The sequence below is a fragment of the Mesorhizobium sophorae genome (assembly GCF_002270415.1).
Taxonomy (GTDB): Bacteria; Pseudomonadota; Alphaproteobacteria; order Rhizobiales; family Rhizobiaceae; genus Mesorhizobium; species Mesorhizobium sophorae.
In genome coordinates, this window is sequence record NZ_NNRI01000013.1 from 113,366 (window position 1) to 167,656 (window position 54,291).

57 protein-coding genes and 1 other RNA gene (2 of these 58 only partly in view) are annotated in these 54,291 nt (G+C 62.6%); 40 read left to right on the forward strand and 18 right to left on the reverse strand.

The window, feature by feature from the left end:
- Positions 1-424: the 3' end of an AsmA family protein gene (locus CGZ66_RS19760; protein WP_095087947.1), read on the forward strand. 3,491 nt of this gene lie to the left of the window's left edge; the window shows 424 of its 3,915 coding nt (coding positions 3,492-3,915); its start codon lies off the left edge, out of view; its stop codon occupies positions 422-424.
- A gap of 33 nt (positions 425-457) precedes the next feature.
- Here CGZ66_RS19760 and CGZ66_RS19765 read toward each other — a convergent pair whose 3' ends face one another.
- From CGZ66_RS19765 to CGZ66_RS19775, 3 genes are all read right to left on the reverse strand, one after another.
- On the reverse strand, positions 458-1,339 hold the full coding sequence (locus CGZ66_RS19765; RefSeq protein WP_095087077.1) for a sigma-70 family RNA polymerase sigma factor: 882 nt from the start codon (positions 1,337-1,339) through the stop codon (positions 458-460).
- Between the two features lie 15 nt (positions 1,340-1,354).
- Positions 1,355-1,660, reverse strand: coding sequence for a hypothetical protein (locus tag CGZ66_RS19770; RefSeq protein ID WP_095087080.1), 306 nt, complete (start codon positions 1,658-1,660; stop codon positions 1,355-1,357).
- A gap of 122 nt (positions 1,661-1,782) precedes the next feature.
- Positions 1,783-2,214, reverse strand: coding sequence for a MarR family winged helix-turn-helix transcriptional regulator (locus CGZ66_RS19775; RefSeq protein WP_095087083.1), 432 nt, complete (start codon positions 2,212-2,214; stop codon positions 1,783-1,785).
- Between the two features lie 152 nt (positions 2,215-2,366).
- Between CGZ66_RS19775 and CGZ66_RS19780 the strand changes: the two genes are divergently transcribed.
- Positions 2,367-4,169 carry a chloride channel protein gene (locus CGZ66_RS19780; RefSeq protein ID WP_095087086.1) on the forward strand — a complete coding sequence of 601 codons (1,803 nt, stop codon included), beginning with the start codon at positions 2,367-2,369 and terminating at the stop codon, positions 4,167-4,169.
- A 163-nt stretch (positions 4,170-4,332) separates the two neighbouring features.
- Here CGZ66_RS19780 and CGZ66_RS19785 read toward each other — a convergent pair whose 3' ends face one another.
- The 4 genes from CGZ66_RS19785 to CGZ66_RS19800 all read right to left on the reverse strand — a co-directional run bounded on the left by CGZ66_RS19785 (position 4,333) and on the right by CGZ66_RS19800 (position 6,186).
- Positions 4,333-4,554: a ribbon-helix-helix domain-containing protein gene (locus tag CGZ66_RS19785; RefSeq protein ID WP_095087089.1), complete on the reverse strand. Its 222-nt coding sequence runs from the start codon at positions 4,552-4,554 to the stop codon at positions 4,333-4,335.
- Positions 4,555-4,574: 20 nt separating this feature from the next.
- A complete protein-coding gene (locus CGZ66_RS19790) occupies positions 4,575-4,820 on the reverse strand; it encodes a DUF4169 family protein (protein WP_095087091.1) in 246 nt (81 codons plus the stop codon).
- 15 nt (positions 4,821-4,835) lie between these two features.
- Positions 4,836-5,378, reverse strand: coding sequence for an SspB family protein (locus tag CGZ66_RS19795; protein WP_095087093.1), 543 nt, complete (start codon positions 5,376-5,378; stop codon positions 4,836-4,838).
- Between the two features lie 118 nt (positions 5,379-5,496).
- Entirely contained in the window at positions 5,497-6,186 is a 690-nt protein-coding gene (locus tag CGZ66_RS19800) for a TetR/AcrR family transcriptional regulator (RefSeq protein ID WP_095087095.1), read from the reverse strand.
- 189 nt (positions 6,187-6,375) lie between these two features.
- On the opposite strand from CGZ66_RS19800, the gene CGZ66_RS19805 reads away from it, so the two are divergent.
- Positions 6,376-7,581, forward strand: a complete 1,206-nt coding sequence (locus CGZ66_RS19805; protein ID WP_095087097.1) for a multidrug effflux MFS transporter — start codon at positions 6,376-6,378, stop codon at positions 7,579-7,581.
- Positions 7,582-7,623: 42 nt separating this feature from the next.
- On the opposite strand, the gene CGZ66_RS19810 is transcribed toward CGZ66_RS19805, so the two are convergent.
- A complete protein-coding gene (locus CGZ66_RS19810) occupies positions 7,624-8,157 on the reverse strand; it encodes an AAA family ATPase (RefSeq protein WP_095087949.1) in 534 nt (177 codons plus the stop codon).
- Between the two features lie 114 nt (positions 8,158-8,271).
- Positions 8,272-8,631, reverse strand: a transfer-messenger RNA (tmRNA) gene (gene ssrA, locus CGZ66_RS19815).
- 169 nt (positions 8,632-8,800) lie between these two features.
- Here ssrA and CGZ66_RS19820 point away from each other — a divergent pair.
- Together CGZ66_RS19820 and CGZ66_RS19825 are read left to right on the forward strand one after the other, a co-directional pair.
- Positions 8,801-9,112, forward strand: a complete 312-nt coding sequence (locus tag CGZ66_RS19820; protein WP_095087099.1) for a DUF2853 family protein — start codon at positions 8,801-8,803, stop codon at positions 9,110-9,112.
- A 224-nt stretch (positions 9,113-9,336) separates the two neighbouring features.
- Positions 9,337-10,131, forward strand: coding sequence for a thymidylate synthase (locus CGZ66_RS19825; protein WP_095087101.1), 795 nt, complete (start codon positions 9,337-9,339; stop codon positions 10,129-10,131).
- Between the two features lie 38 nt (positions 10,132-10,169).
- On the opposite strand, the gene CGZ66_RS19830 is transcribed toward CGZ66_RS19825, so the two are convergent.
- A complete protein-coding gene (locus CGZ66_RS19830) occupies positions 10,170-10,376 on the reverse strand; it encodes a TOBE domain-containing protein (RefSeq protein ID WP_095087103.1) in 207 nt (68 codons plus the stop codon).
- A 148-nt stretch (positions 10,377-10,524) separates the two neighbouring features.
- Between CGZ66_RS19830 and modA the strand changes: the two genes are divergently transcribed.
- The 5 genes from modA (at position 10,525) to CGZ66_RS19855 (ending at position 14,723) form a co-directional block, all read left to right on the forward strand.
- Positions 10,525-11,319 (forward strand): molybdate ABC transporter substrate-binding protein, encoded by a 795-nt coding sequence (modA, locus tag CGZ66_RS19835; protein ID WP_095087105.1) that lies wholly within the window; start codon positions 10,525-10,527, stop codon positions 11,317-11,319.
- Between the two features lie 16 nt (positions 11,320-11,335).
- Positions 11,336-12,040, forward strand: coding sequence for a molybdate ABC transporter permease subunit (gene modB / locus CGZ66_RS19840; protein ID WP_095087107.1), 705 nt, complete (start codon positions 11,336-11,338; stop codon positions 12,038-12,040).
- The gene (gene modC / locus CGZ66_RS19845) at positions 12,037-13,149 is read left to right on the forward strand and encodes a molybdenum ABC transporter ATP-binding protein (protein ID WP_095087109.1); all 1,113 of its coding nucleotides are present in this window, start codon (positions 12,037-12,039) and stop codon (positions 13,147-13,149) included. Before modB ends, modC begins: the two co-directional genes overlap by 4 nt.
- Before the next feature lie 81 nt (positions 13,150-13,230).
- A complete protein-coding gene (locus CGZ66_RS19850) occupies positions 13,231-13,572 on the forward strand; it encodes a winged helix-turn-helix domain-containing protein (RefSeq protein WP_095087111.1) in 342 nt (113 codons plus the stop codon).
- Between the two features lie 398 nt (positions 13,573-13,970).
- On the forward strand, positions 13,971-14,723 hold the full coding sequence (locus tag CGZ66_RS19855) for a methyltransferase domain-containing protein (protein WP_095087113.1): 753 nt from the start codon (positions 13,971-13,973) through the stop codon (positions 14,721-14,723).
- Positions 14,724-14,755: 32 nt separating this feature from the next.
- Here CGZ66_RS19855 and cobF read toward each other — a convergent pair whose 3' ends face one another.
- Complete coding sequence (gene cobF / locus CGZ66_RS19860) at positions 14,756-15,535, reverse strand: precorrin-6A synthase (deacetylating) (RefSeq protein WP_095087115.1); 780 nt, start codon at positions 15,533-15,535, stop codon at positions 14,756-14,758.
- 131 nt (positions 15,536-15,666) lie between these two features.
- Between cobF and CGZ66_RS19865 the strand changes: the two genes are divergently transcribed.
- The 6 genes from CGZ66_RS19865 to CGZ66_RS19890 all read left to right on the forward strand — a co-directional run bounded on the left by CGZ66_RS19865 (position 15,667) and on the right by CGZ66_RS19890 (position 21,358).
- Positions 15,667-16,683: a DUF4424 domain-containing protein gene (locus tag CGZ66_RS19865; protein WP_095087117.1), complete on the forward strand. Its 1,017-nt coding sequence runs from the start codon at positions 15,667-15,669 to the stop codon at positions 16,681-16,683.
- Positions 16,683-17,201, forward strand: coding sequence for a dihydrofolate reductase (locus tag CGZ66_RS19870; protein WP_095087119.1), 519 nt, complete (start codon positions 16,683-16,685; stop codon positions 17,199-17,201). Before CGZ66_RS19865 ends, CGZ66_RS19870 begins: the two co-directional genes overlap by 1 nt.
- A 150-nt stretch (positions 17,202-17,351) precedes the next feature.
- Positions 17,352-18,464 carry an FtsH protease activity modulator HflK gene (gene hflK / locus CGZ66_RS19875; protein WP_095087121.1) on the forward strand — a complete coding sequence of 371 codons (1,113 nt, stop codon included), beginning with the start codon at positions 17,352-17,354 and terminating at the stop codon, positions 18,462-18,464.
- Entirely contained in the window at positions 18,464-19,432 is a 969-nt protein-coding gene (hflC, locus tag CGZ66_RS19880; RefSeq protein WP_095087123.1) for a protease modulator HflC, read from the forward strand. Before hflK ends, hflC begins: the two co-directional genes overlap by 1 nt.
- 6 nt (positions 19,433-19,438) lie before the next feature.
- Positions 19,439-19,627, forward strand: coding sequence for a DUF2065 domain-containing protein (locus CGZ66_RS19885; protein WP_095087125.1), 189 nt, complete (start codon positions 19,439-19,441; stop codon positions 19,625-19,627).
- A 213-nt stretch (positions 19,628-19,840) separates the two neighbouring features.
- A complete protein-coding gene (locus CGZ66_RS19890; RefSeq protein WP_095087951.1) occupies positions 19,841-21,358 on the forward strand; it encodes a DegQ family serine endoprotease in 1,518 nt (505 codons plus the stop codon).
- Between the two features lie 47 nt (positions 21,359-21,405).
- On the opposite strand, the gene CGZ66_RS19895 is transcribed toward CGZ66_RS19890, so the two are convergent.
- Together CGZ66_RS19895 and serB are read right to left on the reverse strand one after the other, a co-directional pair.
- Positions 21,406-21,978, reverse strand: a complete 573-nt coding sequence (locus CGZ66_RS19895) for a GNAT family N-acetyltransferase (RefSeq protein ID WP_095087127.1) — start codon at positions 21,976-21,978, stop codon at positions 21,406-21,408.
- The gene (gene serB, locus CGZ66_RS19900; protein ID WP_095087129.1) at positions 21,975-22,862 is read right to left on the reverse strand and encodes a phosphoserine phosphatase SerB; all 888 of its coding nucleotides are present in this window, start codon (positions 22,860-22,862) and stop codon (positions 21,975-21,977) included. The genes CGZ66_RS19895 and serB overlap by 4 nt, the downstream gene beginning before the upstream one ends.
- Here serB and miaA point away from each other — a divergent pair.
- Both miaA and CGZ66_RS19910 read left to right on the forward strand, forming a co-directional pair.
- The gene (miaA, locus tag CGZ66_RS19905; RefSeq protein WP_095087131.1) at positions 22,852-23,796 is read left to right on the forward strand and encodes a tRNA (adenosine(37)-N6)-dimethylallyltransferase MiaA; all 945 of its coding nucleotides are present in this window, start codon (positions 22,852-22,854) and stop codon (positions 23,794-23,796) included. The genes serB and miaA overlap by 11 nt on opposite strands.
- 129 nt (positions 23,797-23,925) lie before the next feature.
- Positions 23,926-24,717, forward strand: a complete 792-nt coding sequence (locus tag CGZ66_RS19910; RefSeq protein ID WP_095087133.1) for a GGDEF domain-containing protein — start codon at positions 23,926-23,928, stop codon at positions 24,715-24,717.
- A gap of 222 nt (positions 24,718-24,939) precedes the next feature.
- Here CGZ66_RS19910 and CGZ66_RS19915 read toward each other — a convergent pair whose 3' ends face one another.
- Positions 24,940-26,772, reverse strand: coding sequence for an ATP-binding protein (locus CGZ66_RS19915; protein ID WP_095087135.1), 1,833 nt, complete (start codon positions 26,770-26,772; stop codon positions 24,940-24,942).
- 155 nt (positions 26,773-26,927) lie between these two features.
- Between CGZ66_RS19915 and CGZ66_RS19920 the strand changes: the two genes are divergently transcribed.
- From CGZ66_RS19920 to CGZ66_RS19930, 3 genes are read left to right on the forward strand one after another with little or no spacing between them, the layout of a single operon-like run.
- Entirely contained in the window at positions 26,928-27,491 is a 564-nt protein-coding gene (locus tag CGZ66_RS19920; protein ID WP_095087137.1) for an XRE family transcriptional regulator, read from the forward strand.
- A 4-nt stretch (positions 27,492-27,495) separates the two neighbouring features.
- Positions 27,496-27,804 carry a hypothetical protein gene (locus CGZ66_RS19925; RefSeq protein WP_095087139.1) on the forward strand — a complete coding sequence of 103 codons (309 nt, stop codon included), beginning with the start codon at positions 27,496-27,498 and terminating at the stop codon, positions 27,802-27,804.
- Between the two features lie 44 nt (positions 27,805-27,848).
- Positions 27,849-28,376 carry a GNAT family N-acetyltransferase gene (locus CGZ66_RS19930; protein WP_095087141.1) on the forward strand — a complete coding sequence of 176 codons (528 nt, stop codon included), beginning with the start codon at positions 27,849-27,851 and terminating at the stop codon, positions 28,374-28,376.
- A 4-nt stretch (positions 28,377-28,380) separates the two neighbouring features.
- Here CGZ66_RS19930 and CGZ66_RS19935 read toward each other — a convergent pair whose 3' ends face one another.
- Positions 28,381-29,265: a LysR family transcriptional regulator gene (locus CGZ66_RS19935; RefSeq protein WP_095087142.1), complete on the reverse strand. Its 885-nt coding sequence runs from the start codon at positions 29,263-29,265 to the stop codon at positions 28,381-28,383.
- Between the two features lie 118 nt (positions 29,266-29,383).
- Here CGZ66_RS19935 and tmpA point away from each other — a divergent pair, with 118 nt between their 5' ends.
- From tmpA to CGZ66_RS41545, 4 genes are all read left to right on the forward strand, one after another.
- Complete coding sequence (gene tmpA, locus CGZ66_RS19940; protein WP_095087144.1) at positions 29,384-30,535, forward strand: 2-trimethylaminoethylphosphonate dioxygenase; 1,152 nt, start codon at positions 29,384-29,386, stop codon at positions 30,533-30,535.
- Positions 30,532-31,116 (forward strand): (R)-1-hydroxy-2-trimethylaminoethylphosphonate oxygenase, encoded by a 585-nt coding sequence (gene tmpB, locus CGZ66_RS19945; protein WP_095087145.1) that lies wholly within the window; start codon positions 30,532-30,534, stop codon positions 31,114-31,116. The genes tmpA and tmpB overlap by 4 nt, the downstream gene beginning before the upstream one ends.
- A gap of 571 nt (positions 31,117-31,687) precedes the next feature.
- Entirely contained in the window at positions 31,688-32,302 is a 615-nt protein-coding gene (locus CGZ66_RS41540; protein ID WP_342586865.1) for a hypothetical protein, read from the forward strand.
- A complete protein-coding gene (locus CGZ66_RS41545) occupies positions 32,220-32,846 on the forward strand; it encodes a PcfJ domain-containing protein (protein ID WP_342586866.1) in 627 nt (208 codons plus the stop codon). The genes CGZ66_RS41540 and CGZ66_RS41545 overlap by 83 nt, the downstream gene beginning before the upstream one ends.
- Positions 32,847-32,909: 63 nt before the next feature.
- Here the strand turns inward: CGZ66_RS41545 and CGZ66_RS19955 are convergent, their stop codons facing one another.
- The gene (locus CGZ66_RS19955; RefSeq protein WP_095087953.1) at positions 32,910-34,712 is read right to left on the reverse strand and encodes an NAD(P)/FAD-dependent oxidoreductase; all 1,803 of its coding nucleotides are present in this window, start codon (positions 34,710-34,712) and stop codon (positions 32,910-32,912) included.
- Positions 34,713-35,153: 441 nt separating this feature from the next.
- On the opposite strand from CGZ66_RS19955, the gene CGZ66_RS19960 reads away from it, so the two are divergent.
- From CGZ66_RS19960 to CGZ66_RS20000, 9 genes are all read left to right on the forward strand, one after another.
- Positions 35,154-36,950 (forward strand): acetolactate synthase 3 large subunit, encoded by a 1,797-nt coding sequence (locus tag CGZ66_RS19960; RefSeq protein WP_095087147.1) that lies wholly within the window; start codon positions 35,154-35,156, stop codon positions 36,948-36,950.
- Positions 36,951-37,034: 84 nt separating this feature from the next.
- A complete protein-coding gene (gene ilvN, locus CGZ66_RS19965; protein ID WP_013894763.1) occupies positions 37,035-37,610 on the forward strand; it encodes an acetolactate synthase small subunit in 576 nt (191 codons plus the stop codon).
- A 118-nt stretch (positions 37,611-37,728) separates the two neighbouring features.
- Positions 37,729-38,325, forward strand: coding sequence for a LysE family translocator (locus tag CGZ66_RS19970; protein WP_095087149.1), 597 nt, complete (start codon positions 37,729-37,731; stop codon positions 38,323-38,325).
- Positions 38,326-38,567: 242 nt separating this feature from the next.
- The gene (locus tag CGZ66_RS19975) at positions 38,568-39,839 is read left to right on the forward strand and encodes an efflux RND transporter periplasmic adaptor subunit (RefSeq protein ID WP_095087955.1); all 1,272 of its coding nucleotides are present in this window, start codon (positions 38,568-38,570) and stop codon (positions 39,837-39,839) included.
- Complete coding sequence (locus CGZ66_RS19980; protein WP_095087151.1) at positions 39,836-42,997, forward strand: efflux RND transporter permease subunit; 3,162 nt, start codon at positions 39,836-39,838, stop codon at positions 42,995-42,997. The genes CGZ66_RS19975 and CGZ66_RS19980 overlap by 4 nt, the downstream gene beginning before the upstream one ends.
- A 73-nt stretch (positions 42,998-43,070) precedes the next feature.
- Complete coding sequence (gene nthA / locus CGZ66_RS19985) at positions 43,071-43,676, forward strand: nitrile hydratase subunit alpha (protein WP_095087152.1); 606 nt, start codon at positions 43,071-43,073, stop codon at positions 43,674-43,676.
- Entirely contained in the window at positions 43,673-44,332 is a 660-nt protein-coding gene (gene nthB, locus CGZ66_RS19990) for a nitrile hydratase subunit beta (RefSeq protein WP_095087153.1), read from the forward strand. The genes nthA and nthB overlap by 4 nt, the downstream gene beginning before the upstream one ends.
- Positions 44,319-44,684, forward strand: coding sequence for a nitrile hydratase accessory protein (locus CGZ66_RS19995; RefSeq protein WP_167392182.1), 366 nt, complete (start codon positions 44,319-44,321; stop codon positions 44,682-44,684). The genes nthB and CGZ66_RS19995 overlap by 14 nt, the downstream gene beginning before the upstream one ends.
- A gap of 166 nt (positions 44,685-44,850) precedes the next feature.
- Positions 44,851-45,978: an ATP-dependent DNA helicase gene (locus tag CGZ66_RS20000; RefSeq protein WP_095087154.1), complete on the forward strand. Its 1,128-nt coding sequence runs from the start codon at positions 44,851-44,853 to the stop codon at positions 45,976-45,978.
- 34 nt (positions 45,979-46,012) lie between these two features.
- Here the strand turns inward: CGZ66_RS20000 and CGZ66_RS20005 are convergent, their stop codons facing one another.
- Positions 46,013-46,429 (reverse strand): SpoIIAA family protein, encoded by a 417-nt coding sequence (locus CGZ66_RS20005; protein WP_095087156.1) that lies wholly within the window; start codon positions 46,427-46,429, stop codon positions 46,013-46,015.
- A 113-nt stretch (positions 46,430-46,542) separates the two neighbouring features.
- Here CGZ66_RS20005 and CGZ66_RS20010 point away from each other — a divergent pair, with 113 nt between their 5' ends.
- From CGZ66_RS20010 to CGZ66_RS20025, 4 genes are all read left to right on the forward strand, one after another.
- Positions 46,543-47,283, forward strand: a complete 741-nt coding sequence (locus CGZ66_RS20010) for a pyridoxine 5'-phosphate synthase (protein WP_095087959.1) — start codon at positions 46,543-46,545, stop codon at positions 47,281-47,283.
- 97 nt (positions 47,284-47,380) lie between these two features.
- Entirely contained in the window at positions 47,381-49,294 is a 1,914-nt protein-coding gene (locus CGZ66_RS20015) for a potassium transporter Kup (RefSeq protein WP_095087157.1), read from the forward strand.
- Between the two features lie 183 nt (positions 49,295-49,477).
- Positions 49,478-51,397 (forward strand): potassium transporter Kup, encoded by a 1,920-nt coding sequence (locus CGZ66_RS20020; RefSeq protein ID WP_095087158.1) that lies wholly within the window; start codon positions 49,478-49,480, stop codon positions 51,395-51,397.
- Between the two features lie 35 nt (positions 51,398-51,432).
- The gene (locus tag CGZ66_RS20025) at positions 51,433-52,473 is read left to right on the forward strand and encodes an SDR family oxidoreductase (protein WP_095087159.1); all 1,041 of its coding nucleotides are present in this window, start codon (positions 51,433-51,435) and stop codon (positions 52,471-52,473) included.
- A gap of 43 nt (positions 52,474-52,516) precedes the next feature.
- On the opposite strand, the gene CGZ66_RS20030 is transcribed toward CGZ66_RS20025, so the two are convergent.
- Positions 52,517-53,407: an SDR family oxidoreductase gene (locus tag CGZ66_RS20030; protein ID WP_095087160.1), complete on the reverse strand. Its 891-nt coding sequence runs from the start codon at positions 53,405-53,407 to the stop codon at positions 52,517-52,519.
- A gap of 134 nt (positions 53,408-53,541) precedes the next feature.
- Here CGZ66_RS20030 and CGZ66_RS20035 point away from each other — a divergent pair, with 134 nt between their 5' ends.
- Positions 53,542-53,952, forward strand: a complete 411-nt coding sequence (locus tag CGZ66_RS20035) for a winged helix-turn-helix transcriptional regulator (protein WP_095087161.1) — start codon at positions 53,542-53,544, stop codon at positions 53,950-53,952.
- Between the two features lie 143 nt (positions 53,953-54,095).
- Positions 54,096-54,291: the beginning of an FAD-dependent oxidoreductase gene (locus CGZ66_RS20040; protein ID WP_245331174.1), read on the forward strand. The gene runs 989 nt beyond the window's last position; 196 of the gene's 1,185 nt are visible here — the first part of the coding sequence; the start codon lies at positions 54,096-54,098; its stop codon lies off the right edge, out of view.

Below are 54,291 nucleotides of genomic sequence, written 5' to 3' on the forward strand. Positions count from 1 at the left end.
GCAGGACGAACGCGACAGGGCGGCCGAGGAACTGCGCCAACAGGAGGAAGCGGCGCGGCTGAAAGCCGAGGCCGACGCCAGGGCAAAGGCCCAAGCAGATGCGCAGGCCCAGGCCGAAGCGGATGCAAAGGCGAAAGCCGATGCCGAAGCGAAAGCCCAGGCAGATGCCGAGGCCGCGGCCCAGCAGCAGTCCGCCGACGAGGCAGCCAAGGCGCAGGCCGACGAGCAGGAGCGGCAGAAGGCGGAGGAGGCAAGACGCATCGCCTCGCAGGAAAAGGCAAGGCTCGAGGCCGAACGCAAGGCCGCGCAGCAGGCCCCGAAGGTAGAGCGTGCGCCGCTTCCGGAGGCCAACGACAACCCGCCGCCGGCCAAGCCGAAGTCAAATCCGTTCACCATCGATAATCTGCTGAAGTCGTTGCAGTAGCACAAACTGCCGCCGGCACGCCGAACAATTGCGTCAGAGGACGGACATCTCGGCGCTGTCCGCAACGTAGCGGGCGTGACGAAAATCGCGAATGGCGGCAAGCCTGCCCGCCTGCCATCCCAGCAGCACGAAGTAGGAAGGCCGCGCCGTCGGGTCACTTGGATCGCAGACAAGGACTGCCGGCCTGCCTTCGACGAAGCCCGGCACGAAACGCCAATCCTGGACCGACGAATAGTTGCGGAAGTAGGTGCCGACTTGCCTGCGGCCATTCAGCCGCGCCCTGGCCACCAGTTCCAGCCGCACCTCGTCCGCTAGCATGTCGCGCACCGCATCGAAATCGCGGGCGTTGAAACGATCGATGTAGGCGTCGAGGAGCAGGCGTTCGGACGCACTCAGCCTGGGGGAAGGGCGATCCTCGGGTTCATCGGCGAGTTGGCGCAGGCGGCCACGGCCACGATGCAGCGCTGCCTTGATGGCCGGAATGCTGGTGTCGAGCATGGCGCTGATCTCCTGCAGCGAATAGCCCAGAACGTCCATCATGATGACGCTGCTTCGCTGTGCGACGGGAAGGCGCATGAAGGTGTGCAGGCCGGCGGCCGCGGCCTGACGATCGACGGTGGGGTTGGCCGGGTCGACGATCATGTCCGGATCCTCATCGGAAAAGGCCTTTTCACGGGCGCGACGGCGCAGGAAATCAAGCGCCGCATTGTGGGCGATGCGGAACAGCCAACCTTCCGGATTCGCTATCGGGCCGGTGTTGGGCAGGGCTTCGAACGCCTTGGCCAGGGCTTCCTGCAGCACGTCTTCACCGTCGATGGCCGAGCCCGTCATGCGGGCGCAGTAGCGGTGCAGCTTGGGGCGCAATTCCCCGAACAGGCGATCGAAGGGATCGCGGATATCGCCAGGGATGTTCATGCGCCTCTATCCCGACTACTTGCCCAGCATCCGATAGCTGCCCACGACGGTCATTTCCTCACGTTGAGGGCGCTCAATACAACGGTCGCGGATGCCGTTCTGAAAGGCCCCGAATGCCGCAAGCCCGGTGATGAGTTCGGAATGGGCATCAGTTTCCGTTTCGACCAGATGGACAAAGGTCCCGTCGCCGGCCCGCAACGTCATATAGCGAACGCCGTCCGGAGATTTGTTGCTCAGTTCCTGGAACACGGCCTTGATCAGCCGCTCGTTCTCATCGGCCAGTTCCGGCTTGGTCTTGTAGCGTATCAGGTGGCGTTTCATCGTGATTGTTCCTTGGATCGTGTTTCGCCTTGCCGGCCCACTCTGTCGAGACGTTTCCGGGAAGCCCGAGGATTCGGGGTGCCAGGAATTATTCGGTGCCGTGCCGCCACAACACCGGTGCGTCACTCACGGACGAGCAGGCGCTTGAGCATGGGTTCGATGCGTGACAGCTCGTCGAGATGTGCTGCCGACAGCTCGGCCAGGCAATCGTCGGCGCGCTCGGTCAGCCGCAGCAGCACGCGGCGATGGTCATCCTTGTCCTGATCCCTTGCCACCAGCCCTGCCTCGCAAAGGCGGTTGACCAGCTCGACGGCGCTGTGATGGCGAATGCGCAGGCGCTCCGCCAGATCGCCAATCGTCACCGGTCCGCCGCCCGGGAATCCCTTGATTGCAAGCAATGCCTGATGCTGGCGCGGCGTCAGGCCGGCTTCTTCCGCCTGGATCTGGCTGAATTCGAGGAAGCGGCGGATCAGGTAACGAAATTCGGACAGCCGCTGGTAGTCGGACTGCTTGATCGCCGGGCGTGGTTTCTGTGGCTGCGTCATACCAGACATTTGTTCGTTTTCCGGGAAAGCTCAAACGGATTTCGAGCAAAACCGACTTGAATATTTATATCGTGTTACGATACATAGCCAGCCGACAAAGCCGGCTGGCCGCCTCGACCATGCCGCGAGATTCGGCTCGCTGCCAGAAAGCAAAGTCCGTCATGAAGCCCAATCACTCCAATCCCGGTCATCTCAGGGATTTCACCACCGATGCCAGGGTGCTGCTCGTCGCCGCCATCGCCGTGGTGGTGGCGACGGCGGGGCTGTTTGCCGGCATCGCGCTTTTGAAACTGATCCGTCTTGCCACCAACATTGCCTATTTTGGCCAGTTCACGCTTGCCGATCTGAAGCTGCAGGACACGCCGTTGGGTTATGCCTCTGTCGTCGTCCCGGTGATCGGCGCGCTGATCATCGGCGTGATGGCGCGCTTCGGCAGCGAGAAGATCCGCGGCCACGGTATTCCGGAGGCAATCGAGGCGATCCTGCTCGGGCGCTCGAGGCTCGACGCCAAGGTTGCGATCCTGAAGCCGCTGTCGTCGGCGATTTCTATCGGCTCGGGCGGCCCGTTCGGCGCCGAGGGCCCGATCATCATGACGGGCGGCGCGATCGGCTCGCTGATCGCACAAATGCTGCCGGTCAGCGACAATGAGCGCAAGACGCTGCTGGTGGCAGGTGCGGCGGCCGGCATGACCACGGTCTTCGGCACACCGATCGCGGCCATCATGCTGGCGGTCGAACTGCTGCTTTTCGAATGGACCCCGCGCAGCTTCATTCCGGTGGCGGTCGCGGCAATCATTGCCGAGGTCGAGCGCACCATGCTGCATCTGCCGGGCCCGATCTTTCCGTTTCAGGGCGGCATGGAGGTGTCCTTTATCGGCCTTGCCGGCTGGGTCTCGATCGGAGTGGCGGCCGGCCTGTTGTCGGGGCTGCTGACGCAGATGGTCTATGCCTGCGAGGACGGCTTCCAGAAGCTGCCCATTCACTGGATGTGGTGGCCGATGCTGGGTGGCCTGGTGGTCGGCATAGGCGGACTGATCGAGCCGCAGGCGCTCGGCGTCGGCTATGACAACATCACCGACATGCTGGATGGCCGCACGGTCGCCACCGCGGCACTCATCCTCCTTGTGGTGAAGGCCATAATCTGGTCGGTGGCGCTCGGTTCGGGAACGTCCGGGGGCGTGCTGGCACCGCTGCTGATCATGGGTGGTGCGATGGGAGCGGTGCTCGCCGGCGTTCTGCCCGCGGCCGATCCGGGCTTCTGGGCGCTGCTGGCGATGGCCGCCACCATGGGCGGCACGATGCGGGCGCCGTTGACCGCAACGTTCTTTGCCGTCGAGCTGACCGGCAACACGCACATGCTGGTGCCGCTGATCGCGGCCTGCGCGGCGGCACATGCCGTCACCGTGCTCTTGATGAAGCGTTCGATCCTGACCGAGAAGATCGCCAGAAGGGGACATCATCTGGTTCGCGAATACCGTGTCGATCCCTTCGCCCTGACCAGGGTGCGCGAGGTGATGACCTCTCAGGTCGAGAGCGTACCGGCTGCGATGACGCTGCATGGCGCGGCGGCGTTCCTGACGGCGCCGGAAACGCGGCATCCGAGCTTTCCCGTCGTCGACGAGAACGGGCATGTGATCGGTCTCATCGATCCGCCGGCAATCCTGCGCTGGAGACGCGCCGGCACGCATCGCACCACGACGCTTGGCGAGCTGCTGGCCGGCAGCAAGATCACGCTGGCCTATCCGGATGAGTACCTGGAGGGTCTCTCCGACAAGCTGCTGCTGGCCAACGTCTCCCATCTACCTGTCGTCACCCGTGAAAGCCTGCAGCTGGTCGGTTATGTCGGCTGGAAGGATCTGATGCGCGTGCGGTCGAGGAAACAGGCCGAGGAACGGGATCGCTCGACCCTGCTTGGTTTCGGCACCAGACGCAGGAAAAAGGCGGACGCGGTCGAGAGCCTCTAGAAGCAATTCCAGGAAAAGTGTGAAACGGTTTTCCGTCCGGAATTGCGTCAAAACAACGAGTTAGAGCGGTTCGCCGTTACCGGGAAACGGCGAACCGCTCTAGAAGCAATTCCAGGAAAAGTGTGAAACGGTTTTCCGTCCGGAAGTGCGTAAAGTCAAAGATTTAGCCGGCGCCGCGCTTTGCCCACTGCAGGACAAAGAGCCGGAGAGCCGAAGACAGGTTGGTGTCGCGGGGCCGCGTCTCGTCGACTTCGGCGACAAGAGCGGCGAGCGTCAGCTTCCTGGTCGCCGCGATCCCGACGAGATCGTCATAGAAGGGCTTTTCCAGCGAATAGCTGGTGCGGTGACCGCGAATGGTCACCGAGCGCTTTTCGACGGCGCTCACGGCGGAGTGCTCATTTTGCTCTAAGCATCGGATTCATCCGGAAGCCGCCGCGCACCTTTTTGTCCGATGCTCTGGTTGTCCTTATCGCCAAAGGGTTCGCGACGGTGGCCAGCGACGAATTTGTCGCTCTTGTCGGCGATCATGCCGTCGCGTTCCTTTTCGGCCTTTGAACGACCGTGCAGCGCCCGGTTCTGTTCGGCGACGCGCAGTTTCTCGTCCCGCGCCTTCTGCTTGCGGGCCTGGCGGAGGTTGACGATGTCGGCCATGGCGCGAGGCGTGGACTATTTCTTGCGGAAGGCGTCGAGCGAGACCACTTCGGCGCCCTTGGTGGCGGCGTCGGCAGCAGCGGGCTTCTTCTCCGACTCGGCGGTGGCGGCCTTCTTCTCGGCCTTCGGCTTTTTCTCGGAGACGATGGTCAGCGGCTCGGGCGAGGCCTCAGCGGCTGGTTCGTCGGCTGCCAGACCGTCCGTCTTGACGTCGAATTCGAGTTCGAAATTGACCGAAGGATCATAGAAGCCGCGCACGGCCGAGAAGGGGATTTCGAGTTTCTCCGGCACGTCGGAGAAGGACAGGCCGACCTCGAAGCCGGTGTCGGTCACCTTCAAGTCCCAATACTGGAACTGGATGACGATGGTCATCTGCTCGGGATAGCGCTCGCGCAGCCGCGACGACACGCGCACGCCCGGCGCGCCGGTCAGAAAGGTGATGAAAAAGTGGTGGTTGCCGGGGAGGCCGGTGCGCGCGACTTCGGCCAGGACCTTGCGCATGACGCCGCGCAACGCCTCCTGGGCGAGAATGTCGTAGCGGATGTGGTCGTCGGCCATGTGGCGGTCGGGTTCCGTTGAATCGTCCGCATAGCTGTAATCAAGCTTGAGCGCGGCGTAAACCGCATATAGATCACCTCCGCACCGAGACGAGGACTATTGCCGACGATTTGATCGCTCAGGCGCTGGCCAGCGCGGCCTGCTTTTCAACCGATGCGACGGACCGGCGCTTGCCAAACGCACGCAGGAAGGTGCGCACGCCATTGGTCGCCGACTGGAGCACCTCGTCCTCGCGCGGCGTGCCGCCGAGCATGAAGGTCGTTTGCAGCTCGGCATTGACGAGGCCGAGAAACTGGCGTGCCGCTACATCGGGATCCTCGATCGCGAGGTAACCGCCATAAGCCAGCCGCGCGAAGCGGGCGGCGATTGCCGGCCAGGTCCGGCCTGGGCCCTGTTCCAGCCATTCTGCAAACAGTTCGGGATAGCGCTCGCCTTCGGTCTGGATCAGCTTGCGCAGGAATTTTCCGTCGCGGTTGCAGATGCAGTTCTGGTTCAAGCGTACGGCAAAGCCGATCAGATCGGCTTCGAGGTCCTTGGGCTGATCGGGGAAGGTGGCGATGGTGGCGAAAATGCCGGTATTGCAGCGCTCGGTCAGATCGCGCACCACGGCGACGAACAATTTTTCCTTGTCGCCATGATGGTTATAGACGGTCTGGCGTGAGACGCCGGCCTCGACCGCGATCAGGTCGATGTTGGCGCCGGCATAACCTTCGCGACAGAAGACTCCAGCTGCGGCGTCGACGATCGATATGCGCTTGGCCTCATGGCCGCGTGGCGGGAAAGTGTCAGGAGAAACGTGCAGCTTCATAGAAATCTATATAGAGGTGATTGACGAATTAGACAAGAGTGTCTAAATTTATGGACACAATACGAAGAGATTTGGCTCCGGAGAGACGAACAGAATTCGCTCTTGGAGAGTCGGAATTTCAGGGGATGGAACGTCCTTGGGTTACCCGCCGGCCCGCGGCGGCAACCAGATTCGAAAGAAGCCTTTATCATGAGTCCCAAATTCCTCCGCATTGCGGTCGTGCTCGGCTTGTTGTCCGCCATCGGCCCGTTCGCCATCGACATGTATCTTCCCGCGCTGCCTTCGATCGGCGCGGATCTGCACGCCGGCACCGCCGCCGTGCAGATGAGCCTGTTGATCTTCTTCCTGTCGATGGGTTTTGGCCAAATCATCGTTGGGCCGATCTCCGACATGGTCGGCCGCAAGCTGCCGCTCTATGGCGGCCTTGCGCTGTTCATGATCGGCGGCATTGGTTCGGCAATGGCGCCGACCATCGAATGGCTGATCGCTTTCCGCTTCCTGCAGGGCCTTGGCGCCAGCGCCGGCATGGCCATTCCACGCGCCATCGTGCGTGACCTGCACACCGGCAATGAGGCTGCCAAGCTGATGTCGCTGCTGATGCTGGTGTTTTCGGTGTCGCCGATCCTGGCGCCGCTGACCGGCAGCCAGATCATCGAGAATTTCGGCTGGCGCGCGGTGTTCTGGACGGTGACGGGTGCGGCAGTGCTTGCCACCATCCTGTTGGCGACTTCGCTCAAGGAGACGCGGCCGGTGGAAGACCGCGCCGGTTCCTCCTTTGCAACCGCGCTTTCCGGCTACCGCTTCCTGATGGGCGACCGCAACTTCCTCGGTCTAGTGGCGATCGCCGGTTTCGGCATTGCGAGTTTCTTCGTCTATCTTTCGAGCTCGTCGTTCATCCTGATCGACCACTACGGGCTTTCGCCTTCGGTCTATAGCGTGTTCTTCTCGATCAATGCGGTCGCCTTTATCGGCATGTCGCAGCTGACGGGTCTGCTGGCCGAGCGCTTCGGGCTGCGGCGCGTGGTGCGTGTCGCGGTGACTGGCTACGCGACGACGATGGTGGTGCTGTTCGCGGTGATGGCGACAGGCATCGACCGGCTCGACGTGATGGCGGCGCTGCTGTTCGTCGGCTACGGCTTCCTCGGCCTGGTCATCCCGACCACCTCAGTGCTGGCCATGGAAGAGCATGGCGAGATCGCCGGCACGGCTTCGGCGTTGATGGGCACGCTGCACTTCGCCATCGGCGCGCTCGCCATGGGCGTCGCCGGGGTGTTCTTCGACGGCACGCCGCTGCCGATGGTGGCCGGCATCACGCTTTGCGCGGTGATCTCCTTCACGCTGGCCAAGGTCACGCTCGGCCGCTCGCGCGAAGCTGTTGAGGCGCCGGCGGAATAAACAATTACAATCCACGAAGAGGCCGGGCTCGCCCGGCCCTTCTTATCTCAATCCTGCCTCGGCCAGCACATAGCGCACCCGAACCTCGACCGGCGCCAATGGCAGCGGCACCAGCTCGTAACCCAGTTCCGAATAGACGCCGACCAGCGCATGATAGGTGCGCTCGGCCTCGTCGAGCGTCTGCTTTCTCTCGGCATCCTGCGTGAAGATGTCAGGCCATGGCGGAGCAATGAAGACGCGGCCGGCATAGCGGAAGCGTTCGGCGGCATGCATGACGTGCTCGGGAACGCGCAGGTCGGTCAGGCGCAGATAGCCAAGCGTGTCCGGTACGCCGCGATCAAAAAAGACCGGGCCTGGGTGTTCGCACGCGACCTGATGGGAGCGCATCTCCCACGACAGCATCAACTCGGCGAACAGCGCGCGATCGTGCCAGGGCAGGGCGGTCCCGCCTATGATGGCGCGGCCGGCTTCGACCGCGGTGGCGAAGCCTGCCCGGCGCAAGGCTTCGATCAATGTCGTCTTGCCGGAGCCGGGACCACCGGTCAGCACGAAGAATCGATCGGAATTGTTTTGCATCTTTTGTCCATGGAGACGGGCACGCGGTGCTGCGCCCTTCGCGGCCATGGCGGTGCAAAGGGGCTGATCAGCCGAAGCTGTCGTTGCGCGTGAGGCGTATTGAAAGAGGGGAGAAGTGGAGGTTTCTGTTGCCAGGTACCTCCGAACCCCGCCTAGAAGTGCGAACCTCTAGGACTTGAATTGAAGCTATCGCACCGCATTAAGCAGCGAGACGTGCTTCCGCATAGTTGTCGTTGGCAACTATAAGTTTAGCCCGATGACGGTGGTACAATGCCGGGCAAAAGTACGATCTTTACACCTTCGTCGATCCTATTTCGCCCCCAGCAAAAACCGCCCTGTCTCGGCAGCGGCTTTTGGTGGAGGCGCCGGGTACCGCCCCCGGGTCCGAACGGCTTATTTCATCGCCCATTTATCGCCATAGTCGGTCAAGCCGACAAAACGAATATAGGGGCCGATGGTGGAAAATGAAAGGCCGCAATGGCACTTTGTCCCCATGGCAAAACCGCATTGCCAAGGGTTGACTTGGGCGCGGTCTCAACCGAAGCTTTGCAACGGTGAGGAGTTACCGACCTAGCGCACAGGTTGCAGCAGCGCGCCACAGCCCTCATCGATCAGATTCGTGGCGCCGACGAGGGGAATTCTGATGGCCGACTATCTTGCAGACGTGAAGAAATACGACGCCGCGGCAAGCGCCGACGTGGTCGACAAGATCGTGAAGCATCTGGGCATTGCGCTCAGGAACCGCGATTCCTCGCTGGTGTCCTGCACCGACCCGAAGGAGCTCGACCGCGTCAAGGCCGGCTGGGTGTCAAAAAAGCTTGGCATATCAGACGACAAGAAGGCTGATGCGTCGATCGAAAAGGTCTGCAAGGCGATGGCCGCCGACAACACCAAGAACCGGGTGACTTTCTACTATCTGGTCGCCAAGGACCTGGGCAAACTCGGCTCCCTCTGAGACCTTTTGATAATTCTACTCTGGCGGCCGACTAGCGCGGTTTTCTGCGCTTCCGGTGCTCACGTACTTTAGTACGCTCCGCTCCGGTTCTCGAAAACCACGCTATTCGACTCGCCAGAGCGAATTCTGAAAAGGTCTCTCCGCCGGGGAAGACTTCAGACAAGCGTGGCGTCAACTCACACATGCGCTATGATAGGTGAAATCTCGAATTGAGCCGGAAACCGATGCGCCAATATCTTGACCTCCTGCAGCATGTGCTGGACAACGGCGCCGATCGCGGCGACCGCACCGGAACCGGAACGCGCTCCGTGTTTGGCTACCAGATGCGTTTCGACTTGGCGCGCGGCTTTCCCGTCACCACCACCAAGAAGCTGCATTTGAAGTCGATCATCCATGAACTGCTGTGGTTCCTGGCCGGCGACACCAACATCAAATACCTCACCGACCATGGCGTTTCGATCTGGGACGAATGGGCCGACGAGAATGGTGATCTCGGCCCGGTCTACGGCAAGCAGTGGCGCTCGTGGCCGGATGGCCATGGCGGTTCCATCGACCAGATAGCGAATCTTCTGAAGGAGATACGCCGCAATCCTCAATCGCGGCGGCTGATCGTTTCAGCATGGAACCCGGCCGAAGTGGAAGCCATGGCGCTGCCGCCATGCCACTGCCTGTTCCAGTTCTATGTTTCCGAGGGCCGGCTTTCTTGCCAGCTCTACCAGCGCTCCGCCGATATCTTCCTCGGTGTGCCGTTCAACATCGCTTCCTACGCGCTGCTGACTTTGATGGTGGCGCAGGTGACCGGGCTGAAGCCCGGCGATTTCGTCCATACGCTCGGTGACTCGCATCTCTACTCGAACCATTTCGAACAGGCGCGCGAACAATTGCAGCGCACGCCAAGGGCGCTGCCGACAATGTGGATCAATCCCGAGGTGAAGGACCTGTTCGCCTTCCGCTTCGAGGATTTCCGGTTGGAAAACTACGTCGCCGATGCGACCATCAAGGCGCCGATCGCGGTCTAAGTCCCGCCGATCGGCTCACCCTCGAAATCAGGCACCGATCAGTCGATGCCGACCATGACATCCGAAGCCTTGATTACGGCATAGGCCTGCTTGCCCTTTTCGAGCTTAAGATCGGCGACGGCCTCATTGGTGATCGAAGCGGTGACGACGGCGCCGCCAATGTCGATCCTGACATGCGAGGTGGTGGCTCCCTTGACGATCTCGGTGATCGTTCCCTTAAGGATATTGCGGGCGCTGATCTTCATCGGAGTTTCCTTTCCAGGGTTTCTTTGCCCGTCTTACCAGAACAATCGATGTCGCACAGGGGTACGGGGCCTTCCCTTGTTATATTCATGCGGATATATCGGTTGGCAGGCTTCGAGCCGATCGGATTTCAACCCAGGGGAGTTTTCCATGACGCGCAAAGGTTTCGGATTGAGGGTAATCGCCATTGGCGGTTTTGCCGCGGCACTGGCGGCGGCAATGCCGGCCGCGCATGCGGAAGACAAGGTGGTGGTGTTTGCCGCGGCCAGCCTCAAGGACGCGCTCGACGCGGTGAACAAGGCATGCGAGGCCGATGTCGGCGAAGCCGCGACCGTCTCTTACGCGGCAAGCTCGGCGCTGGCCAAGCAGATCGAGGGCGGCGCACCTGCCGACGTCTTTATTTCGGCCGACCTCGACTGGATGAAATATCTCTCCGACAAGAAGCTGACCAAGCCGGACACCGAAGTGAAGCTGCTCGGCAACGAGATCGTGCTGGTGGCGCCGAAGGACTCGACGGTTGAAACCAAGATCGAGAAGGGTTTTGACCTTGCCAAGCTGATTGGCGACGGCAAGCTGGCCATGGGCGACTTCAAGGCTGTGCCGGCCGGCAAATACGGCAAGGCCGCGCTTGAATCGCTCGGTGTCTGGTCGTCGGTCGAAGGCAAGGTGGCGCAGGCCGAGAATGTGCGCGCGGCGCTGAAGCTGGTTTCGACCGGCGAAGCCGCCCTCGGCATCGTCTACGCCACCGACGCGCATGCCGAAAAGGGCGTCAAGGTGGTCGGCACCTTCCCGGAGGATTCGCATCCGCCGATCATCTATCCGGTTGCCCAGACCGCCGATTCGAAGGACAAGGATACGCCGGCTTTCCTGAAATGCCTGCAGTCGGGCAAGGCTGGTGCGCTGTTCAAGGAGCAGGGATTTACCGTCCTGACGCCGAGCAATTGAGGTACGAAACCAACGCATGAACTGGCTGCTGGACCTCACTCCCGACGAATGGAATGCGGTCCGGCTGTCGATCAAGGTGGCGACGGTGGCGATGCTCGCCAGCCTGCCGCCGGGCATACTGATCGCGCTGCTGCTTGCCCGAGGACAATTCTGGGGCAAGACGCTGGTCAACGGCCTGGTCCATCTGCCGCTGATTCTGCCGCCGGTGGTGACGGGCTATCTGCTGCTGCTGACCTTCGGTAAGCGAGGGCCGGCCGGCGCCTTCCTGGCCGAGCATTTTGGTATCGTCTTCTCGTTTCGCTGGACGGGTGCGGCGCTCGCTTGCGGCGTCATGGGCTTTCCCCTGATGGTGCGCGCCATCCGGCTGTCGATCGAGGCGGTTGACCGCAAGATGGAAGCGGCGGCGGGAACGCTCGGCGCAAATCCCTACTGGGTGTTCGCCACCATCACGCTGCCGCTGATCCTGCCCGGATTGATCGCCGGCGCCATCCTGGCTTTTGCCAAGGCGATGGGCGAGTTTGGCGCGACCATCACCTTCGTGTCCAACATCCCCAACGAGACGCAGACACTGCCGTCGGCGATCTACACCTTCACGCAAGTGCCGGGCGGTGACGAAGGCGCGCTCAGGCTGACGCTGATCTCCATTGTCATCTCGATGGCCGCACTGGTCGCTTCGGAGGTGCTGGCACGGCGTGTCGGCCGGCGGATGGACATTGAATGACCGTCCTCGTCGACATCAGCCATCGCCTCGGCGATTTCAGCCTCGATGTTCGCTTCGAGAGCGCCGGGCGGCTGACGGCGTTGTTCGGACCCTCCGGGTCTGGCAAGACGACGCTGATCGATATGATCGCCGGGCTGATCCGGCCCGACACAGGGCGGATCGAGGTCGATGGCCGCGTGCTGGTCGACACGGGCGCTGGCATTTTCGTGCCAAAGCACAAGCGCCGCATCGGCATGGTGTTTCAGGATGCGCGGCTGTTTCCGCATATGAGCGTGGCCAGCAATTTGCGCTATGGCCGCTGGTTCACGCCGGCAACGGAGCGCTACGCCGAGATGGATGCCGTTGTCGAATTGCTCGGCATTGGACCGCTGCTGGACAGGCGACCGGCAAGGCTCTCGGGCGGCGAGAAGCAGCGCGTGGCGATCGGCCGGGCGTTGCTGACCAGCCCCAGATTGCTGCTCATGGATGAACCGCTGGCCTCACTCGACGAGGCGCGCAAGGCCGAGATCCTGCCCTATATCGAGCGGCTGCGCGACGAGACGAAAATCCCGATCGTCTATGTCAGCCATTCGGTTGCCGAGGTGGCGCGGCTGGCCACCGACGTGGTGACGCTGTCGCAAGGCCATGTCATCGCGAGCGGACCGACCGAGGCGGTGATGCAAAGGCTCGACCTGCTGCCGGCGGAGGAGCGCGCCGAGGGCGGCGCCGTGCTGGACACGAAGGTGCTGCACCATGACGAGATTTTCGGCATGACCGTGCTCGGCTCGGCCGCCGGCGAGATCCGGGTGCCGCGGCTGGCGATGACGACAGGGGCGCGGGTGCGCATCCGCATCCGAGCCCGCGACGTGATGATCGCAACGGAGAAACCGACAGGCCTCAGCGCGCTCAACATTCTGCCGGGCACCATTGTCGCCATCAGCCCGGGCGAGGGCGCGACAGTCGAGGTCGGCATCGACTGCAACGGCGCAACCGTGCTTGCCCGCATCACCGAGCAGTCGCGGCAGGGGCTGAAGCTTCGGCTCGGCGGCAAGGTTTTCGCGGTGGTCAAGACGGTGAGTTTCGACCGGGCAAACACCGGCGCCGGCCTGTCCGTCGAAGCGGATGGCTGACCATCGCTATGTTTTTTTGGAATAGCGGTATCGCGGAAGAGCTTCTAGTATGGGATCGGGCGTGACCGCGGAGGAGCCAAAATGCCGTCGCTGAGCTTGCGGATAAATCTCGACCCCGACGGGCGCATCGGACCGGGCAAGATCGAGCTTCTCGAGCAGATCGCCGCCTTCGGCTCGATCTCTGCTGCGGCGCGTGGCATGGAAATGTCCTACAAGCATGCCTGGGACCTGGTCGAAGATATGAACCGGGTGTTCGGCAAGCCGCTGGTCGCGGCGCAGACCGGTGGCCGCAAGGGCGGCGGCGCGCAACTGACGGCGGTGGGTCTTGCGGTTGTCAGCCGCTTCCGGGCCATCGAGCGCGCGGCGGCTGCTGCGGCTGCGACGCACATGGAGGCGTTGCAGGCTGAAATCGATGCCGGATGAAAGGTGCCGAGCGGAAGACGGGACGCCCTGGCGCAGTTCACGGCGCCAACCAGAGGGCGGTGCCAACAACATCATCGCAACGGTTGCTTTGTGCGCTCGCGGGCCAGTTGTCCGGCTCCGGATTCTTGGTTAGAATTGGCACCTCTTGGTTAGACGACACGTTGATGCACAGCAGATCGGCCCCCCTGAGCACTCGATACATCGAGGAAACTGAGGCCATGATCTTGGAAGCGGCGCGGCACTAGCAATAACTCAACACGAAGAGGCGCTGCGCGATGAGGGTACTGCTTCGGCTTACCTATGTCTGGCGGCTATTGCCTCGCGCAATGCGGGCTCGGCTTGCCTCGCTTCCCCTGTTGAGAAGACTGCTGCCGCTGCTCAGGCGCGGGCTAATTCGAATGGACGCCGGCTCCACAGAGTTTCACCGAAACGACCTGACTGCCCTTGTCGGACGCAAATCAGCCCTTGAGATCGGGCCTTTCACCAACCCAACGCTTCGCGGTCCAAACGTCAGATATCTCGACGTCTTGGACAAGCAGGGCCTGATCAAGAGGGCGGATGCGGTCGGCTACCCATACTCCACCGCCCCTGTGGATATCGACTATGTCTCCAGCACCGGCGATTTGGGTATCGTCGCCAAGACGTTTGACTTCTGCCTGAGCAGTCACTGCATCGAGCATCAACCGGATCTGATCCACCATCTGAGACAGGTCGAGAGGATTCTCGTGCCGACAGGCAGATACCTCCTGATTGTACCGGACAAGCGCTATTGCTTCGATCACTTCATTCCAGAGAGCTCAATTGCAGATTTCATCAACGCTCGGGGCAACAGCGTTCACAGCGTAAAGAGCGTCATCGAACACAGAGCCCTGATCACGCACAATGACGCTGCCCGTCATTGGGCCGGAGATCATGGGCTGCCGGTTTATCGGCAGAATATTGCTGCCGTCTCCGTGGCCATGAGCGAATATGACAATTCCGGCGGGGCATACGTCGATGTTCACGCGTGGCAATTTACGCCGCAAAGCTTCCGCGACGGCATAGAGGCACTTTCCAATCTCGGTCTCATCGGGCTGGATGTCGAGCAAGTCTATGCCACGCCGCACAACAACTTTGAATTCTGCGCAATTTTGAAACGACGGCAGGCGTAGGTCGTTAGGTTTGGACCTTCGGTTCCTGAAAATTACCGATCGTCCTGCGGCTCGCCAGGCTTGCGCAGCAGATACGTATCCATGATCCAGCCCTTTTGCAGACGGGCTTCCTCGCGGACCCTTTCGATCTCCGGGCCGACATCGCCGATCCGGCCCGAGAGAATAATCTCGTCCGCTGTGCCGAGATAGGCGCCCCAATGGATAGCGACATCCTTGTCGGCAAGCGTGTTGAACGCGCATTTTCCGTCCAGCATGACGACGGTGCTGCCGGCATTGTCGGCCAGGCCCTCCTGGGAGAGGCGGCGGCCGGTGGTGACGAGGACGGAATCGCCAATGCGGTTCAGCGCCATTTTGTGGCTGGCGGCAAGCGCCTGGATAGCGGTGATGCCTGGAATGACCTCCAGTTCGAACGCGACATTGCCTCTCAGGCGCACGCGCTCGAGGATGCGCAGCGCGCTGTCGTAGAGCGAGGGATCGCCCCAGATCAGAAAGGCGCCGCAGTGATCCTGCGCAATCTCGTCGCGGATCAGGGCTTCGTAGATGGCGGCAATGGCCTCGTGCCAGTCGTCGACCGTCGAGCGGTAGGAGGGCGCCGGCTCGGCGCGCACCGGCACGTCGAATTCGACGCGGCGCGACTTCGGGTTGGTGACGAAGCGATCGCAGATCTGGCGGCGCAGGTCGGCAAGGTCGTTCTTCTTCGCGCCCTTATCGGGAATGAACAGCACGTCGGCGCGGTTGAGGCCGTTTATGGCCTGAACGGTCATGTGGTCTGGATTGCCGGCGCCGATGCCGATGACGAGAAGCTTGCGCATGGAACGATCTCCTGCCCGATCGAAACCTGTTAGTCCAGAGCGTCATGGCGTGCCCGCGGATGCGGAAGGGCTTTGAAACGCCACATTGAAACGGCTAGGGTCGTGTCGGCATTCTAGCCGAGGGGGCTTCCATGTTGCGATACGTCCTGACCGCCGTGCTGGCGCTTTCAGCCGCGCCTGCATTCGCCAATGATTCGGTTGCCGAGCTCGGCACCGGCGGCCTGATCCTGTCGCGCAGCGATGCCGTGTCGATGCAAAGCGAGGACCTCTTCATCTCGCCGCAAAAGGTGACGGTCGACTACGTCTTCCACAACAACACCGACAAGGATGTCGACGCGATCGTCGCCTTCCCGATGCCCGACATTTCTGGCGATCCCGAGGAGATGCCGGCGATTCCTGAAAATCAGAGCGACAATTTTCTCGGCTTCGAGGTGACGATCGACGGTGTCGCCGCCAAGCCCCAGCTCGAGCAGAAGGTGTTCGCGCTCGGCATCGACATCGGTGCCGATCTGAAGGCTCAGAATGTGCCGTTCAACCCGTTCGGCGACGAGGCGAAGGCCGCATTGGCAAAGCTGCCGCAAGCGGTGGCCGACGATTGGGTCAACCGCGGCATCATCATCGAGGACACGATTGACGACAGCCCCGGCGCGAAACCCAACTACGCGCCGTTCTGGCAATTGCGGTCGACCTACTGGTGGCGCTCGACCTTTCCGGCCAACAAGGACGTTCATGTCTCGCACCGTTACAAGCCGAGCGTCGGCGGCACGTCTTCGGTCAGCTTTTTCTTCGACGGCAAGTTCCAGGGCCAATACGCCAGCTACAAGACCCGTTACTGCATGGACGACACCTTCGAGAACGCGGTGCGCAAGGCGGCGAAGGATGGTCCAGACGGCTATCCCCAGTACAACGAAAGCCGCATCGCCTATATCCTGACCACGGGCGGCAACTGGGCGGCGGGCACCATCGGCAAGTTCAAGCTGACCGTCGACAAGGTCAATCCGAAAGCGCTGGTCTCGTTCTGCGGCGACAATGTCAAAAAGGTCGGGCCGACGACGTTCGAGATGACGGCAGACGATTTCTATCCCGAGCACGACATCGACATCCTGCTTCTCGATCCGACGGCCAGCAATGGCGGGGAGGCCAACTGATGCATGTCGCGATTTATGTTGCCATTGCCGAGAACGGCGTGATCGGGCGGGATGGCGGGCTGCCCTGGCGGCTGTCCACCGATCTCAAGCGCTTCAAGGCCGACACGATGGGCAAGCCGATCATCATGGGCCGCAAGACCTTTGAAGGCATCGGCCGGCCACTGCCGGGCAGACTGAACATCGTGGTCACCCGCGACAAGGCCTGGCGCGCCGAGGGTATCGAGGTGGTGCATTCACTCGAAGCCGCGATCCAACTGGCGACGGTGCGCGGGCGCTGCATGGTCGGTGTGGACGAGGTCTGCGTCATCGGGGGCGGCGAAATCTACGCCCAGGCGCTGCCGCTGGCCGACCGGCTGCACGTCACCCATGTGCTGGCAGCGGTCGACGGCGATGCGCATTTCCCGCCGATCGATCCCAATTCCTGGCGTATGGTCAGCTCACAGGAGATTCCGGCGGGGGAAAAGGACAGCCACGCGACGCGCTATTCGATTTACGAGCGCCGCCGCGACGTGCATTGAAAGACGACAAAGGGTCGCGACTGGGCCAAATCGGACGAAGTCGGCAACGCATCGCGTTGAAAGCGTCTCGTGGCGTCCCTATAGAAGAACGATACTGGATTTCGCGCCATAATACCGGCGCTTGAGGGAATTCCATGCGAAAGGACATTCATGCCCTGGAACGATAAAAGCGGCGGCGGCGGCCCATGGGGCGGCGGCGGCAACAATCAGGGACCCTGGGGGCAGGGACCAAAGGGACCGAGCGGCCCGCAGGGCTCGCCTCCCGATCTCGAAGACATCATCCGCCGCGGCCAGGACAGGCTACGGCGCGCACTGCCGGGTGGCGGTGGCGCAAGCCCGGCTATTTTCGCGCTGATTGCGGCAGCATTAGTGGTGCTGTGGGCGTTCCAGGCGGTTTACACCGTGCAGCCCGATGAGGTCGCGGTTGAACTGCGCTTTGGCAAGCCGAAGGCCGAACTGTCGCAACCCGGCCTGCATTTCCATTGGTGGCCGCTCGAAACCGTCGAGACGGCCAAGATTTCCGAACAGCTCGTCGACATTGGCGGCGGCAACACCAGCGGCAACGGCCTGATGCTTTCGGGCGACCAGAACATCGTCAATGTCCAGTTCTCGGTAGCCTATCAGGTCTCCGACCCCCGGGCCTATCTGTTCGACGTCTCCGATCCCGACGGCATGCTGCGGCAGGTTGCCGAAAGCGCCATGCGCGAAGCCGTCGGCCGCCGGCCGGCGCAGGACATCTTCCGCGATGACCGCCAGGGCATCGCCGCCTCGGTTCGCGAAATCATCCAGACCACTCTGGACGGCTACAAGGCGGGCCTCAACGTCAATGCCGTCTCGATCGAGGATGCAGCACCGCCACGCGAGGTGGCCGATGCGTTCGACGAGGTGCAGCGTGCCGAGCAGGACGAGGACAAGTTCGTCGAGCAGGCCAACCAGTACTCCAACCAGAAGCTCGGCCAGGCGCGCGGCGAGGCCGCACAAGTTCGCGAAGACGCGGCCGCCTACAAGAACCGGGTCGTGCAGGAAGCCGAAGGCGAGGCGCAGCGCTTCATCTCCGTCTATGACGAATATGCCAAGGCGCCGGATGTGACACGCAAGCGCCTCTATCTGGAAACCATGGAGAGAGTTCTGAAGGATTCGAACAAGGTGATCGTCGAGCAGGGCAACGGGCAAGGGGTCGTTCCCTATCTGCCGCTGCCGGCATTGCAGCCGAAGGCGCCGGCACCGGCCGCCCCTGCTGCCGTTACGGGAGGTAACCAGTAATGGCCAATCGTCTCCCCATCATCGTCGTCGCCGTGGCGATCATCCTGTTCCTGCTCTACTCGTCGGTGTTCGTGGTCAATGCGCGCCAGCAGGCGCTGGTCCTCAGGTTCGGCGAGATCGTCGACGTCAAGAGCGAACCCGGCATCTACTTCAAGGCGCCATTCTCGTTCTTCGACGCCGATACGGTGCAGCTGATCGAGAACCGGGTGCTGCGCTTCGACCTCGACAACATCCGCGTCCAGGTGTCGGGCGGCAAGTTCTATGAGGTCGATGCCTTCATCGCCTATCGCATCTCGGATCCGCGCGTCTTCCGTGCCGCCGTGTCCGGTCAGATCGAACTGGCAGAAGCCCGGCTCAGGACGCGTCTCGACGCTGCCTTGCGCCGTGTCTACGGTCTGCGCGATTTCGAGGCCGCGCTCTCCGAACAGCGCGCCGTGATGATGCGCGAAGTCCGCGATCAGCTCCGGCCCGACGCCACGTCGCTCGGCCTGCAGATCGAGGATGTGCGCATCCGCCGTACCGATCTCACCGCGGAAGTCTCGCAGCAGACATACGACCGCATGAAGGCCGAACGCCTGGCAGAGGCTGCGCGGCTGAGGGCACGCGGCAACGAAGCGGCACAGCGCATCACGGCTCGCGCCGATCGCGAAGTGGTCGAGATCGTTGCCGAAGCGCGCAAAGAGTCGGAAATCCTGCGAGGCGAGGGCGAAGCCCAGCGCAGCGCCACCTTCGCGGAAGCGTATAAGCGCGACCCGGCCTTCTTCGATTTCTATCGGTCGATGAACGCCTATGGCACGGCGCTGGACAACACCGGGACGACCATGGTGCTGTCGCCGAACTCGGAGTTCTTCCGGTTCTTCCGCGATCCTGATGGCAAGGAGGCGCCGGCGAAGCCGGTTTCACCGGCACCTGCCGCGCCGGCGACGGCACCTGCCGCGCCGGCGGCACAGCCCAGCACTAGCCCGTAGCGGCAGGTGCAGGACTTTCTCGCCGCCATGGGCCTTGTCCTTGTGATAGAAGGTCTGGTCTATGGCGGCTTTCCAGGCCTTGCCAGGAAGCTCGCCACTGAAGTGTTGTCGCTGCCCGAGAATGCGTTGCGGATCGCCGGGCTGGCGGCGATTGCCATCGGTGTCGGCATCGTCTGGCTGGTGCGAAGCGGGTGAGGGCGGCGAGCTTCGATCCCGGGGGGATACGAACTTCGATCCTGGGATACGAGCTTCGATCCCGGGGATACGAGCTTCGATCCCGGGATAACGGATGATTTATCCTCTGCCGATAGTCATAGCCGCAAACGTGCCGTATTTTTTGCCAACATGGCGCGACGCGGCGTTTTCGTCGAAGCGCTTTTCTTTTCAAGAATACCGGGAGGCTTCTCGATGACATCCAATACCCTTTTGCGCGCGGCACGGCGGACGCTCATCGCCGGTGCGGCAGCCCTTCTTGTCAGCGCCGTCGCTGCCCCGTGCTTCGTCACGCCGACATTTGCCGCCGACGGCCCTGCTTCGGTCGCCGACCTGGCACAAGGCCTGCTCGGCGCGGTGGTCAACATCTCGACCTCTCAGACTGTGAAGGGGACGGAAGGTCCGGGAGCGGTGCCGATGCCGCAGTTGCCCGAGGGTTCGCCTTTCCAGGATTTCTTCGACGATTTCTTCAAGAACCGTGGCGGCGACAAGGACAATGGCGGGCAGAAAGTGCAGTCGCTGGGTTCCGGCTTCGTCATCGACGCGGAGCAAGGCATCGTCGTCACCAACAACCACGTGATCGCCGATGCCGACGACATCGAGGTCAATTTCTCGGACGGCATCACCTTGAAGGCGACGCTGGTCGGCACCGACACCAAGACCGATGTCGCGGTGCTGAAGGTCGACCCGAAGGGCCACAAGCTGACGGCGGTGAAGTTCGGCGATTCCACCAAGATGCGCGTCGGCGACTGGGTCATGGCGATCGGCAATCCGTTCGGCCTCGGCGGCACGGTGACGGTCGGCATCGTTTCGGCCCGCAACCGCGACATCAATTCCGGCCCCTATGACGATTTCATCCAGACCGACGCCGCGATCAACCGCGGCAATTCCGGCGGTCCGTTGTTCAACAGCGCCGGCGAAGTCATCGGCATCAACACCGCGATCATTTCGCCGTCGGGCGGTTCTATCGGCATCGGCTTCTCCATCCCCTCGCAACTCGCCTCCGGCGTCGTCGACCAGTTGCGCCAGTTCGGCGAGACCCGGCGCGGCTGGCTCGGCGTGCGCATCCAGCCCGTGACGGACGACATTGCCGAGAGCCTCGGTATGGCCACCGCCAAGGGCGCGCTGGTCGCCGGCGTCATCAAGGGCGGCCCGGTCGACAACGGCACCATCCAGGCCGGCGACGTCATCCTCAAATTCGACGGCAAGGACATCCATGAAATGCGCGACCTGCCGCGCGTGGTCGCCGAAAGCCCGGTCGGCAAGGCGGTCGACGTGCTGATCGTGCGCAAGGGCGTCGAGCAGACCGTGAAGGTGACGCTCGGCCGGCTCGAGGATGGCGAAAAGCTCGCCAGCGGCGAGGACGGCAGCAACACCGACCAGAACAAGGGCGACAAGGCTCCGGCGGTCTCGACGGCTTCGGTGCTCGGCATGACCGTCGGCGAACTGAACGACGAGACGCGCAAGAAGTTCAGCATTGCCGCCGATGTCTCCGGCGTCGTCATCACCGATGTCACCAAGGATTCGGCTGCCGCCGAACGCGGCATCCAGCCGGGCGAGGTGATCACCGAGATCGCACAGGAATCGGTCGCCACGCCCAAAGACGTCATGGACCGGATTGGCGCCTTGAAGGAGCAAGGGCGTAAGAACGCGCTGCTGATGCTGGCGTCGAAGACCGGCGAGCTCAGGTTCGTGACGATCCGGATGGACTGAAGTCCGGAAAGGCTTTAGTGCCCTGATTTTGAGATGAAAAAAGGCGGCTATTGAGCCGCCTTTTTTCTTGCCTGCCAGTCCTCGCGCGACAGTCTGTAGAGGACATGCCGCTTGAGCGCCGGGTGGCTGTCAGGGACGTCGGGATGGTCGAAGTCGCCAGCCGGGTCGACCCTCATGCCCAGGCGTTTCATGACGGCGGTGGAGCGATGGTTTTCGTAAACCGCGAAAGACACGATTTCGTCCAGGTCGAGCGTTTCGAAACCGTAGGCGAGCCAGGCCTCGGCCGCCTCGGTGACGTAGCCCTTGCCCCAGAATTCCGGGGCGAGACGCCAGCCTATCTCGATCGTGCCGGCGGGCAGGACGTCGATGTCTTCCGTCCCGGTTATCCCGACAAAGCCGATGCACTCGCCCGTGGCCGCAATCTCGGCCGCGGCGAAGCCATAGCCGTCCTCATCGACCCAGGCGCGGACCTCGTCCATCTTGGCGTCCGCCTCCGCGCGGGTGCGGCGGAACGGAAAGAATTCCATGACCAGTTCGTCGGAATTGATCCGGTGGAACAGTTCGCGATCGCGATCTTCCCAGTTGCGCAGGATCAGGCGCTCGGTACGCATTGGTTTCATTGCACAAACTCTTCCTGTCTGTAGCCCTGCACATAGAGCAATGCTGTCAAGTCGCCGTGGTCGATGCGAACCTTTGCCTGTGCCGCCACCGTCGGCTTGGCATGGAGGGCGACACCGGTGCCAGCCAGCTGGATCATGTCGAGATCATTGGCGCCGTCGCCGACAGCAATGGCGTCAGTCGGCGTCAGGCCGAGGCGTGTGGAAATCTCGATCAGCGCATCGGCCTTGGCGGCGCGGCCGAGTATCGGTTCGCCAACCAGCCCGGTGAAGCGGCCGTTCTGTTCGAGCAGGCGATTGGCGCGGTTCTCCTGGAAGCCAAGCATGGCCGCGATGCGCGTCGTGAAGACCTCGAACCCGCCAGACACCAGCGCCGTCCAGGCGCCATGGGCCCGCATGGTTCGCACCAGCGCGCCGCCGCCCGAGGCCAGAGTCAGGCGATTGGCGACGATGCGGTCGACCACGGCGGCGTCGAGGCCCTTTAACAACGCCACCCGCTCGCGCAAGGCCGGTTCAAAAGCGATCTCTCCATTCATCGATCGCGCGGTGATGGCGGCGACATGATCCTTGACGCCGATCTCGTCGGCCAGTTCGTCGATGCATTCCTGGTCGATCATGGTCGAATCCATGTCGGCGATGAGGATCTTCTTGCGGCGCGTTTCCGCCGGCTGGACGATCACGTCGACCGGTTCGGTGGCGAGTGCTGCACGCAGGGCGGCACTTATATCGACGGCGTCAGCCTCCTGCGGCAAGGCAAGATCGCAGGCAATCCCGTCGGCAAGCCAGACAACAGCGCTTGCGCCGACCGACCGTGACGCCATATTCGCAAGCGACTGCGACAATGCGCGATCGGCGGGACGGGAAACAAGCGTGGCGATGAGCGGCATGGACGATTCCGGCGGACAGGCGGGCGGGGGCCGCGTGAAGGACGCGATCCTGATAGCCGGGCCGACCGCCAGCGGCAAGTCGGCCCTTGCGCTCGATCTGGCCGAGCGCAAGGGCGCCGTCATCGTCAACACCGATTCCATGCAGGGCTATTCGGTGCTCGACGTGCTGACGGCCCGGCCGCGGGTCACCGACCTCGCCCGCGCGCCGCATTTTCTCTATGGCCATGTCCACCCAGCCACAGCCTATTCCACCGGCGCCTGGCTGCGCGACGTGATGAAGCTGATCGACGATGGTACGCTCTCCGGACAGCCTGTTATTTTTGTCGGCGGCACCGGGCTCTACTTCCGTGCGCTTGCCGCGGGCATTTCGGAAATGCCCGACATTCCTCAGCGAATTCGTGACCGCTGGCGCTATGAGTTGAAGGAGCAGGGCGCCGTCAAGCTGCACAGCCTGCTGCTGCGCCAGGATTCGGCGGCTGCCATGATGCTGAAGCCGACCGACAGCCAGCGCATCGTGCGGGCACTGGAGGTGCTCGATGCGTCGGGCCGTTCGATCCGTGAATGGCAGGCGGAGAGCGGCCGGCCGCTCATCGACAGGCAGAGCGCGCGTTTCTTCGTGATCGAGCCGGACCGCGCGGCGTTGGTCGACCGCATCGAAAAACGCTTCGACCAGATGCTGGACAAGGGGGCACTGGACGAGGTCAAGCGGCTATCGGCGCTCGGCCTCGACCCCGAACTGCCGGCGATGAAAGCGATCGGTGTTCGCGAACTGCAGGCCGCGATGGCTGGAGAGATTGGCTTTCCCGAGGCGATCGAGCGCGCCAAGATTGCAACCAGGCAATATGCCAAGCGGCAAACGACCTGGTTCAGGCACCAATTGGGCTCGGAATGGCAAAGATTGCGGCCCGGTGACGATCTGGAAACCACGATTTGATCGCCTGTTTCCATTGCAACCTGAAAAGTTTATCTGCAAGGTAAGGTTCCCGTTGCGGTTGTCCAAATTAACCCTCCGTAAGCCCGCCCATGCCATAAGGTCAGTGGGCACTTTTCCATTGGGGAGCAGATGCGTTTCCATAAGGCGGAATCAGCATTTTTCGTCTTTATCTTCGTGATCCTGGCCGCCGGCCTGGTGACGCTGCATGCCTATGGACTGCTGCAATCCTTCGCCACCGAGCTGCATACGGCTTCGGGCATGGACAAGGTCATCTATCTCAACAAGCTGCTGTTCGCGACCGGCGTGCTTTTGGCCACTGCGCTGTTCTTCGGCATTTTCTTCATCTATCCGCTGATCCGCAAACAGGCGACGGAGGAAGGCAAGCTGCGCGCCATGACGGTATCGCTCAGTGCCCGCTCGGAGACACTCGAGCATGCCGCGCTGACCGACGGCCTGACCGGCATGCAGAACCGGCGCTATTTCGACGACGCGCTGAAGGAATATCTCGAGGAGTTCCGGCGCATCGAAAAGCCCGTCGGGCTGATGATCCTCGACCTCGACCATTTCAAGCAGGTCAACGACACCCATGGCCATGATGTCGGCGACGAGGTGCTCAAGGCCGTCGCGAGCTGCCTCAAGGACATGACACGCTATCACGACGTGGTGGCGCGGCTGGGCGGCGAGGAGTTCGCAGTGGTCACGCCCAACATGGACTCCGAACTGCTGGGCAAGTTTGCCGAGCGCATCCGCAAGGCGGTCGCCAACATGTCGGTGCTCTCCGGCAATGTCCGGCTCAAGATCACCACCAGCGTCGGTCTGGCTGTCTGGGACCGCAAGGAAACCGCGGAGGAGTTCTATCGCCGCGCTGATCGCCAGCTCTACGAGGCGAAGAGGCAAGGCCGCAACCGCGTCTGCGCCTAAAATCCCATCATTGAATTCGTGAGGCTGGCCGTTTGATGCCGGCTTCTGTGCTTCCGGTGCTCACGGACCAAATGTCCGCTCCGCTTCGGTTCTCGAAGTCGACACCAATCGACTCAGCCTGACGAATTCCCTGACGGGATTTGCCCAGGCATGCCAACGAAGCCCCCGAACGCTTCTCGCAAGCTTCTCGGAACTGTCAGCAGGAGACGTAACGTTGCCGGCTCAGTCGTTTTGCGGGCGCAGGCCGAAGGTCGCGGGCTTGAGGCCGTAGCGCATGTCGAAATCGTCATCCGATTGCACCCGGCTGGTGGCCGGCGGCTTGCGGTAGTCGGGATCGCCGGCCTGGCGGCTTGAATCGACGACTTCGGCGAAGGCCATCGCCTGCTGCGTTGATTTCGGCACGTTGCGCAGCCGCTCGACGATCGCCACCAGGTCGACATCCTCGCCGGCTTTCGACTCGGCCTCTTCGCGTTTGTTGGTGCCGGGGATCAATTCCGAGGATAGTTTCTCGAATTTCAGCCGCATCGTCGTCGCCACGCCTTCGCCAAAGGCAATGGCCTCGCGCTGGCCCATGGACGACAGGAAAGCCAGCGTCGAGGCCGAGGAGTCGGCAATCGCCGAACGGATGATCGCCTGGTCCTGCTCGTTGGCAAGTCGCATGGCGAAGAAGGTCGAACATTGCGACAGGATGGTCGGGTCGAGTTCGCCCGGTCGCTGGGTGACGACGCCGAGATAGCAGCCATATTTGCGGCCTTCCTTGGCGATGCGCGACAGCGCGTGCCTTGTCGGCGCAAAGCCGAGACGCGGATCGGCCGGCATGTAGCGGTGAGCTTCTTCGCACAAAAGCAGAAGCTGCAGCTTGCCCTCGCTCCACAAAGCGAGGTCGAAGGCCAGGCGCGCCAGCACCGAACAGACGGAATTGACCACTTCAGACGGCATGCCGGCCATCTCGAAGCAGGTCACCGGGCGGCCATGATGCGGCACGCGAAAGAGGTTGCCGATCGTTTCGTGGATGGTGTCCTCGATCAGGCGCGAGTTGAACATGAAGCGGTAGCGTGGGTCGGCAGCCGCCGATTCGACGCGCGTCTTCAGGGATTTCAGCGTCGGGCGGTCGGTCTTGCTTTCGAGCATGCCCATACGCTCGTCGATCTGCTTGATAAGGTCGGCGATGCGGTAAGGCACCGGCGTATCGGCGGTCAGCGCATCGCTGCCGCGCCTGATGTAGCTGCCCGAATTCGGGTTGCGGTAAAGGTTCTTGGCGGCGGGGATGAGGTCGCGCAAGGCGTCGATCTCTTCCGGCACCGTCTCGCGGCCGCGGAACAACACCTCGGCGAACTCCTCCAGCCTGAACATCCAGAACGGAAGGTCGAGCGTCTTGGAATCGACCCTGACGCAATATTCGGGCAGCGACGCGGCGAACTCGTTGTGCGGATCGAGGATCAGGATGCGCAGGTCCGGCCGTGCCGCAATCGACTTGCGCAGCAGCAACGAGACGGCGGTGGATTTGCCGACACCGGTGGTGCCGACCACGGCGAAGTGACGCGCCAACGTATCGTCGATGGCGATGTTGGCGGCGATCGTCTCGTCCTGTGAGAGTGTGCCGATGGTGATCGAATGACGCCCGGCCAGATCATAGACCGCCTGCAGGTCACGGGTGCGGATGCGATGGGCGATGGCGCCGATATGCGGATAGGTGGTGATGCCGCGATCGAAGATCGGCTTGGCGCCAAGTTCTGCTCCGTCGCGGACTTCGCCGATCAGCTCGATGCTGACCTCGATCGGGTTTTGACCTTCATTGCTCCAGGCGCGGTCCGACTTGCCGATCCCGTAGACCAGGCCGACGGTTCGCGTGGATCCCAGATTGATGGAAATCATCTTGCCGACTGTCCACAGGCCGGTCACCGCGCCGTCAATATCGTCCGCAAAGGCGCCGATGGTGGCGCGCGCGCCGTCGCATTGCACGACGTTGCCCAGAATGCGCCTGTCGTTCTGCTCCGCGTTGCGACGCTCCTGCGATGTCGGTTCTCCAACGGAGGCTTCGCGTTCGACATACATGGACAGACCAACCCCCATTTTCCCTGGAGCATCGACCCTACAGGAACGGGGTTAAGGCTGGATGAGGTCGGATGGTGTAGAGACGATTAAGGGGTCCATGAAAATTGTCGCGAGGGGGCTCTTCTCCATCGCCGGCATTTCGCTATAATGGATATATGGATGATATAGCGAACGATATTTCCTCGACCATCGGCAGAAGAATACACGCCGAAAGGACCATGCGGGACTGGTCGCTGGCCGAGCTTGCGGGGCGCTCCGCCGTGTCGAAGGCGATGCTGAGCACGATAGAGCGCGGCAAGACCAGCCCGACGGCAGCACTTCTGGTGCGCATCGCGTCGGCCTTCGGCATGACGCTGTCGACGCTCATCGCGCGCGCCGAATTGCAAAGCGGCGGGCTGCTGCGCGAGGCCGATCAACCGGTGTGGCGCGACCCTGGTACGGGCTATGTCAGGCGGCATCTGTCGCCCGCCTCGGACATGCCGCTGGAACTGATCAGGGTTCAGTTGCCGGCGGGCGTCAGGGTCAATTTTCCCGCCGCGTCCTATGCCTTCATCAAGCAGCAGATATGGCTGATTTCGGGGCGGCTCGAGTTCGCCGAGGGCGATGTGGTGCACCGGCTCGACCCCGGCGATTGTCTGGCGCTCGGCGCGCCATCGGACTGCACCTTCCACGCCTTGGAACCCGGCGCCGACTATCTCGTCGCGCTGGTCAGGGGTTGAAGTCATGGCCAGACGACCAAAGCGCTCCCACAATGGGGGGCCGCCTCTTGACGAGTACAAGGGGCCGCCATGGGGCAAGGGCGATCCCTACATCTTCCTCGCCTGGCAGGCCGCCCATGCCAAGGCGTGGAAGGCGCCAAGCCGCGAGATCATGCTGCTGCGCATGGACAAGGCCGAGCGGCTGGGCCTGACCTATGAGGAATATACGCTCGAGATACTGGAGCGCGGGCGGCATCTCAGGGAAGAAGACACCGAACGCATCGGCGCCATCAAGGCGGCACGAAAGCGCCGCCGCGTGCGCCATCTCGACTGACGACCGCTTCAGTCGTGCCATCGCAATCACAGGACATCACGCGCATGAACTCGATCGAGATCGGAACACTGACCCCAGCTGCGGCGACGCAGGAGATGCTGGCCGATTTGCTGGTCGCAACGGTAGCGGCCGGTGGATCGGTCAGTTTCATGCATCCGCTGGCACCGGAAGCGGCAAGCGCATTCTGGCAGAAATCCCTGGCAGCAGCGGCAAGAGGGGAAAGGGCGGTGCTTGGCGCCTGGGACGGCGAGGTCCTGGTCGGCACCGTCACCCTGTTGCTCGACTGTCCGCCCAACCAGCCGCACCGGGCCGAGATCGCCAAGCTGATGACCCGTTTGGATTACCGGGGCAGGGGCGTGGGAACGCGCCTGATGCGAGCCGCCGAGAGCCTGGCCGTGGACAAGGGCCGCACGCTGCTGGTTCTCGATACGGCGACGGAGGAGGGTGCTTCAGGCCTCTACGAGAAGCTCGGTTTCACGCTGGCCGGCGAGATACCGGAGTATGCCTTGAAGCCGCATGGCGGGCTGACCGGTACGCTCCTTTACTGGAAGCGTATCGGGCCAATCTCGTAACCAGTCACGTCGGACCGTAGCCGGAGAGGCGCAACAGCAGCCACTGATGGAAATCCTGTTCGGCGCTGGTCAGGCGCGCGGTCGACGCCTTGGTCAGGAAATGCCCCGAGGTGCTGGAGAGTTCGAAGTCGGAAAGCCTGACCAGGGTCCTGCTGTCGAGCTCGGCATCGACCAGCGGCCGCGAGCCCAGCAGCACGCCGGCCCCCGCCCTGGCCGCCTCCATGGCTGCAACGAAACTGTCGAAGCGATGCGATCGCCGGGGGTGGCCGGCCAACCCTGCGGCCACGAACCATTCCGCCCACATCTCGCGTGCGCCGGCGACCAGAAGCAGCGGCAGGGAGGTCCAGTCGGCGTCGCCGGCCAGGGCCGGGGCAGCCACCGGCACGAGCCGCTCGGCGGTCAGCCTGTCGGCGTCACGTCCGGGGAAGGATCCGTTGCCGAAACGGATGTCGAGCGCCGAACCCGGCAGGTCGTAATCGGTCGGTCGGTGGATCGTCACCAGGTCCATCTGGATGCGCGGCAATGCCTTGGCTAGATCTGGCAGGGCCGGGACGAGCATCAGCAGGGCAAAGGAGATCGGCGCTCGAACGGTCACGGTCTGTACGGCGCGCGGCTCGAACAGTTCAGCGGTGCTGCTGCCGATGGTGGCGAAAGCCGACTGGATGTGGGGCAGGTAAGCCGCGCCTTCCGGCGCCAGCGCAACGCCACGTGCCAGCCTGGAGAACAGACGCGTCTTCAGCCGTTCTTCGAGAAGCCGGATGTGCTGGCTGACCGCCGCTTGGGTCAGGCCAAGCTCGGCTGCCGCGGCGGTGAAATTCGACAGCCGCGCCGCAACCTCGAAACTGCGCAGCCAATCAAGCGGAGGCAAGGGCGGGATTGTTCGAGCCATTATTTCTTTGAGGTCATTGGCCAAAAAAGGATAATTTGAGTTATGCCTTTCGCGCGGTCAACATGCAATCGAAACCTGCGGATCGGACCGCAGGCGTAGCGGACAGGAATGGATCTCCATGCTCACCCACGCGCTGATCGGCGACGAAGGCAGAACCATCGAACTTGGCTGGAAGGACGGGACGCGCACCCGCTTTCACGCCATGTGGCTGCGCGACAATGCGCTGGACGACAAGACGCGCAGCGCCGGCAACGGCCAGCGGCTCATCACCATCCTCGACATTCCGGTTGAGACGAAGATCGGCGCGGCGTCGATCAAGGGCGATGCCCTCGAGGTCAGCTTCGTGCCGGAAGGAAAGACGGTGAGCTTTCCCTCGATATGGCTGAGCGCCAATGCCTATGATCGCGACGCGGCCCGCCAGGCAGGCTGGACAGGCCAGCACACCGTGCGCTGGACCAAGGCGACGATGCAGAATTCCGTGCCGCGTGCCGGCTACCCTGCTGCCACCCGCGACCGCGACGTCTTGCGGCAATGGCTGTCGGCGGTGAAAGCCTATGGCTTCGCGGTGATGGACGATCTGCCGGCCGAATCCGGGGCGCTCTGCAAAGTGTCCGATCTGTTCGGCTATATCAGGGAAACCAATTACGGTCGCTGGTTCGAAGTGCGCGCCGAGGTCAATCCCAGCAATCTCGCCTACACCAATCTCGGCCTCCAGGCGCACACCGACAATCCCTATCGCGATCCGGTGCCGACGCTGCAGATCCTGTCCTGCATCGAAAATACGGTAGAGGGTGGCGAGTCCAGCGTCGTCGACGGGTTTGCCGTCGCGGCCGCCTTGCAGGCTGAGAACCCCGAAGGCTTTCGGCTGTTGAGTTCATGCCCGGCGCGGTTCGAATATGCCGGCTCGGCCGGCGTGCGGCTGCAGGCGAAGCGGCCGATGATCGAGCTCGGGCCAGACGGCGAGCTGATCTGCATCCGCTTCAACAACCGTTCGCTGGCGCCGACGGTCGACGTGCCGTTCGCCGACATGGAGGCATACTATGCCGCCTATCGCCGGTTTGCCGAGCTGATCGAGGATCCATCCTTCGAAGTGACCTTCAAGCTCGAAGCGGGCCAGGCGTTCATCGTCGACAACACCCGCGTCATGCATGCCCGCAAGGCGTTTTCCGGCACCGGCAAGCGCTGGCTGCAGGGTTGCTACGCCGACAAGGACGGCCTGCTGTCCACGCTCGCGGCGATCGAACACGGGTTCAAGGAGGCTGCGGAATGAGCGGCCAGGACCTGAACGCGGACAACATCGTCGAGTTCATCGCCGACATCTTTGAACGCAGGGGGGCGGAATCCTATCTCGGTGAGCCCGTCACCATGTCGGAGCATATGCTGCAGGGCGCATGGTTCGCCGAGCAGGACGGCGCGCCGGACGAGCTGGTGGCGGCGGCCCTGCTGCACGACATCGGCCACTACACCAGCGAGTTCGGCACCTATTCGCCGGAGGATGTCGAGGACAAGCATCATGACGAAGCCGGCGGCGAGGTGCTGGCGCCGTTCTTTCCGCCTGTCATCGTTGAATGCGTCAGGCTACATGTCTCGGCCAAGCGCTATCTCTGCGCCACCGACCCGACCTATTTCGGCAAGCTTTCGCAGGCCTCGGTGCATACGCTGTCGCTGCAGGGTGGACCGATGAGCGCCGACGAGGTGGCCGAGTTCCGCAAGAACCCGTTCCATGAGGAGGCGGTCCGGGTCCGCATCTGGGACGAGAGCGGCAAGATCGCCAACATGAAGACACGGACGTTCCGCGATTACGTACCGCTGCTGCAGCGGGTCGTTCGCGACTATCGCGATCGCGCCTGACGCAACTCCGTCGAGGTCGAGCACGCTCGCCGTCTTGCCGCTGCGCTTGTTCCGATGTATTAGCCGCGCCCGACATGCGGCCCGCATTTTCATTGGCCGCACCGTATCGACCACGCTTTTGATGGAGGCGACGATGAAATCTTGTTCACGCATTTTGCGCCTCCGCGGCGGACGAACGGGCTGACCCCGCGCCACAGCGGTTCCAATATCCTGGCACTCTGAGGACCGCCGTGCCGCGATGTGCGGTGGGAGTTGTCGTCTACACGAGCTGCGTAACCCGGGACGGCGTTAAGCCGCATTGTCCATAAAACGGTGGGAAGCCTAGCTCCCGGCCAACGATTGCGGCTGCCTGAAAATCAAAGATGCTGCTTTGCAACACTCCGGCAGGCCATTGTAAACATTGAAGGAATGGCACTTGTGCCAAGTTTCTTGTGAGCCTAGAGACCGCGCCATTCCCAACCCGTCATCCTGAAAGGAGACCTGTCCATGTCACGACAACCCAGATCGACACATTCCGTGCCGACGCTGGAATTGCGTGCGGCTGACAGGGTTCCAATCAGGAAGAACGGCCATGGCGAAGTCCATGATCCAGCGCAGGCAGGACGCCGAGCGCGAACGCATTGAAGCATATCAAGCATCGCTGCGGCGGGTTTCCGCTATGCCGCGCCCCGCTCCCGATTTCGAGCGGGCGCTCGACGAGGTACGCCGCGGCTATGCAGGCATGGCGATCCGCGACGGCGCGTTGTGGCGTCCAAAGCTGAAGACGCGCGACCCGGCGCGGCTGCGGCTGGCTGCCGCCCGCTATCTCTTTGCGCGTTATCCGGTTTCGGCCGCGCTCGAGGCCATCTGGCTGGATAGGTCGGGACTCGATGGCCGGGAGATCGCACTTCGCCTGGCCTGGTACGTCACGGCTGCAGGTGGCGGCTCGCTCTACAAAGCGGGCGCCAATGCGTGGCTGTCGCGAAAGGAGGTGCACTGCTTCCTGAACGTGTCCGGCGATTTCACCTTCGACGAGGCGTTCTGGTTCGCGATCGCGCGGTCCTACACGGATGATCCAGGGATTGCGGCTCGGCTCGCGCGCACGAAAATCGCGCGCACGCCGCGTGGCGAGTTGGCCTTCTGGCGCGAGGTGGCGCTTCTTCTGCGAGCATCCTGCTTCGAAGGAGGAGACCGACGATCTCTGTGACTATGTCGGCGCCAAGCACCGGCGCGATGGTGCCTACAGCCTGAAGGGCCGCACGCTCGCCTCGCTGCACCGGCAGATGTCGGACTGGCATCGCGATCTTGCTGCGATCGAACGCATCGAGGCGATGCGCCGGCGGGCCGCCGCGCGGGCCCAGCCCGTCGCCGGCGCACCCGCGCAGTGCAGCGCCTGGGACGGCTCGCGCCTGCAGGATTGGGAATGGCATCCGCCGCCCAAGGAGGCGAAGGCGCATGGCGAGTGGTTCTCCATCCGCCAGTTGAAGACCGCAGAGGACCTCGTTGCCGAGAGCCGGGCGATGCATCATTGCGTGTCGTCCTATGCGACCAAATGCATTGCCGGCAATGCCTCGATCTGGGCGCTGCGGCGCAAGGCGCTCGGCAAGACTGAACGCTTGCTGACGATCGAGCTCGATCCGCAGCATCGGGCGGTCCAGGTGCGCGGTTTCGGCAATCGTCTGGCAACGACGGACGAGCGCAAGATCCTCGAGCGTTGGGCCAAGGCGAAGTGCGTGACGCTGCAGGACTGAACAGAAAGAGCCCGCGCGGCGGAATCGCCGCGCGGGTTCAGAAAGGGGCGGATGTGCGAGGCGCTATCCCTTGTGGTGCACCTGCTGCAGCCCGTAGACCGGCGTCGGCAGGCCTGCCTGCCTGGCCTTCAACTGCAGCGACAGGAACTGCGAATAGTGGCGTGACTGGTGCAGATTGCCGCCATGGAACCACAGTGCTTCCTGCTGCGTCGGTTTCCACATGTTGCGCAATTCGCCCTCCCATGGACCGGGATCCTTGGTGGTGTTCGAACCGAGACCCCAGCATTTGCCGACCTTGTCGGCGACGTCCCTGGAGATCAGGTCGGCCGCCCAGCCATTCATCGAACCATAGCCGGTGGCGTAGATGATGACATCGGCGGGCAACTCGGTGCCGTCACTGAGGAGCACCGAATGCTCCTTGATCTCAGCCACGTTGACACCGCTTTTCAGCTTGATCGAGCCATCGATGATCAGATCGGAAGCGCCGACGTCGATATAGTAGCCCGAACCACGTCGCAGATACTTCATGAACAGGCCCGAATCGTCATCGCCCCAGTCGAGCATGAAGCCGGCCTTCTCCAGACCCGTGTAGAATTTTGCATCGCGCTTCTTCATCTCGGCGTAAGCCGGAATCTGGAATTCGTGCAGGATCTTGTAGGGCAGGGAGGCAAAGACGAGGTCGGCCTTTGCCGTGGTCATGCCGCTCTGCACCGCCTGTTCCGAATAGAGGGACCCCAGCCCGATTTCCATCAGCGTGTCGGACTTGACGATATGCGTGGTCGAGCGTTGCACCATGGTGACATCGGCGCCTGCTTCCCAAAGTGCCGCGGCGATGTCGTGGGCGGAATTGTTCGAGCCGACGACCACAGCTTTCTTGCCGGCATAGGCATCGGGACCGGGGTGCTTCGAGGAGTGATGCTGATCGCCCTTGAAGTTTTCCATGCCTTTGAATTTCGGCATATTGGCCTTGCCGGATTGTCCCGTAGCCAGCACCAGCTGCTTCGGCCTTAGCATAATGTCCTTGCCGTCGCGGTGGACGACGACCGTCCATTCCTTCTTCTTGTCGTCATAGGACGCGCTCTTGGCCTCAGTCGAGGACCAGTAATTCAGCTCCATCACCTTGGTGTACATTTCCAGCCAGTCGCCGATCTTGTCCTTGGGCGAAAAGACCGGCCAGTTCTTCGGGAAATCGATGTAGGGCAGATGGTCGTACCAGACCGGATCATGCAGGCAGAGCGACTTGTAGCGCTTGCGCCAGCTGTCGCCGGCACGTTCGTTCTTCTCGATGATGATCGTGGGAACGCCGAGCTGCCGCAGGCGCGCGCCGAGCGCGATGCCGCCCTGGCCGCCGCCGATGATCACCGTGTAGGGCTGCGTCTTGAAGCCGAGCTCAGCGGCTTCGTTCTCGCGTTCTTCCTTCCATGTCTGACGGTTCTTGCCCGAGCCGTGTTTGGCACCCATCGGCCGCGCGAAACCCGCCGGCTCCTCGTGGCCCTTCAATTCGACCATGGTGGTCAGCAGCGTCCAGATCTTGCCGTCCTTCAGCCTGACATGGCCGAAGCCACGCGCCACCTCTGTCTCAAAACTGATCCAGCCGTCGATCAGCCCGCCGCTCTCGGTCGCGTCCTCGCCCTTGGCGATGGCGAAGTGGGATGGCTTGGTCTTCGACAACTGGCTTTTCAGCATGTCGCGGACCTGGTCGCGACCCTCCATGGTCTTGATGTTCCAGGTGAAGGTGACGAGGTCGCGCCAGTAACAGTCCTCCTGAAAGCAATCGACCGCTTTCTCGATGTCGTTGGCGGCCAGGGCGGCGCCGAATTGGTCGAGCAGGTCGGACAGTTTCTTGTTAGGGGCCTTGTCGAGCATCAGCTTTCCTCCTTGGATTGTGATCGCTTCTTGATCGAGCGATTTGGCCGGACCGAGTTGTCCACGATGAGCGGAGTATTTCTTCAAAAGCTCGGCAGCGTCACGCCCTCCAATAGTTTGGCGTGTTTTCAATGCCTTATCGGAAACCTATGGGATTTTTCCGGTGATGGCTTGCCGGTGCCGAAGAGGAGAGCCGGCCCTTTTGCTGCGGGTTCATGTCACTCAGATTCGCCGTTGACAGCGGCGTAAAACCAATTCTATTGTCCGCCACCATGAAAACGGCACTCATTCTCGTAGGAAAGCGCGTGGGCAAGGCGGTGTAACCGCCGGGCGAAAACCTCCCATGCGCACACACAGGCTCCCTCGGGGGCCTTTTTTATTGCCTGAAACACGACTAAACGACCAGCAATCGCCAGATGGCGGCAGTACGGGACCAGACCGATGAGCAACGGACAGAGTGAGCGGCGCGAAATGCCAAGAACCGAAATGACTGGCGCCGAAATGGTGGTGCAGGCGCTGAAGGACAATGGCGTCAAGCATGTCTTCGGCTATCCGGGCGGCGCAGTACTCCCGATCTACGACGAGATTTTCCAACAGGACGAGGTCGAGCACATCCTGGTCCGCCACGAGCAGGGCGCCGGCCATGCGGCCGAAGGCTATGCGCGCTCGACCGGCAAGGCCGGCGTCATGCTGGTGACGTCGGGACCCGGCGCCACCAATGCGGTGACGCCGCTGCAGGACGCGTTGATGGATTCGATCCCGCTGGTCTGCCTGACCGGGCAGGTGCCGACCTCGCTGATCGGCTCCGACGCTTTTCAGGAATGCGACACGGTGGGCATCACGCGTCCCTGCACCAAGCACAACTGGCTGGTGAAGGACGTCAACGAACTCGCCGCGACCATTCACGAGGCCTTCCATGTCGCCACCACCGGCCGTCCCGGTCCGGTCGTGGTCGACATTCCGAAGGACGTGCAGTTCGCCAGGGGCTTTTACGTGTCGCCGCAGATCGCGCCGCGCACCAGCTATCAGCCCAAGGTCCAGGGCGACCTGGACAAGATCAAGGCGGCGGTCGAATTGATGGCCAGCGCCAAGAAGCCGATAATCTATAGCGGCGGCGGCGTCATCAATTCGGGTGCGGAAGCGAGCCATCTCCTGCGCGAACTGGTCGATCTCACCGGGTTCCCGATCACATCGACGTTGATGGGGCTCGGCGCCTATCCGGCATCGGGCAAGAACTGGATGGGCATGCTGGGCATGCATGGCACCTATGAAGCCAACATGGCCATGCATGATTGCGACGTGATGATCTGCATCGGTGCGCGCTTCGACGACCGCATCACCGGGCGGCTGACCGCGTTCTCGCCCAACTCGAAGAAGATCCACATCGACATCGATCCGTCGTCGATCAACAAGAACGTCCACACCGAAGTGCCGATCATCGGCGATGTCGGCCGGGTGCTGGAGGATATGGTGCGGCTGTGGCGGGCGACCGCCAAGGCCGACAAGAAGGTGCTCTACCCCTGGTGGGAGCAGATCGCCAAATGGCGTGCGCGCGATTCACTCGCCTACAAGATGAACAACGACGTCATCATGCCGCAATACGCCATCCAGCGGCTCTACGAACTGACCAAGGGCATGGACACCTACATCACCACCGAGGTCGGCCAGCACCAGATGTGGGCGGCGCAGCACTATCATTTCGAGAAGCCGAACCGCTGGATGACGTCAGGCGGGCTGGGCACGATGGGTTATGGCCTGCCGGCGGCATTGGGCGTGCAGATCGCGCATCCCGATGCGCTGGTCATCGACATCGCCGGCGACGCCTCGGTGCAGATGACGATGCAAGAGATGAGCGCGGCCGTGCAGCACGACGCGCCGATCAAGATATTCATCCTCAACAACCAGTATATGGGCATGGTGCGGCAGTGGCAGCAGCTGCTGCACGGCAACCGGCTGTCGCATTCCTACACCGAGGCGATGCCGGACTTCGTCAAGCTGGCCGAGGCCTATGGCGGCCACGGCATCCGTTGCGAGAAGCCGGACGAGCTGGACGATGCGATCAAGGAGATGATCGCGGTCAAGAAGCCGGTGCTGTTCGATTGCCGCGTGGCGACACTTGCGAACTGCTTCCCGATGATCCCGTCGGGCAAGGCACACAACGAGATGCTGCTGCCCGACGAGGCGACCGACGAGGCGGTGGCCAACGCCATCGACGCCAAGGGCAGGGAACTGGTGTAGTCCGCTCAGCCGAGGCAGGGCTGTCGCGAGAAGCCGTGCGAAAACAGAGAATTAGCTCAATAGTTTGAAATCGAGATTCATGTCATGAACGCACAGCACCTTCAGCCCACCGGCTCCGCCTACTTCATCGCCAAGGAGACGGAAAGGCCGGAGAACCACACGCTTTCCGTGCTGGTCGACAACGAACCGGGCGTGCTCGCCCGGGTCATCGGCCTGTTCTCCGGGCGCGGCTACAACATCGAGAGCCTGACCGTTTCCGAGACCGAGCATGAGAAGCACCTGTCGCGCATCACCATCGTGACGCGTGGCACGCCACATGTGCTGGAGCAGATCAAGCATCAGCTCGAACGCATCGTGCCGGTCCACCGCGTCGTCGACCTGACCGTGCGCTCGCACGAATTCGGCCAGGAGCGGCCGCTGGAGCGGGAACTGGCACTGGTCAAGGTTGCCGGTACCGGCGAGGCCCGCGTCGAGGCACTGCGGCTGGCGGACGCCTTCCGCGCCAGCGTCATCGACGCCAACACCGAGCATTTCATCTTCGAAATCACCGGCAAGGGCTCCAAGCTCGACCAGTTCATCGCCATCATGAAGCCGCTCGGTCTGGTCGAGATCTGCCGCACCGGCGTGGCGGCGATGAACCGCGGTCCACAGGGGATGTAGGCACGGCCGGGCCTTCCAAGTCTTTGACAAGCGTAGGTCTGGCTCGGTCATAGACCGGCCACTGGTCTTTGCAGTCGCCGAAAAGAGACAATAATGCTGACGTGTCTGGGAGGATATCATGTCGCTTGACGCATTCCTTGCCCTGCTCGTCTATGCCTTGGTGACGTCGATCACGCCGGGGCCGAACAATTTCATGCTTCTGGCATCGGGAGTGAATTTCGGCATCGTCAGGACGGTTCCGCACATGCTGGGCATCAGCATCGGTTTCCTGGTGCTGCTGGTGGCGGTTGGGCTTGGCCTGGGCGCGGTGCTGACCGCGTTTCCGATCCTGCATACGGCACTCAAGGTCGCGGGCGGCGCCTATCTGCTTTATCTCGCCTGGAAGATCGCCATGTCGCGTTCGCTTGCCGGCAAGGGTGAGGCGAAGGGGCAGCCGATGCGCTTCATCGATGCGGCGGCATTCCAGTGGGTCAACCCCAAGGCATGGGTTATGGCGATCACCGCCATGGCCGTCTACACCAATCCGGAGCATCCGTTCCTGTCGGTGGTGGTGATCTCGGTGGCCTTCACCGTCGTCAACTTGCCGAGCGTCTCGGTGTGGGCGGGTTTCGGCACCGCGCTGCGCGGTTTCCTGTCGGACCCGGTGCGGCTGAAATGGTTCAACATCGCCATGGGCGTGCTGCTGGCGGCGACGTTGTGGCCGATGCTCCGCTAGGCGTGTCGACATTCCGATGATGCGGGCAGGGTGATGCCGGCCTGACCTGAAACCCGGCCCACCTTGGTCGGCTGCACATCTATTGTGCAGTGCACATTAAATCTTCGTAATGCCGTGTTTTGGCCCTTTTCCGACAAAGGCGTGTCCTATCTATTCGGCGAAATCGCGGCAACGGGCCGTGATTTGCGCTAGAATGCGAACCATCGGCCCATCGCGTGTCGGATGGAGAGGGCCTTTTGACCATGCGTGGAAAAGTCGTTCTTTCGTTGCTTGCCGTCGCTTGCCTCGGCGCGGCGGGCTGGCTCTATCTTTCGCCGAACACGCTGGGCAAGGTTGAACAGATCATCGGCGCAAAGCAGGTGGCCGCGGCGGACCAACCGGCCGCGGCTTCGGACAAGAAGGGCGCCACCGCGGCGCGCTCCGCCTCCATCCTCTCGGCCGTTGCTTCGACGGCCGATTTCCCGATCCGGCGCTATGCGATCGGTTTCGTCTCGTCTCCGGCCGTCGTCAGCATCAATGCACGGGTGTCCAGCCAGATCGTATCGATCGACGTCAAGGACGGGCAGATGGTGAAGACCGGCGACGTTCTGTTTTCACTGGATGATCGCGCGCTGAGGGCGCAACTGGCCAAGGACCAGGCGGCGCTCGCCAAGGACCAGGCGATGCTAGCCAGCTCGAATTCGGACCTCCAGCGCGCCAAGGACCTGGTCGCCAAGCAGGCCGGTACGCAACAGACCTACGATCAGGCGGTTGCGGCGCAAAAGGCGGCGGTAGCAACCGTCGATGCCGACAAGGCGACGATCGACGCCGACAACGTCCAGCTTGGCTTTGCCACGATCACTGCGCCGATTTCCGGCCGGCTTGGCGCCGTCAATGTCGCGGTCGGCGACCTGGTCACCACCAGCAATGGCAACAACAGCAGCACGGCGACCCCGCTGGTGACCATCACCCAGATGGACCCGCTGCAGGTGAACTTCAATCTGCCGGAAAGTAACCTGGCGCTTCTGCATAAGGCGCTTGCTGCGCCGCAGCAGGGTGCCGTGACGCTGACCAAGGACGGCGACCCGACGCCGATCGGCAAGGGGACGCTCGATTTCGTCGACTCCAGCGTCGACACCGCTTCCGGCACGATTGCGACGCGGGCAAGCGTGCCGAATGCCGATCTGTCGTTGTGGCCGGGCCAGTACGTGAATGTCGTGCTCGACGCCGGCATCATGCCGAAGATGACATCGGTTCCAACGGTAGCGGTGCAGCCCAGCCAAAAAGGGCCGTTCGTCTATGTGGTCAAACCGGACAACACGGTCGAGATGCGGCCGGTGGAGGTGGCTCTGACCGAAGGTGAGAACAGCGCCATCAGCCAAGGGGTGAAAAGCGGTGAAAAGGTAGTCACCGAAGGCCAGACAAGGCTGAAGGACGGCGCCGCCGTGCATGAAGGCAAGGCCGCGACTGGTGGCGGCGGTCAAGCCGCTCCCAAGGTCGCGCAAGCCGACAAGGCCGGCGAGGCGGCCCAATGATCTCCGAATTCTGTATTCGCAGGCCAGTCGCCACCCTCCTGATGTCGTTCGCCCTCGTGCTGGGCGGACTGTTCGCCTACAAGTTCCTGCCGGTGGCGGCGCTGCCCAGCGCCGAATTCCCGGTGGTCAACGTCTCGGCGCAGTTGCCCGGCGCCTCGCCGGAAACTATGGCCACGTCGGTGGCGACGCCACTGATCAAGCAATTCGCCACCATCGCCGGTATCGATTCGATATCGACCACCAACTCGCTCGGTTCGACCTCGATCGCCATCCAGTTCGTGCTCAACCGCGACATCGACGCGGCCGCGGCCGACGTGCAGGCTGCGATCGCGCGTACGCAGAAATCATTGCCGCCGCAGATGACGGCGCCGCCGAGCTATCGCAAGGTCAATCCGGCCGATGCGCCGATCCTGCTGATGTCGCTGGTCAGCGACACGGTTCCGCTGACCGACCTCGATGCTTTCGCGGAAAACGTCATCTCGCCGTCGCTGTCGACGATCGATGGGGTGGCGCAAGTCTCGATCTTCGGCCAGCAGAAATACGCGGTGCGTATCCAGATCGACCCGACCGCGCTCGCCGCGCGCGGCATCTCGATTGACCAGCTGCAAACTGCGATCGCGTCTGCAAACAGCAACACGCCGCTCGGCGTGCTGCAGAACGACAAGCAGCAGCTGACCATCACGGCCAACACGCAACTGACCGACGCTGCCGGCTTCTCCAACCTCATCATCGCCACCAAGAATGGTCACCCGGTACGGCTGGGCGAGGTGACCCGCGTCGTCGATTCGGTGCAGACGACCACCACCGCAAGTTGGTACGATGGTACCCGCGCGATCATCATGGCCGTGCAGCGCCAGCCCGACGCCAACACCGTCGACGTCGTCGACAAGGTCAAGGCGATGTTGCCGTCCTTCCAGGACCAGATGCCGGCCGCCGCCTCGATCAAGCTGCTCAACGACCGTTCGACCTCCATCCGCCAGGCCGTCGATGACGTGCAGTTCACGCTGCTGTTGACCATCGCGCTGGTGGTCATGGTGATCTTCGTGTTCCTGCGCCGGGTAACGGCGACCATCATCCCGGCCGTGGCGGTGCCGATCTCGCTGATCGCCACGCTTGGCGCGATGTTCCTGTTCGGCTTTTCCATCGACAACATATCGCTGATGGGCCTGACGCTTGCGGTGGGCCTTGTCGTCGACGATGCCATTGTGATGCTGGAAAACATCTTCCGCCATATGGAGGAGGATGGGTTGTCGGCCTTCGATGCGTCGCTGAAGGGCGCGCGCGAAATCGGCTTCACCATCATCTCGATCTCGATTTCGCTGGTGGCCGTGTTCATCCCCGTGCTTCTGATGGGCGGCGTGATCGGGCGCATCTTCAACGAGTTCGCCGTCGTGGTGACAGTCGCCATCCTGGCCTCGATGTTCGTGTCGCTGACGCTGACGCCGATGCTGTGCTCGCGGCTGCTGTCGGTTACGAAGGCCGATCGCGACAAGCATGGCCCCGGTCACAAGCAGGACTTCATCACACGCGGCTACGACCGGATCTTGAGCTTCTGCCTGCGGCACACCTTCCTGGTGTTCCTGGTCTTCATCGGAACCGCGGCAGCGTCGGTATGGCTGATCCAGGTCTCGCCGAAGGGCTTCTTCCCGCAGGAGGATATCGGCCAGATATCGGTGACGACCATCGCGCGCCAGGACATCTCGTTTGACGCCATGGCCAAGCTGCAAGGGCAGGTGGCCAACGTCTTCTCGCATTCGCCTTATGTCGACCATGTGGCGTGGTCGGCGGGCAGCGGCAACAATGCGCTCAACCAGGGGCAGCTGTTCGTCCAGCTCAAGGGGAAGGACCAGCGTCCCGATATCGAGAAGGTCCTTTCGGATCTAAGGCGACAACTGGCCGGCGTGGCGGGTATCGAGACCTACATGCAACCGGTGCAGAACCTGAGGCTGGGTTCGCGGTCGTCGGCCAGCGCCTATCAGCTCGTGGTTCAGGGTCTGGATACCGGCCAGACCGATATCTGGGCGCAGAAGATGAACGACGCGATGGCGGCCGACCATGCGACCTTCGCCGATGTCACCAGCGACCTGCAGAACAATGCCCTGCAGGCGACGCTGGTGGTGGATCGCGATAAGGCCGCCCAACTCGGCATAGATACCGACACGCTGCGCTCCGCTCTCTATGGCGGGTTCGGCACCGACCAGGTTTCGACAATCTTCGGTTCGGCCGACAGCTACGAAGTCATCACCGAGCTCGATCCCAACATCGAATGGTCGCCCGAGCGGATGCTGGCCATCCAGATGAGGACGGCGAGCGGCAGCCTGGTGCCGCTTGGCGCCTTTGCCCAGGTCGATCGCACGGCCGGCGCCTTGACGGTCAACCAGCTTGGCCAGCTGCCCGCTGTGACCATCTCCTACAATCTGCCGCAAGGCGTGGCGCTCGGCGACAGCGTGACCCGCATCAACGCGCTCAAGGAGCAGATCGGCATGCCGACGGCGATCTCGACGACCTTTGCCGGCACGGCCAAGACCTTCCAGGATTCGCTGGCCAACCAGGGCCTGCTGATCGGTGGCGCCATCCTGACCATCTACATCGTGCTTGGCATCCTCTACGAAAGCTTCATTCACCCGCTCACCATTCTCACCGGCCTGCCATCTGCGGTGCTTGGCGCCGTCGTTGCGCTGCGCTTTGCTGGCATGGATCTATCGGTGATCGCGGTGATCGGCATTTTGATGCTGATCGGCATCGTCAAGAAGAACGGCATCATGATGGTCGACGTGGCGCTGGAATTGCGACGAGATGGCTTGTCGGCCACCGAGTCCATCCACAAGGCCTGCCTCATGCGTTTCAGGCCGATCATGATGACGACGCTGGCCGCACTGATGGGCACGTTTCCGATCGCGCTCGGCACCGGCGCCAGCGCCGAGCTGCGCCAACCGCTGGGCGTTGCCGTTGTCGGCGGCCTGCTTGCTTCGCAGGCGCTGACCTTGTTCGTGACGCCGGTGATCTATGTCTACATGGAGAATTTCTCGGGCTGGCTGGTCGGGCTGATGCCGAAGCGCAAGGCTGAAGAGATCCCGAAGGAACCTGTGAGGCAGCCCTCTCTGTTCGATGTCAACGAGGAGCAGCAGCTCGAACCGCAGAAGACGGCCGCCGAATAGAATTCAAGGTCGCCAGGATCTGGCCCAAGGCGTTGCGCTTGCGGTGGCATCACCGGAAACGTAATTTGCGGTCATGTCACACAATCACGACCACGACAACGAGCTCGATCCCTTTGCCGCGCGGGTACGTGCGCTGGAGACGATCCTCACCCGCAAGGGGCTGATCGATCCGGCCGCGATCGATGTCATCGTCGACACCTACGAGACCAGGATCGGCCCGCGCAATGGCGCCAAGGTGGTGGCGAAGGCCTGGAGCGATCCTGCCTATGCCGACTGGCTGAGGCGCGATGCGACGGCAGCGATCGAATCGCTCAGCTACACGGGCCGCCAAGGCGAGCATATGCAGGCGGTCTTCAACACCGAGGACACGCACAATCTCGTCGTCTGCACGCTGTGCTCTTGCTATCCGTGGTCTGTGCTTGGCCTGCCGCCGGTCTGGTACAAGGCGCCGCCCTACCGCTCGCGCGCGGTCATCGATCCGCGCGGCGTGCTGGAGGAGTTCGGGCTGACGCTGCCGGCCGACAAAAAGATCCGCGTCTGGGATTCCACCGCCGAGCTGCGCTATCTCGTCGTGCCGATGCGTCCCGACGGCACCGAGGGCTGGAGCGAGGAGCGGCTGGCCGATCTGGTGAGCCGCGACGCGATGATCGGCACCGCTTTGGCGAGGCAGCCGGCATGAACGGGCCGCAGGACCTTGGCGGGCAGATGGGCTTCGGTCCGGTCGCGCCGGAAATTGACGAGCCGTATTTCCATGCCGCCTGGGAAAGGCGGGCGCTGGGCGTGACCTTATGCGCAGGCGCGATGGGCGCGTGGAACATCGACGAGAGCCGGCATGCGCGGGAATCGCTGCATCCCGCCGATTACTATGCCTCCAGCTACTACGAGATCTGGATCAAGGCGCTGGAAGTGCTGCTCAAGCGCCATGGGTTCGTCAGCGAGCGCGATTTTAAGGCAGGCACCGCAGTCGATCCGGCGGCGGCGCCGAAACGGGTGCTGAAGGCCGAAAACGTGCCCGCGGTGCTGGCCGACGGCGGTCCTTGCGACCGGCCGGTGGCGCAACCGGCGCGGTTCAAGGCCGGCGATCCCGTGCGGACCAAGAACTTCAACCCGACCGGCCATACGCGGCTGCCGCGCTATGCACGCGGCAAGCATGGAACGATCGAGGCGGTGCGCGACGGCTTTGTGTTTCCAGACAGCAACGCGCATGGCGAGGGCGAAAACCCGCAATGGGTCTACACGGTGGTTTTCGAAGGGTCGGAAATCTGGGGCGAGGGCGCCGACCCGACGCTGAGCGTGTCGATCGATGCCTGGGAGAGTTATCTTGAGCCGGCGTGAGGCAAACGATCACGCCGCCGATTTGCCGCTTAGCGTCGATGCCCCGGTCTTTGCCGAGCCATGGCAGGCCGAAGCATTTGCCATGACGGTTGCGCTGCATGACAAGGGCCTGTTTTCGTGGGGCGAATGGGCGCAGGCACTGTCGTCGCAGGTGAAGGGGCCAGGTGCCGCGGCTGATGGCCATGACTATTACGAACATTGGCTGGTGGCGCTGGAAAGCTTGCTTGTTTCGAAAGGGCTGACCGCCAGGGCGGATGTCGATGCCATGGCTGAAGCCTGGGAGCGCGCCGCGCACGCCACTCCGCATGGCAAGCCGATCCTGCTGGAGAACGACCCCAGGCCGATCCGATAGGTCGTGGCTGCAGCCCGACCATAATCGTGGCGCGCCACGTCTGTTCTCTTTACGTTCTTGTTTGCGCCTGATAGCCTGACCCGTCCGCGGCACTGAAGCGCCACGACACGTCGATGGTGGTGGCGGCTATCTTGTCTTTCCCTTGCGAATCCGGTCTCTCGCGCTGATGGAATTCTCTCCCCAACAGGACGAGGCGCTGCAAGCGGTTGCCCGCTGGCTCAAGACCGGAAAGCCGCAGCTGTTCCGGCTGTTCGGCTATGCCGGCACCGGCAAGACGACGCTGGCACGCTATTTCGCCGAGCATGTCGACGGCCAGGTCCAGTTCGCCGCCTTCACCGGCAAGGCGGCGCAAGTGCTGCGCTCCAAGGGCGCGATCAACGCCCGCACCATCCATTCGCTGATCTATCGGCCGAAGGGCGAGGAATCGGTATCGGACGAGGTCACCGGCAAGACCTCGATGTCACCGACCTTTTCGCTCAACCGGCAGAGCCCGATCTCGCGGGCGAAACTGGTCGTCATCGACGAATGTTCGATGGTCGACGAACAGCTTGGCCGCGACCTGATGAGCTTCGGTACGCCGATTCTGGTGCTCGGCGACCCCGGCCAGCTGCCGCCGATTTCGGGCGGCGGCGTCTTCACCGACCACGAGCCGGATTTCCTGCTCACCGAAATCCACCGGCAGGCGCGCGACAATCCGATCCTGCGGCTGGCGCTCGATGTTCGCGAGGGCCGCGAGTTCATGCGTGGCGACTATGGCACGGCCCAGGTGATCGGCAAGGAAGACGTCACCCAGGAGCTGGTGCTGAAGGCCGACCAGGTGCTGGTCGGCACCAACCGCACGCGGCGACGCTACAATCAGCGGCTGCGCGAACTCAAAGGCTTCAATGCCGACTATCCGCAGGCCGGCGACAAGCTCGTTTGCCTGCGCAACGATCCGGCCAAAGGCCTGCTCAACGGTTCGCTGTGGAAGGTGATGACCTCGTCGCGCGAGACAGTGAAGCCCGGCATCAACCTTCTGGTGTCGCCGGAAGAGGACGATCCGGATCGCGGCGTCGCCAAGATCAAGCTGCTCAAGGCAGCCTTCGAGGATCCGGATGCCGACATCCCCTGGCAGCAGAAGAAGCGCTTCGACGATTTCGACTATGGTTACGCGCTGACCGTGCACAAGGCGCAGGGCTCGCAATGGAACGAGATCGTGCTGTTCGATGAAAGCTGGGCCTTCAAGGAAACCCGCCAGCGCTGGCTCTACACCGCCATCACGCGCGCGGCCGAGCGGCTGACGATCGTCAGGTAGCAGGCATTCGCCGGCCCTGCGGGGCTGTCGTGTTTCAGCCGCGACCCTGTTGCTCTTCGGTCGGCCGGGCTCCAAGCCATTGCCAGGCCGAGGCTTCGTCCTCGGTCTCGAAATGCTTGAATTCGATTGACGGCGCATCCCGCAGGACATGTCGCGCGTCGGCGGTCCAGTCCGGCTCGCCGATCGTCGCGCAACGGCCGACATGTTGCATTGCATGGGCGGTGCCCTGCGTCAGGGTCTCTTCGGCAATATTGGCCCAGTCGACGCCATCGTGATCGACAAGGCGCACCAGCACGTCGATATGTGGGTGAAGGGCATAGGCTGCCTCCATCAAACCGAAAAGGTTTTCGCCATCGGCGGCGGAGACGTGGCCGACGACATCGAGGGCGAGAAGATCGTCACGGGTGGTCTCGAGACGACGGATAGCCGGTACGGCATCGAGAAAATTCATGGTGCTTCCTTTCGCGGACTCACTTCATCACGCTTGGAACACTCGAAACCCGCTGTCTGTTCCCGCCAAAGGCATTATAGGTGGCGCGTCGAATGATCTCCGAGGCCGCTTCCATGCCCGCAAAACTCTCCGTCAATCTCAATGCCGTCGCCATGCTGCGCAACCGGCGTGACCTGCCGTGGCCGAGCGTGACGGGCCTCGGCCGCATTGCGCTCGCAGCCGGGGCGCATGGGCTGACGGTGCATCCGCGCCCCGACGAGCGGCACACGAGACACTCGGATCTGCCTGAGATACGGTCCCTGATCGACGACGAATTTCCGCGCGCGGAATTCAACATCGAGGGCTATCCGACCGAGGATTTCCTGGTGCTTGTGGAAAAGCATCAGCCCGAACAGGTGACGCTGGTGCCGGACGATCCGGCGCAGGCGACGTCGGACCATGGCTGGAACTTTGCCGCCGAGGCCGCGTTCCTTACTCCGATCGTCAGGCGTCTGAAGAAGGGCGGCTTTCGTGTGTCGGTGTTTTCTGACCCCGACCCTGCGGGCGTGACGGCCGCGCGTGACACCGGCGCCGACCGCATAGAGCTTTATACAGGCCCTTATGGCAGTTATCATTCCGATCCCGCCGGAGCAGCCAAGGAATTGGAAAGACTGGGAAAAACCGCTGATGCCGCGCTTGCCGCCGGTCTTCAGGTCAATGCCGGGCACGATCTGGTGGTCAGCAACCTTCCGGCACTGGCAAAGCGCATTCCGGCATTAGCCGAAGTGTCGATCGGACATGGATTGACAGCCGACGCGTTGGAGTATGGCATGGCCGGCACGGTGGGGCGGTTCCTGAAGGCCTGCGGGTGGTAGGGTAGAGCCGCGTCTTGAAAGTATGGCAGCCATCGCGTGCAATTGATATCGTATCGCAGCATGCATAGAGCGCCGCGCGCTTGTCGGAGAGTGGTCGATGGCCCTTGCCAGTAGCGGTAGCGAGGCTGGAACCGTCGAACAATCGAGCCATTCCGACGTCGAAAAGCACAGCACCAAGGTTCTGATGCTGGGCGCGCTCGGTGTCGTCTATGGCGATATCGGCACCAGCCCCATCTACGCCTTCCGAGAAGCGCTCCATGCTTCTCCCGGCACCGATACGCGTAGCGATGTGCTGGGCGTTCTGTCGCTGATTGTCTGGGCGCTGACGATCATCGTCACCATAAAGTATGTCGCCTTCGTGCTTCGTGCGGACAACAAGGGCGAGGGCGGTACGCTATCCCTGATGGCGCTTGCACGAAGCGCCTATCCGAAAGGCGCCCGACTAATTCTCGGGATCGGGCTTTGCGGTGCGGCGCTGTTCTTTGGCGACGCTATCATCACACCGGCCATCTCCGTGCTGTCGGCGGTCGAAGGCCTGGAGGTGGTGACCCCGACACTGGATGCCTATGTCGTGCCCATCACGTTGGTCATCCTGGCCCTTCTGTTTTCGGTGCAACGCTTCGGCACCGGAAAGGTCGCGGCGGTGTTCGGGCCGGTGACAGCGCTTTGGTTCCTGGCCATCGGCATTGCAGGGCTCTATCACCTGACGGACGATCCATCGGTCCTGATGGCGATCAATCCCTACTACGCCGTCTATTATCTCGCCGGTACTCCGACCGCCGCCTTTGTCACCGTCGGTGCCGTGTTCCTGGCCGTGACCGGGGCCGAGGCGCTCTATGTCGATCTCGGCCATTTCGGGCGCAAGCCAATCGTGATGGCCTGGTTTTCCGTGGTTTTCCCGTGCCTGCTGCTCAACTATTTCGGGCAAGGCGCTTTTGTCCTGGCCAATGGTGGCAGGCCGACCAATCCATTCTTTCAGATGCTGCCTGACTGGGCACTGATGCCGATGGTGGGCATGGCAACGGCCGCGACCGTTATCGCCAGCCAGGCGGTCATCTCGGGCGCTTTTTCACTGACCCGTCAGGCCGTGCAGCTCAACCTTCTGCCGCGCATCGAGGTGCAGCATACCTCTGAAATGCAGCTCGGGCAGATTTACATGCCCCGCGTCAACCTGCTCATCGCGATCGGGGTGATGCTGCTGGTGGTTGGTTTCGGCAGCTCGAGTGCGCTGGCCTCCGCTTACGGAATTTCGGTGACCGGCGAAATGCTGATGACGACCATTCTGCTGTTCGTGGTGATGCGCAAGCTGTGGAAATGGAAGCTGGCGCTTGCCTTGGCTCTGGCCCTGCTGTTTGGCATTATCGACAGTGGTTTCTTCTTGGCAAACGTCGTCAAGATATTCGAAGGCGGATGGGTATCAATTACTGTCGCCTGCATGATGGGGCTGATCATGTCGACATGGATTCGCGGCACCCGCTATCTGTTCGACAAGACCCGGCGCAACGAGATCCCGCTCGATTTCCTCGCCGGCAATCTGCTGAAGAAGAAGCCGCAGCTGGTGTCCGGCACCGCCGTGTTCCTGACCAGCGATCCCTTGAGCGCGCCAACGGCACTGATGCACAGCCTGAAACACTACAAGGTGCTGCATGAGCAGAACGTCATCCTTTCGGTGGTGACCGCGCCGCAGCCGGTGGTGCCCGACAGCGAGCGGGTCAAGATGGAGACGGTCAACGAGCTGTTCATGCGGGTGACGCTGACCTTCGGCTACATGGAGCAGCCCAACATCCCGCGCGCGCTGGCGATCTGCCGCAAGCAGGGCTGGAAGTTCGACATCATGACGACCTCGTTCTTCCTGTCGCGACGTTCGCTCAAGGCCTCGCCCAATTCCGGCATGCCGGTGTGGCAGGATCGGTTGTTCATCGGCCTGGCGCGCACGGCGGCCGACGCGACCGAATATTTCCAGATCCCGACCGGCCGTGTGGTAGAGATTGGTACGCAGGTAGCGATCTGACGGACGCATATGCTGCCGGTCCTGCTGGTGCGACCATGCCTGCAGATCGAGCCCGCGAATCTCGCGTGGACCGATGATCTCCCGAGCAGCCGAGCGTTGCCGGCATGGGAGCCATCACGCGACGGCACTTGATATTGCATCGCAGCAAGCGTAGATGACCGCGCACTTATCGGAGTGTCGTCCATGGCCCTTGCCAATGCTGGTAGTGAGGCAGAACCCGTCGAACAATCGAGCCATCCCGAAATCGAACAGCACAGCACCAAAGTGTTGATGCTGGGCGCGCTTGGCGTCGTCTATGGGGATATCGGCACCAGCCCGATCTATGCGTTCCGCGAGGCGCTGGTGGCATCGTCGCGCGGTAGCGTGGCGGATCGCGGCGATATTCTTGGCGTTCTGTCGCTGATCATCTGGTCGCTGACGATCATCGTCACCATCAAATACATCATGTTTGTGCTGCGCGCCGACAACCGCGGCGAGGGCGGCGTGCTGTCGCTGATGGCGCTGGCGCGCGGCAGTTTCCCCAAGCGTTCGGCGCTGATACTTGGCATCGGCATCGTCGGGGCATCGCTTTTCTTCGGTGACGCCGTCATCACGCCGGCAATCTCGGTGCTGTCGGCCGTCGAGGGCATGAATGTCGTCACGCCTGCCTTCCAGCCTTATGTGGTGCCGCTAACTCTGGTCATTCTTGCCATGGTGTTCGCCGTACAGCGCTTTGGCACGGGCGGGGTGGGATTGGTGTTCGGCCCGGTGACCGCAGTATGGTTCCTGGCCATTGGCCTTTCCGGTCTCAACCACATCATCGCCGATCCGGAAATCCTGTGGGCGGTGAGCCCACACTACATCGTTGCCTTTCTGATCAATTCGCCCGACGTCGCCTTCGTTACCATCGGCGCCATCTTCCTCGCCGTCACCGGCGCCGAAGCGCTCTATGCCGATCTGGGCCATTTCGGCCGCAAGCCGATCGTGCTCGCCTGGCTGGCGATCGTGTTTCCCTGCCTACTGCTCAATTATGCCGGGCAAGGCGCCTTCGTGCTGGCAAAGAACGGCGTGGTCGGCCATCCGTTCTTCGAGATGAACGAGGGCTGGACGCTGATCCCGATGGTCGTGCTGGCGACTGCTGCGACCGTGATCGCCAGCCAGGCGGTGATTTCGGGCGCCTTCTCGCTGACCAGGCAGGCCGTGCAGCTCAACATGCTGCCGCGTCTGGAAATCCTGCACACATCTGAAAAACAGTCCGGCCAGATCTACATGCCGCGCGTCAATCTCTTGCTGGCGCTGGTGGTGATGATGCTGGTCGTCGGCTTCGGCGAGTCCAGCAAGCTGGCGTCGGCCTATGGTATTTCGGTGACTGGCAACATGCTGGTGACGACGGTGCTGCTCTATGTCGTCATGACGCGTATCTGGAAATGGCAGCTGTGGCTGGCCGTCTCGCTGACGGCGCTGTTTGCCTTTATCGACATCGGCTTCTTTGCCTCCAACATCGTCAAGGTGTTCGAGGGCGGCTGGGCATCGCTGGCTGTGGCCTTCACCATCGTGCTGGGCATGTGGACCTGGGTGCGCGGCAGCCGCTATCTGTTCGACAAGACGCGGCGCAACGAGATCCCGCTCGATTTCCTCGCCGGCAATCTGCTGAAGAAGAAGCCGCAGCTGGTGTCCGGCACCGCCGTGTTCCTGACCAGCGATCCCTTGAGCGCGCCAACGGCACTGATGCACAGCCTGAAACACTACAAGGTGCTGCATGAGCAGAACGTCATCCTTTCGGTGGTGACCGCGCCGCAGCCGGTGGTGCCCGACAGCGAGCGGGTCAAGATGGAGACGGTCAACGAGCTGTTCATGCGGGTGACGCTGACCTTCGGCTACATGGAGCAGCCCAACATCCCGCGCGCGCTGGCGATCTGCCGCAAGCAGGGCTGGAAGTTCGACATCATGACGACCTCGTTCTTCCTGTCGCGACGTTCGCTCAAGGCCTCGCCCAATTCCGGCATGCCGGTGTGGCAGGATCGGTTGTTCATCGGCCTGGCGCGCACGGCGGCCGACGCGACCGAATATTTCCAGATCCCGACCGGCCGTGTGGTAGAGATTGGTACGCAGGTAGCGATCTGACGAGCCCTTGCCGATGAACGGTTGAGGAGACGGGAATGAGCGGCGAATTGGTGCTTGTTACCGGTGGCTCCGGCTTCCTCGGCGCGCATTGTATTCTCGAACTGCTGAACGCCGGCTACCGCGTGCGCACGACCGTGCGCTCGGCCAAACGCGAAGCCGATGTTCTGGCCATGCTCAAGGCCGGCGGCTCCGAGCCTGGAGCGGCGCTCTCGTTTGCCGTCGCCGATCTGATGGCCGATGCGGGCTGGCCGGATGCGGTGGCCGGTTGCGACTATGTGCTTCATGTCGCCTCGCCATTTCCGCCCGGCGTGCCGAAACATGAAGACGACCTGATCATCCCGGCCCGTGAGGGTGCGTTCAGGGTGTTGCGCGCGGCGCGGGATGCGAACGTGAAGCGCGTCGTGCTGACCTCGTCCTTCGCGGCAATCGGTTATGGCAAGCTGCCGCCCGGCGGGCAGCCGTTCACCGAGGAGAGCTGGACCGATCCGACGGCCAAGGTCAGCGCCTATGTGAAATCGAAGACGCTCGCCGAACGCGCCGCCTGGGATTTCATTGCCGCGGAGGGTGGCAAACTGGAACTCGCGGTCGTCAATCCGGTCGGTATCTTCGGGCCGGTGCTCGGCCCGGACCATTCGACCTCCACAGAATTTGTCCAGCGTATGCTGAACGGTGCCATGCCGGGGCTGCCGCGCCTGTCTTTCGGCGTTGTCGACGTGCGCGACGTGGCGGACCTGCATGTGCGTGCCATGACCAATCCTGCCGCCAGGGGCAAACGGTTCCTGGCGGTTGCCGGCGATTTCATGACCGTGCGGGAGATCGCGCAGACTTTGAAAACGCGACTGGGCGATGCCGGGGCGCGCGTCTCGACGCGGGAACTACCCGATTGGCTGGTGCGCATCGTGGGCCTGTTCAACCCGGAAGTCGCACAGTTGGTGCCGGAACTGGGAAAGGTCAAGAATGCAACCAAAGCGAGGGCCGTGCGCCTGCTAAGCTGGGCGCCGCGATCACGCGAGGACGCGCTGGTCGCTACCGGCGAAAGCCTCATCCGGCTCGGTCTGCTCAAAAAGGCGAAGTAGCGCCGGAAGCCGGGGTTCGGCTTCCGGGACCACTCACCGACCGTCAGCCCGCCAAGGCAGCCTTGTTGGTCTCGAGGAACTGCTTCAGCGACACCGACTTGCGGCCGGAGAGCTTTTCCACGGCGTCCGTCACCATGCCAAGACCGCCGCCCCGCGTGGTGGCGTCGAAGGACACCAGAAGCTTGGCGAAGGGCTCAGGCAGGCCGGCTGCCTTCATGCCCTCGGTCAGGGCGTCGTCGGAAAGCTGCACGACCTGGATGGGCTTGCCGGTGACTTCGGTGACGAGGGCCGCGACCTCGGCGGTCGTATAGGCCTGGGGTCCTGTCAGCGTGTAGGTCGCGCTCTCGTTGGTGCCGGAGGCGAGCCCCGCGGCGATCGCCGCCGCGAGATCGTCGCGCGCGCCATAGGAAATGCGGCCATCGCCCGCCGACGTGTACCATTGGCCCGATGCCAGGATTTGCGGCGTTGCCATGAACAGGTTCTCGTCATACCAGCCATTGCGGAAGATCGTATAGGCAATGCCTCTCGCCTTGATCGCTTGTTCGGTGTCGTAGTGGTCGGGCGCGAAATGGACCGGTGAACCCGGCTCGGGGTTAGGCATCGAGGTGTAGAGCAGGTGGACGACGCCGGCCTTGCTGGCCGCGGTCACGGCCGCGAGCTGCTGCTCGCGGCGCTTTCCCTGCACCTCAAGTTCGTTGGTCGAGATGATGAGCGCCCGGCTGGCGCCCGCGAAGGCCTTGGCAAGCGATGCCGGATCGTTGAAGTCGGCGGCCCTGACGACAACGCCGCGCGCCGCCAGGTCGGCAAGGTTGGCCGGCGTGCGCGTGGTGGCGATGATCTGCGCCGCAGGGACGTTGAATGTGTCCAGCAGGTGGTTGATGACGCTGCGGCCGAGTTGGCCTGAAGCGCCGGTGACGAGGAGGGTTTTGCTCATTGGAGATCCTGGCATGGGTCGGAGAGGAGGGACTAAAGGCGGTCTCAAAAAGAGACCAGCACTAAAATAGGAATTGACCTGTGGCCGTAAAGAAGGCAGTTTTTCGGGAGGTAGGCACAGCCAGGGAACCAGCCGTGGACAGCACCATCGTCAATCTCAGATCCAAGCTCGAGATCTACAAATCCTTGAGCGATGGCGGCAACATCGCCGATTGCCCGGTTCGCGACGTGATCCAGGGGCTGAACGGCAAATGGAGCTCACTGTTGATGGCGGCACTGGCCGAGCAGCCCTATCGCTTCGGCGAGCTGCGGCGGCTGGTGCCCGACATTTCACAGCGCATGCTCACCCAGACGCTCTACGACCTGCAGCGCGACGGCTATGTGCATCGCGAAGTGTTCCCGACCAAACCGCCGAGCGTTGAATACAGCCTTACCGACCTTGGACGGTCGATGTTCGGCGCCTTGCACCAGCTGATCCTGTGGGCCGAGCTCAACCATGACGCTGTGCGCGACGCACGCGCCGGTTTTGATGCCGCCCAAGGGTGAGCCGGCCCGCGAAGCGGACAAAGCCAAGGGCTGCGGCTTGATTTAGTCCGCCCGCTGAAGGATTGTCCGGCCAGTTCGGCTTTGGGGGCATTGGCATTTCCTACGATATCGCGATTGCCGGGGCCGGCCCGGCGGGGCTCGCCATGGCGCTCTATCTCAAGCGCACCGGGCACAAGGTCACCATCTTGGAGCGCTTCGAGGAGCCTAAGCCGGTCGGTTCCGGGCTGATCCTGCAGCCGACCGGGCTGACGGTGTTGGTTGATCTCGGCCTGATGGACGAGATACTGGCGCTGGGTAGCCGCATCGACCGCTTGCATGGCGCGGATGCCTCGACAGGCC

Excerpts from the sequence above, each read along its gene's own strand:
- CGZ66_RS19925 (WP_095087139.1), top strand. The coding sequence starts at position 27,496 with ATGGCCAGACGACCAAAGCGCTCCCACAATGGGGGGCCGCCTCTTGAC.
- modA (WP_095087105.1), top strand. The coding sequence starts at position 10,525 with ATGACGCGCAAAGGTTTCGGATTGAGGGTAATCGCCATTGGCGGTTTT.
- CGZ66_RS19895 (WP_095087127.1), bottom strand. The coding sequence starts at position 21,978 with ATGAAACCAATGCGTACCGAGCGCCTGATCCTGCGCAACTGGGAAGAT.
- miaA (WP_095087131.1), top strand. The coding sequence starts at position 22,852 with ATGAGCGGCATGGACGATTCCGGCGGACAGGCGGGCGGGGGCCGCGTG.
- tmpA (WP_095087144.1), top strand. The coding sequence starts at position 29,384 with ATGCTCACCCACGCGCTGATCGGCGACGAAGGCAGAACCATCGAACTT.
- CGZ66_RS19850 (WP_095087111.1), top strand. The coding sequence starts at position 13,231 with ATGCCGTCGCTGAGCTTGCGGATAAATCTCGACCCCGACGGGCGCATC.
- CGZ66_RS20025 (WP_095087159.1), top strand. The coding sequence starts at position 51,433 with ATGAGCGGCGAATTGGTGCTTGTTACCGGTGGCTCCGGCTTCCTCGGC.
- hflC (WP_095087123.1), top strand. The coding sequence starts at position 18,464 with ATGGCCAATCGTCTCCCCATCATCGTCGTCGCCGTGGCGATCATCCTG.
- CGZ66_RS19935 (WP_095087142.1), bottom strand. The coding sequence starts at position 29,265 with ATGGCTCGAACAATCCCGCCCTTGCCTCCGCTTGATTGGCTGCGCAGT.
- nthB (WP_095087153.1), top strand. The coding sequence starts at position 43,673 with ATGAACGGGCCGCAGGACCTTGGCGGGCAGATGGGCTTCGGTCCGGTC.
- CGZ66_RS20030 (WP_095087160.1), bottom strand. The coding sequence starts at position 53,407 with ATGAGCAAAACCCTCCTCGTCACCGGCGCTTCAGGCCAACTCGGCCGC.
- CGZ66_RS19890 (WP_095087951.1), top strand. The coding sequence starts at position 19,841 with ATGACATCCAATACCCTTTTGCGCGCGGCACGGCGGACGCTCATCGCC.
- CGZ66_RS41540 (WP_342586865.1), top strand. The coding sequence starts at position 31,688 with ATGGCGAAGTCCATGATCCAGCGCAGGCAGGACGCCGAGCGCGAACGC.
- CGZ66_RS19800 (WP_095087095.1), bottom strand. The coding sequence starts at position 6,186 with ATGAAGCTGCACGTTTCTCCTGACACTTTCCCGCCACGCGGCCATGAG.
- serB (WP_095087129.1), bottom strand. The coding sequence starts at position 22,862 with ATGCCGCTCATCGCCACGCTTGTTTCCCGTCCCGCCGATCGCGCATTG.
- CGZ66_RS19915 (WP_095087135.1), bottom strand. The coding sequence starts at position 26,772 with ATGTATGTCGAACGCGAAGCCTCCGTTGGAGAACCGACATCGCAGGAG.
- CGZ66_RS19795 (WP_095087093.1), bottom strand. The coding sequence starts at position 5,378 with ATGGCCGACGACCACATCCGCTACGACATTCTCGCCCAGGAGGCGTTG.
- CGZ66_RS19865 (WP_095087117.1), top strand. The coding sequence starts at position 15,667 with ATGTTGCGATACGTCCTGACCGCCGTGCTGGCGCTTTCAGCCGCGCCT.
- CGZ66_RS19790 (WP_095087091.1), bottom strand. The coding sequence starts at position 4,820 with ATGGCCGACATCGTCAACCTCCGCCAGGCCCGCAAGCAGAAGGCGCGG.
- CGZ66_RS19960 (WP_095087147.1), top strand. The coding sequence starts at position 35,154 with ATGAGCAACGGACAGAGTGAGCGGCGCGAAATGCCAAGAACCGAAATG.
- CGZ66_RS20015 (WP_095087157.1), top strand. The coding sequence starts at position 47,381 with ATGGCCCTTGCCAGTAGCGGTAGCGAGGCTGGAACCGTCGAACAATCG.
- CGZ66_RS19920 (WP_095087137.1), top strand. The coding sequence starts at position 26,928 with ATGGATGATATAGCGAACGATATTTCCTCGACCATCGGCAGAAGAATA.
- modB (WP_095087107.1), top strand. The coding sequence starts at position 11,336 with ATGAACTGGCTGCTGGACCTCACTCCCGACGAATGGAATGCGGTCCGG.
- CGZ66_RS19780 (WP_095087086.1), top strand. The coding sequence starts at position 2,367 with ATGAAGCCCAATCACTCCAATCCCGGTCATCTCAGGGATTTCACCACC.
- hflK (WP_095087121.1), top strand. The coding sequence starts at position 17,352 with ATGCCCTGGAACGATAAAAGCGGCGGCGGCGGCCCATGGGGCGGCGGC.
- CGZ66_RS20020 (WP_095087158.1), top strand. The coding sequence starts at position 49,478 with ATGGCCCTTGCCAATGCTGGTAGTGAGGCAGAACCCGTCGAACAATCG.
- CGZ66_RS19830 (WP_095087103.1), bottom strand. The coding sequence starts at position 10,376 with ATGAAGATCAGCGCCCGCAATATCCTTAAGGGAACGATCACCGAGATC.
- CGZ66_RS19855 (WP_095087113.1), top strand. The coding sequence starts at position 13,971 with ATGGACGCCGGCTCCACAGAGTTTCACCGAAACGACCTGACTGCCCTT.
- CGZ66_RS19770 (WP_095087080.1), bottom strand. The coding sequence starts at position 1,660 with ATGAAACGCCACCTGATACGCTACAAGACCAAGCCGGAACTGGCCGAT.
- CGZ66_RS19975 (WP_095087955.1), top strand. The coding sequence starts at position 38,568 with ATGCGTGGAAAAGTCGTTCTTTCGTTGCTTGCCGTCGCTTGCCTCGGC.
- CGZ66_RS19820 (WP_095087099.1), top strand. The coding sequence starts at position 8,801 with ATGGCCGACTATCTTGCAGACGTGAAGAAATACGACGCCGCGGCAAGC.
- cobF (WP_095087115.1), bottom strand. The coding sequence starts at position 15,535 with ATGCGCAAGCTTCTCGTCATCGGCATCGGCGCCGGCAATCCAGACCAC.
- ilvN (WP_013894763.1), top strand. The coding sequence starts at position 37,035 with ATGAACGCACAGCACCTTCAGCCCACCGGCTCCGCCTACTTCATCGCC.
- CGZ66_RS19765 (WP_095087077.1), bottom strand. The coding sequence starts at position 1,339 with ATGAACATCCCTGGCGATATCCGCGATCCCTTCGATCGCCTGTTCGGG.
- CGZ66_RS19930 (WP_095087141.1), top strand. The coding sequence starts at position 27,849 with ATGAACTCGATCGAGATCGGAACACTGACCCCAGCTGCGGCGACGCAG.
- CGZ66_RS20010 (WP_095087959.1), top strand. The coding sequence starts at position 46,543 with ATGCCCGCAAAACTCTCCGTCAATCTCAATGCCGTCGCCATGCTGCGC.
- tmpB (WP_095087145.1), top strand. The coding sequence starts at position 30,532 with ATGAGCGGCCAGGACCTGAACGCGGACAACATCGTCGAGTTCATCGCC.
- CGZ66_RS20000 (WP_095087154.1), top strand. The coding sequence starts at position 44,851 with ATGGAATTCTCTCCCCAACAGGACGAGGCGCTGCAAGCGGTTGCCCGC.
- CGZ66_RS19970 (WP_095087149.1), top strand. The coding sequence starts at position 37,729 with ATGTCGCTTGACGCATTCCTTGCCCTGCTCGTCTATGCCTTGGTGACG.
- nthA (WP_095087152.1), top strand. The coding sequence starts at position 43,071 with ATGTCACACAATCACGACCACGACAACGAGCTCGATCCCTTTGCCGCG.
- modC (WP_095087109.1), top strand. The coding sequence starts at position 12,037 with ATGACCGTCCTCGTCGACATCAGCCATCGCCTCGGCGATTTCAGCCTC.
- CGZ66_RS19825 (WP_095087101.1), top strand. The coding sequence starts at position 9,337 with ATGCGCCAATATCTTGACCTCCTGCAGCATGTGCTGGACAACGGCGCC.
- CGZ66_RS19955 (WP_095087953.1), bottom strand. The coding sequence starts at position 34,712 with ATGCTCGACAAGGCCCCTAACAAGAAACTGTCCGACCTGCTCGACCAA.
- CGZ66_RS19980 (WP_095087151.1), top strand. The coding sequence starts at position 39,836 with ATGATCTCCGAATTCTGTATTCGCAGGCCAGTCGCCACCCTCCTGATG.
- CGZ66_RS19805 (WP_095087097.1), top strand. The coding sequence starts at position 6,376 with ATGAGTCCCAAATTCCTCCGCATTGCGGTCGTGCTCGGCTTGTTGTCC.
- CGZ66_RS19910 (WP_095087133.1), top strand. The coding sequence starts at position 23,926 with ATGCGTTTCCATAAGGCGGAATCAGCATTTTTCGTCTTTATCTTCGTG.
- CGZ66_RS19870 (WP_095087119.1), top strand. The coding sequence starts at position 16,683 with ATGCATGTCGCGATTTATGTTGCCATTGCCGAGAACGGCGTGATCGGG.
- CGZ66_RS19775 (WP_095087083.1), bottom strand. The coding sequence starts at position 2,214 with ATGTCTGGTATGACGCAGCCACAGAAACCACGCCCGGCGATCAAGCAG.
- CGZ66_RS19810 (WP_095087949.1), bottom strand. The coding sequence starts at position 8,157 with ATGCAAAACAATTCCGATCGATTCTTCGTGCTGACCGGTGGTCCCGGC.
- CGZ66_RS20005 (WP_095087156.1), bottom strand. The coding sequence starts at position 46,429 with ATGAATTTTCTCGATGCCGTACCGGCTATCCGTCGTCTCGAGACCACC.